Source organism: Nocardia sp. NPDC050697, assembly GCF_040654395.1.
Lineage (GTDB): Bacteria > Actinomycetota > Actinomycetes > Mycobacteriales > Mycobacteriaceae > Nocardia.
The window spans coordinates 1-56,245 of sequence record NZ_JBFAHY010000009.1 but is presented as its reverse complement, the minus strand read 5'-3'; the positions used below and the strand labels follow the sequence as shown (position 1 = coordinate 56,245).

Below are 56,245 nucleotides of genomic sequence, written 5' to 3'. Positions count from 1 at the left end.
CTCGGAGTCGGTGGGGACGGCGGCGGCGTCGGGGTGCGTCACCTCGGCGCCGAGCGCGTAGGAGTACGGCGCCAGCCGCTGCGGCGGGCGAATGGGCGCCAGTTCGATCCGAGGATGCACGGTTGCGGACCCCATCGCCTCGACCGCGGCGCGAAAGGAAGCGGGTTCGCCGTGTGGCTCGTCGGCCGGTGCGGCGCCCTCGCGGAAGTCGAGCGGTGTCACACCGACCGACGGTAGACGGTGACGTTTCACCGCGGGCGGAGGCGCGCCGCCTACGATGGCGGTGATGAGTACGCACACCCGCCGCCGGTTGTCCGATGCCCCCTTCCTGGCCGCCGCGACCGGCGCCGAGCCGAGCCGCAGACCCGTCTGGTTCATGCGCCAGGCCGGCCGCTCGCTGCCCGAGTACCGGGAGCTGCGCAAGGGCATCGGCATGCTCGAGTCCTGCTTCGACCCGGAACTGGTCTGCGAGATCACCATGCAGCCGGTGCGCAGGCACGGCGTCGACGCCGCGATCCTCTTCTCCGACATCGTGGTTCCGCTCAAGGCGGCCGGTATCGACCTGGATATCGTGCCCGGCGTCGGCCCGGTCGTCGCGCAGCCGGTGCGCACCGTCGCCGACGTGCGGGCGTTGCCGCGGCTGCGGCCGGAGGAGGTGGGCGCGGTGAGCGAGGGCGTCCGGCTGCTCACCGCCGCGCTCGGCGACACCCCGCTGATCGGCTTCGCCGGCGCGCCCTTCACGCTCGCCTCCTACCTGGTGGAGGGCGGGCCCTCCAAGCACCACGAGCGCACCAAGGCGATGATGTACGCCGACCCGGAGACCTGGCACGCGCTGCTCGGGCTGCTCACCGACGTCACCATCGCCTTCCTGCGCGCGCAGATCGAGGCCGGGGTGGACGCGCTGCAGCTCTTCGACTCCTGGGCGGGCGCGCTCTCCGCCGCCGACTACCGCCGCTACGTGCTGCCGCACTCCGAGCGGGTCTTCGCCGAGCTGGCCGAGAGCGGGCTGCCGCGCATCCACTTCGGCGTCGGCACCGGCGAGCTGCTCGGCGCCATGGGCGAGGCAGGCGCCGACGTGGTCGGGGTGGACTGGCGGGTGCCGCTGGACGAGGCGGCGCGCCGGGTCGGCCCCGGCAAGGGGCTGCAGGGCAATTTGGACCCGGCCGTGCTCTTCGCCGGGTACGACGCCGCCGCCGCGCAGACCAGGCGGATCCTGGACGAGGCCGACGCCGCCAGGGCGCTCGGCGCCACCGGGCACATCTTCAACCTCGGCCACGGCGTGCTGCCGGACACCGACCCGGGCGTGCTCACCGCGCTGGTACAGCTGGTGCACGAACTCTGAGTACCGTCGAGGCCATGAGGATCGCGGTGGCCGGTGGCGGCATCAGTGGGCTGGTGGCGGCCTACCGGCTGCGCGGGCTGCTCGGCCCGGAGGCGCGGATCACCGTGCTCGAGGCGAGCCCGCGCGCGGGCGGCGTGCTGCACACCGGTGAATTGGGCGGCGGGCCGGTCGATCTCGGGGCGGAGGCGTTCGTCGGGCGGCGGCCGGAGGTGCCCGCGCTGCTCGGCGAGCTCGGGCTGGCGGACCAGCTGGTGACGCCGTCCGGGCTGCGGCCGCTGGTGTGGGCCGGTGGGCGCGCGCACGCGCTGCCCGAGCGGACGCTGATGGGGATTCCGTCCGACGTGGAGACCCTGCACGGGCTCGTGGACGCGGCGGCGCTGGAGTGGGTCGCGTCCGAGCCGGAGCGGCCGCTGGAGTGGGCCGTCGGCGGCGATATCGACGTGTACTCGCTGGTGGCCGAGCGGTTCGGGGCGCAGGTGGCGGAGCGGTCGGTGGACCCGCTGCTCGGCGGGGTGTACGCGGGGAGTTCCCGGTCCATCGGGGTGCGCGCGGCGCTGCCCACCCTGGCGGCCGCGCTGGACAGGGGGGCCGCGAGCCTCACCGCGGCGGTGAAGTCCGTGCTGCCGCCGCCCTCCACCGCGCCGGTCTTCGGCGGCCTGCGGGACGGGTACCGGGTGCTGCTGGACGCCCTGGCCGCGCGGGCGGGGGCCGATATTCGCACCGGCGCCGCGGTGCGTTCGCTGGCCCGCACCGAGCACGGATGGGCGCTCGACCCCATCGGCGAGGTGGACGCCGTCGTCCTCGCGACCCCCGCGCCGGTCACCGCGCGGCTCCTCGCCGCCGTCGCCCCCGAGGCGAGCGCCGCCGCCGGGGCGATCGAGCTGTCCTCGTCCGTCGTGGTCGCTCTCGCACTGCCCGGTGACACCCCGCTGCCGGAGAACTCCGGCGTGCTGATCGCCACCGGCGAAGGGCTGCGCGCCAAGGCGTTCACCCTCTCCAGCCGGAAGTGGCCGCACCTCGCCGCGCGCGGCGGCGCGCTGGTCCGCGCCTCCTTCGGCCGATTCGGCGACCCCGGACCGCTCTCCTGGACCGACGGGGAGCTCGTCACCGCCGCCGTCGAGGACCTGCGGGTCGTCACCGGGGTGGCGGTCGAGGTGGAGCAGTTCGCCGTGCAGCGCTGGCCCGGCGGGCTCGCCCAGTACGCCCCCCGCCACACCGAGCGGATCGCCGTGCTGGAGTCCGGGATCGCCGGCCTTCCCGGCCTCGCGGTCGCGGGCGCCTACCTGCACGGCGTCGGCGTCCCGGCCTGCGTCGCCGCGGGTACCGCCGCCGCGCGGCGCGCGGCCGCCGTCCTGGTCTAGCCGGTCACTCGACACTCAGCCGCAGGTGGCGCAGGCGGCGGACCAGCAGGCTCGGCAGCCACGCGCCGGTGTCGGCGGCGCGGAACGAGGTGGTGCGCGCCAGCAGGGCGCCGAGCACGATCCGCGCCTCCAGCCGGGCCAGCGCCGCGCCGACGCAGAAGTGCGGCCCCCGGCCGAAGCTCAGGTGGTTCTTCGCCGCGGGCCGGTCGAGCCGGAATTCGCCCGGGTCGGCGAAGTGCGCGGGGTCCCGGTTGGCCGCGCCCCACAGCAGGAAGAGCCGCGACCCCGCCCGCAGCGGCACCCCGCTCAGCTCGGTGTCGGCGACCACGTGCCGGTAATGACCGCGGAACGGCGGTTCGTAGCGCAGCGTCTCCTCGATGAAGGCACCGAGCAGCTCCGGCCGCTCCCGGAGCTGCCGCTGCAGGTCCGGCCGGGTGGCCAGAATCCAGGCCGCGGTGCCGAGCAGCGAGGCGGTGGATTCGCCACCGGCGCTGAACAGCGTGATCATGATGGCCAGCGCCACCGGGTCGTCCAGTTCGCCCGCGGCGCAGGCCGTGGCGAGATCGCCGAGCAGGTCGGGCCGCGGCGCTGCGGCGGCCTCGCGGAACCGGTCGGTGACGTAGGCGGCGAGTTCCAGGACGGCGGCGACGGCCTCCCGCATCCGCTCCGCGTCCACCAGCCCCTCGACCACCTGGGTCGCGGCGTACCCCCAGCGGGTCAGGGCGGCGACGTCGTCGTCCGGCACGCCGATGATGCGGGCGACGACCATCATCGGCAGGGCGCCGGCCAGCGCGGACATCCACTCGATGCCGTCGCCGCGGGTGCCGCGGCGCCAGAGCCGCTCGGCGGTCTCGGTGATGAACGGTTCGCAGGCCGCCACCCGCGTGGCGGCCAGATGCGGAAGCAGCGTGCGGCGATGCACCGGGTGCGCCGGGGCGTCCGCGGTCGCCAGCGCCTGGGTGGGGCCGCCGAGTTCGCCGACCGGGAACGCGGTGACCGCCCCGTCCGGCCCGGACATCATCGTGGCGGTCAGGTTGGAGGAGAAGACGTCGCGGCGGGCGATCGCCTCGCCGACCGCGTCCCACCCGCTCACCGCGTAGAAACCGGAGTCCGCGATCCGGTGCACCGGGCCCGCCCGGTGCATGCGTGCGTAGAGCGGGTACGGGTCCTGGATATAGCGCTCCTCGAAGAGCGCGAGGCCGAGGCCATCGTCGGGCGGGGTCATCGCTCCACCGTGATCCGCGGCCGCCCGCCGCGTCAACGACCTGCGGAAAAGCTGAAATCGAGGCGCCACCGGCCGCTGCGGGCAGCGTCTCACGATGGCCGCCGCCGCCTGCGAGAATCGTGAGACGCGGAGCGGGTGACGTCTCGGATTCGAGAATTCTCGCGAGCGCGGTACCGAACGGAGGTGGGCGGTGGTCCGGGACGACTGGGTGGTCGGCGACAGCAGGCGGGCGGCGGCGGCCGAGCGCATCCACGCCGCGGCCGCGGAGCTGATCATCGCCCGCGGCATCGACGGCCTCGATATCGAAACCCTCGCCGCCCGGGTGCACTGCTCCCGCGCCACCATCTATCGGTACGCGGGCGGCAAGGCGCAGATCCGCGACGCCGTGCTGCTGCGGCTCGCCGCCGGCATCGTCGAGACCGTCCGCGCAGCCGTCGCGGGGCTGGGCGGCGCCGATCGGGTGGTCACCGCGATCAGCGTCGCGCTCGCGGAGATCCGGGCCAGTCCGCTGCGGCCGATGCTGCTCGACGCCAACGCGCTCGGCCTCGGCGACATGCACGCCTCGCCGCTGCTCGGCCGGCTGGCGGCGGAGCTCACCGGCATCACCGACGAGGAGCCGGGCGCCGCGCACTGGGTGGTGCGGGTGGTCATGTCCCTGGCGCACTGGCCGCTGCCGGACGAGGACGCCGAACGCGAGCTGATCCGCCGCTACGTCGCCCCCGGCCTCACCCCACCCGCCCGTACCGCCGGGCCCGGCCGGAGTGGCACCATGGACCCATGGCACGACTCGATTACCAGGCCCTCAACGCCACCGTCAGGTACCTGATGTTCTCCGTGTTCCAGGTGCGCCCCGGCGTCCTGGGAGACGACCGCGAGGCCGCCCTGAAGCAGGCCACCGCCTTCTTCGAGGGCCTGGACGACCGCGAGGTGGTGCTCCGCGGCATCTACGACGTCTCCGGCCTGCGCGCCGACGCCGATTTCATGCTCTGGACGCACGCCGAGCGGGTCGAGGACCTGCAGGCCGTCTACGCCGACTTCCGCCGCACCACCGAGCTGGGCAAGGCCAGCACCCCGGTGTGGAGCAATGTCGCGCTGCACCGCCCGGCCGAGTTCAACAAGAGCCACATCCCGGCCTTCCTGGCCGGGGAGGAGCCCGGCGCCTACATCTGCGTCTACCCGTTCGTGCGCTCCTACGAGTGGTACCTGCTCCCGGACGAGGAGCGCCGCAAGATGCTCGCCGACCACGGCAAGCAGGCCCGCGGCTACGCCGACGTGCGCGCCAACACCGTCAGCTCCTTCGCGCTCGGCGACTACGAGTGGATCCTCGCCTTCGAGGCCCCCGAGCTGCACCGCATCGTCGACCTCATGCGCGACCTGCGCGCCACCGAGGCCCGGCTGCACGTCCGCGAGGAGATCCCTTTCTACACCGGCCCCCGGGTCGAGCTGGACGCACTGGTCGCGTCGCTGCCCTGACCCCGCGTCCCAGTCCCGGTGCCCAGGGTTTCCGGGGCATGCGCGGCACGCGGACCGCTCGGTACCCTTCGGTCGGCGCCGCGTCGATTCAGCGTGCCGGGCCGCTGCTGTCCGAGGGGTGCAGCGTCAGGGCGATGGAGTTGATGCAGTAGCGCTTGTCGGTGGGCGTGTTGTATCCCTCGCCCTCGAACACGTGGCCGAGGTGGCTGTGGCAGGTCGCGCACAGCACTTCGACCCGGCGCATGCCGAGCGTGTCGTCGGCGCGCAGGATCACGGCGTCCGAATCGGCCGGGTCGAAGAACGAGGGCCAGCCGCAGTGCGAGTCGAACTTCTCGGTGCTGCGGAAGAGTTCGGTGCCGCAGGCGCGGCAGGAGTAGACGCCCTCGGTCTTGGTGTCGGTGTACTCGCCGACGAAGGGCCGCTCGGTGGCGGCCTCGCGGAGCACCGCGAATTCGGCGGGGTTCAGCTTGCTCCGCCACTCCTGCGGGGTGAGCTGGATACGCGGAGCAGGTAGCGACGTCTCGGCATCGGTCATGCTTCGAGGTTAATCGCGTGCCGCTCGGCGCGCCTCCGGCGGTCAGGGGCGATGGCCCGCGGGCACCTCGGCGGTGGGGGGAGTGGGCTCGGCCGTGGCGGCGGAGCCGTTCGCGGCGGGGATCCCGGCTGCCGGCTTCGGCGCGGCGCCGGCGGGCTCAGCATCCTCGACCGGCCCGCGCGGATCCGGCGCGGTGCGCATCCAGTCCTGGTCGAGCCCCTTGTCCAGCGTCCCGGCGGCGCGCGCCGCCAGGTACCGGTCGCCGAGCACGCAGAACACGACGAGCAGCAGCAGCCCCCAGCCGAAGGTGATGCGCAGGTACTCCAGGTTGCGCCCGACGTCCTGCCAGCGGTCCGAGAGCCACTTGTCGTAGCTCAGGAAGCCGAAGATGGCGAGCCAGGCCGGCCAGTTGCGCAGCACCGAGTTGCGCAGCACCACCGTCATGAGGAACGGGAAGAGCATCATCGAGTAGTACATCTGGCCCAGCGAGGTGAGCAGGAACTCCGCGGTGAGCAGCACGCCGGAGGCGGTGCAGACGAAGAACAGCTCGTCCTCGCGGTAGTACCGGTAGAGCAGCCAGAGCGAGCCGAGCACGATCAGCGCCATGACGATCCGGATACTCAGCGTGAGCCACGGCGGCAACCCGTAGTAGGCGGCATTGCCGGAGATCGCGCTGTTGAAGTAGTCGCGGGTCTCCATGAGGTACGGCGTGACCCGGGTGAAGAACCGCTCCGGGTCCACCATGAGCGGCCAGGCCGCGGCGGTCAGCGCCAGCGGGACGCCGCAGCCGGTGAGGAAGACCTTCCACTGCCCGCGCGCCGCGGCTATCAGCAGCAGCGGCGCGAGCGTCGGTTTCACCGCGATCGTCAAGCCGAGCACCGCGCCCGCCCAGAGGTCGCGGCGGGCGAGCAGCAGGTGCAGGAAGACCAGCTCGCCGAGGAGCAGGCAGCCGTTCACATTGGTGAAGACCAGCGTGTTGATCACGGTCTCGGAGGCGAACATGGCCAGCAGCAGCGCCGGCGCGGCCACCGAGTTCACGGTGTAGCGGAAGAGCTTGAGCAGCAGGTACCAGGCGATCAGGATCGCGACCGCGTTCAGCAGGATGAACAGCCAGCGCGACTTCTCGTAGTCGATGATGGCGATCGGGGCGATCAGCAGCGTGCCGCTCGGCGGGTACAGGTAGTGCGGATCGACGGAGTCGAAGTTGGCCGTGTAAACGGGGTTGCCGTTGAGAAACTGGAACGACGCGTTGTACACCGGCCGGTAGTCGTCGGTGACGAATCCGTTGACAGCCTTGATGAAGACCCGGTGCAGCACCGTCATGACCGCCAGCGGCCACAGGGCGAACCGGATCACCTCGGCGGTGGTGCGAGCCGTGCGTGGCTCGAGCTGTCGAAGGAGCACCCGGGCACGGTACACCGGAACCCGGCCGCGGTGGTTGCCGGGACCGGCCCGGCGGCGGCTTACGCCCGGGTCAGGCGGGGCAGGCCGAGCCGTCCTGCGGCAGCCGGGCCTCGTTCAGGTACTCCACCACCGCGCGCTGCCCGCAGCCGGAGTGCGCGGTCACCGGATGCCCCCAGCCCTGCCAGCGCAGCACCGCGGTGCGGGCGCCCGCACCGGCCAGCGCGCCGGTCACCGCGGCCTGCCCGACGCCGCCCGCCACCGGGTCGGCGGCACCGTCCAGCACCAGCACCGGGAGCGCGAAGTCGGCGATCGGCGGGGTGGGCGAGCCGACCGGCCAGGCGGAGCAGGTGAGCAGCCCCAGCGCGGCCGTCCGGCCGAACACCGGATATTTGCCGGCCCAGTCCCCGGCGAGCTCGGCGGCCCGGCTCTGCGACGGCGGCTGGTGGACGTCGGCGCAGCGGTTCACGAACTCGCCGTCGTTGGCGATGGCCGCCGACTGCCGCTGGACGAGCGCGAGCAGCGGGCCGCGGTTGCCGCGCCCGGCGGCGGCGAGCGCGTCGGCCAGCTCCGGCACCCGGTCGGGCTGGTCGGCGCGCGGGCTGCCGAGGAAGCCGGTGAGCGCGGTGGTGACGGCGTTCGCGGAGAGATCGCCGAGCTGGCCCGCCGCGGCCCGGTTCACCAGGTCGGTGATCGCGGCCCTCGGGTCGGGGCCGAGCGCGCAGCCGAGCGCGGCGCAGCGCTGCGCGAAGGCGGTGAGCGCGGCCTCCGCGCCCTGCGTGCGCTGCTCGGCCACGGTGGTGGCGTCGGCGCCGAGGCTGGTGGGGGAGTCGAGCACCAGCCGGGCGAGGTGGTCGCCGAACTTGCGGGCGTAGCCGATCGCGACCTCGGCGCCGTTGCCGGTGCCGAGCAGGTCGATGTGGTCGACCTGCCACTCCTTGCGCAGCTGCTCGATGTCGTCGGCGGCGTGGCCGGCGTCGAAGGTGTTCTCGTAGGGCTGCAGGAAGTCCCGGCAGGCGATGGTGCCGTCCTGGCTGAACTCGACCAGCGCCTCCGCCTGGGCGGCGGCGTCGCCGAGCGCGGCGAACTGGGCATTGTCGGCGAAGCCCTGGCGCACCTCGGGCGGCAGGCAGTCCACCGGCTGCGAGGTGCCGATGCCGCGCCGGTCCACCGCGACGATCGGGCGGGTGGCCAGGATGCCGTTCGGCGGCCCGGCCGCCATCCCGGCGAGCGTGGCCGAGGAGGCGCGGTCGGCGCCGGAGGTGAGGACCAGCGGCGCCGCGTCCGCCGGGGTCTGCGGCAGCCGGGCGCGCACCGCGCCGTTGCGGAAGTTGCCGATCACGGTGCCCGCGGTGTCGATCGGGGTGGAGTACTCGGCGCACTCCAGGATGACGCCGTTCGGCGGGGCGCCGAGGCCGAGCTGGTCGAAGGTGCCGCGGGTGCAGTCCGACCAGGCCAGATCGGTGACCGGCTTCCCGGCCCGCGGCGGGGCGGGCGGCGCGGCGGAGGTACCGGCCCCGCCGCCGGGCGCCACCGGGTGCTCGACGGCGACGCCCGGCCGATCCGACGGCCCCGCACCGCAACCGGCGAGCACGAACGTCAGGGAGGTGGCAAGCACGGCGGCCCGGGTCCAGCGCATGCGGTACAGCCTGCCGCATACCGGCGGTTCTTTCACGAACGGGGTTTCACCGGCGGGCCCGCAGGGGGCTCGCCCCCGGCGTGGCGTCGGCAGGGCCGGGGTGCGGGCGGCGGGCCGGGGTAGCGACGCCGCGTCCGCCGAACCGGCCGTGACCTCGGACGGGTCGGCGTGCGGCGCGATTCCGGCGCCCGGGGTCAGCGGCGGGCCCACCGGGTGAGCACGGTTCCGTCGTCGTCGAGCAGCACGTGTCTGCGCACCATGGGGTGCGCGGATTCGTGGGGGGACAGCGCGATTCGCCCGCCCGCTCCGCCGACCAGGACCGGCGCGGTCGTCAGGCACAGCTCGTCCAGCACGTCCGCGTCGATCAGCTCGCCGACCAGGTGCGGCCCGCCCTCGCAGAGCACCCGGTACAGCCCGAGCCCGGCCAGCGCGTCCAGCAGCCCGCGCGGGGTGATGGCGTTGGTCCCCACCTCGACCACCGTCGCCCCGGCCGCGATCAGCGCCGCCACCCGGTCCGGGGGCGCCGAGGCGGTGGTGAGCACGATCGGCGGCACATCGGTGTCGGTGAGCAGCCGCGACTCCGGATCCAGCGACGCGCTCGCCGTCACCACCGCGATCGGCGGTGGCGCGCCGTCGGCGGCGCCACCGTAGCCGAGCGCGGCCAGCGCCCGCCGCCGCTCCGGATCGGTGGCCGCGCCGCCGTAGTTCTCCGCCCGCACCGTGCCCGCGCCGACCAGCACCACATCGGCCAGCTCGCGCAGGGTCCCGAAGACCCGGCGATCGGCCGGGGTGCCGAGCCCGCCGGAGACTCCGCCGCTGGTCGCGGCGCCGTCGATACTGGAGACGAAGTTCGCCCGCACCCACGGCGCGTCCAGCTGGCGGGGGTAGGCGTAGAGCTGCGCCAGCTCGTCGTCGTCGAGCGCTGTGAGCTGGATCGCATTGTGCGTACGCTGCATAGGGACAGCTCACACCACATCTCTAGGCTTCGTCCATGCCAGCACGCCTCGTCGACCGCCACCCGGAGGTCCCGGCCGACCAGCTCGTCGCCCAGATGGTGCCGCCGCCCATGTTCGACGAGGTGAGTTTCTCCTCCTACATCCCGGACCCGAACGAGCCCAGCCAGGCCGCCGCGGTGCGCAAGGCGGAGGAGTTCGCGGGCGAGGTCGCGCGGATCACCAAGGCGGCGAGCAAGAAATCGCTCTTCGGCAAGAAGAAGCAGGTGAGCGGCGCCGGGCTGTATCTGGACGGCGGCTTCGGCGTCGGCAAGACGCACCTGCTCGCCTCGGTCTTCCACAGCGCGCCCGCGCCGAAATCCTTCGGCACCTTCGGCGAGGTGACCAACCTGGTCGGCGCGCTCGGCTTCGCCACCACCGTCGAGCGGCTCTCCGGCAACAGCGTGCTCTGCATCGACGAGTTCGAGCTCGACGACCCCGGCGACACCATGCTGGTCTCCCGGCTGCTCACCGAGCTCTCCGCGGCCGGCGTCTCGATCGCCGCCACCTCCAATACGCTGCCCGGCCAGCTCGGCGAGGGCCGCTTCGCCGCCCAGGACTTCCTGCGCGAGATCAAGAAGCTCGGCTCGATCTTCGAGGCGGTCCGGGTGGACGGCCCCGACTACCGGCACCGCGACCTGCCGCCCGCCCCCGAGCCGAGCACCCCCGAGGCACTGCGCGAGCGCGCCGCCGCCACCCCGGACGCCACCCTGGACGAGTTCGACGCGCTGCTCGCGCACCTCGCCACCCTGCACCCCTCCAAGTACGGCGCGCTGATCGCCGGGGTCTCCGCGGTCTTCCTGGAGAACGTCGCCCCGGTGACCGACCAGGCCGTCGCGCTGCGCGTGGTGGTGCTGGCCGACCGGCTCTACGACGCGGGCACCCCGGTCACCGTCTCCGGCGCCAAGCTGGACCAGATCTTCGCCGCCGACATGCTGGAGGGCGGCTACCGCAAGAAGTACCTGCGCGCCATTTCCCGCCTGCTCGCGCTCTCCCGCTTCGAGGTGCCGACCAGCTGACCCGGGTCCGCCTACCATCGCGGGCATGACCACCTTCAGCACCTGGGACGGCCTGGAACTCAGCTATCGCGTCTGGGAGGGCGACGGCATCCCGATCGTGCTGCAGCACGGCGTCGTCGCCGACACCAACGCCAACTGGATGGGCACCGGCGTGGTGAACGCGCTGCGCGCGACCGGCCGCCCCGTGGTCTCGCTGGACGCCCGCGGCCACGGCCGCTCGGCCAAGCCGCACGAGCCCGCCGCCTACTCCTGGCAGGCCATGGCCCGCGACGTCCGCGCGCTCTACGACGAGCTCGGCGGCGAGCAATTCGACCAGGTCGGCTACTCCATGGGCGCGGTGGTCTCGCTGCTGGTGGCCGGGGACGACCCGCGGGTGCGCCGGCTGGCCATCGGCGGCGTCGGCTCCGGCGTGGTCGACTGCGGCGGCGTCGACCGCCGGGTGGTCGCCGCCGACGACCTGCGCGCCGCCATGGACGGCGACGGCAGCGGTGCCACCCTCCGGGCCCGGCCCTTCCGGCTGCTCGCCGATGCCGTGCGCGCCGACCGGGCCGCCATGGCCGCGGTCATGACCGGGCTCGACGAGCGCCCCATCGGCGACCTCGCCGACCTCACGCTCCCCGTGCTCGTCCTCGCCGGTGACACCGACCCGCTCGCCGCGGAGCCCGAGCGGCTGGCCGCCGCGCTCCCGGACGCCCGCTTGATCACCGTCCCCGGTGACCACCTGATGGCCGTCACCGCGCCGGAGTTCCACCGGGCGCTGGTCGATTTCCTGGCCGCCGAACGGGTCGAGGCGGGGTGAGCGGATCGCGGCGGTGACCTCCCCGCGCGGCGCGTCCGTGTCCGAGCAGCCGGGCCGCTAGAAGCGCAGCCGCATGACGTAGTCGTCGTGCAGCTGCGCCCCCACCCGGAAGGTCTTGGTGCCGCAGCGCTCGAACCCGCTGCGGGCGTAGAAGCGCTGCGCGCGCTCGTTGTGCTGGTTCACGCCGAGCCAGATCCCGTCCGCGCCCGCCGCGGCGGCGTGCTCGAGCGCGGCCCGCATGAGCGCGTCGGCGACGCCGCTGCCGTGCCTGCCGGGCAGCACGTACATCTTGCTCAGCTCGGCCGGGGCGTCCAGCTCGACCGCGCGCGCGATGGCCGGATCCTCCGGCGTGCCGACGTGCAGCATGGCGTAGCCGACGATCTCGCCGTCCTCGGCGGCGCGCAGCACGATCCGGTCCGGGTCGCCGAGGTACTCGCCGAAACGCTCCGCGGAGAGCATCGCGGCGAGGAAGCCCTCGACGTCCTCCGGGGTGGTCCCCGGCGGGCAGGCCAGCGCAAACGTGGCCGCGGCGACGGCGCCGAGCGCCTCCGCGTCCCACAGCCCGGCGGGGCCGACGACGAGCGTCGTTTCACTCATCCGTCCAGTGAATCACGGGTGGCGGGATTGTCCGATCTCGCTTTCCTGGCCGCCGCGCCGTGCGGGTCCGGGCGAGCCGGTAGTCTCTGCCGCATGACCAGCAGGAGCCGTGTCGCGATCGTCGGCGCCGGAATAGCGGGTTTGGCCTGCGCGAAAGTGCTGAGACAGGAGGGTTTTCCGGTCGAGGTCTTCGATCGGGCGCCGGATGTCGGTGGCGTGTGGAGCGCTACTCGCCGTTACCCCGGGTTGCGTGCCCAGAGCAGCAGCCGTACGTACCGGTTCTCCGACCTTCCGATGCCCGACGACTTCCCGGACCGCCTCGACGGCGCACAGATGCAGTCCTACCTGGAGAGCTACGTGCGCCGCTTCGACCTGGGGCACGCGCTGCGGCTGAACACCGAGGTGGTCGCGGCCGACCCGGTGGACAGCGGCTGGCTGCTCGAGGTGCGCGACGGCACCGGCGTGCACCGCACCTCCTGTGACCACCTGATCATCGCCAACGGCGTGCACTCCGACCCCCGGGTGCCCGAGTTCACCGGCAGCGCCGACTTCGCCCGCGCGGGCGGCCAGATGGGGCACAGCTCGCTGCTCTCCGACCTGGCGGCGGCGCGCGGCCGGAACGTCGTCGTGGTCGGCTACGGCACCGCCGCCTGCGAGATCGCCGAGGCGGTCAGCCACGTCGCCGCCTCCACCACCGTCGTCGCCCGCAGGCTGCGCTGGAAGCTGGCGCGCCGGGCGGGCCGCTTCCTGGACGCCGAGCGGCTGCTGCAGAGCCGCTTCGGCGAAAGCCACTTCGGCTACCAGCGGCAGCGCCGCCCGGAGAAGTTCCTGAACGGCCCCGGCCGCTCGGTGCGCGACAGCAACCTGGACCTCATCCAGGAGCGCACCATTCGCAGCCTGCACCTGCGCGAGCTGGAGCTGGTGCCGGAGGAGCCCTTCGGCACCGTCGCGCACGGCACCGTCGACCTCGCCGTCGACGGCTTCACCGAGCAGGTCTGGGCCGGGCGGCTCACCGTGGTGCGGGATACCGTGATCGAGGCGCTCGGCGCCGAGAAGGTGCCGGTCGCGCACCTCTCGGACGGCCAGACCATCCCCGCCGACCTGGTCATCTGCGCCACCGGGTACCAGCAGCGGGTGCCATTCCTGACGCCGTTCGTGCAGCGCCAGCTCACCGACGACGCGGGCAACTTCCGGCTCTACCGGCAGATCCTGCCGCCCACCGTGCCGCGGCTGAGCTTCGCCGGGTACGGCGGCTCGGCGCTCAGCGCGCTCGCCGCCGAGGCCGGCGCGCACTGGACCGCCGCGCTGCTCACCCACCGCCTCGACCTGCCCGGCCCCACCGCCATGGGCGAGGCGCTGGACGAGCGGCTGAGCTGGCTCGCCGAGCGCACCGGCGGCGGCACGCACGGCACCGAGGCCGGGCCGTTCGGCGTGCACCACATCGACGAGCTCCTCGCCGACCTGCACGCGGAGTTCCCGGCGCGGCTGCGCTTCGCCCAGTGGTTCCGCCCGGTCACCCCGGACGACCTGAAGGTCATCGGCGCGCCCAAGCCGGAGCTGAACACCCAGCCGCGCCCGGTCGACCAGGTGGCCGCCGTTCAACACTGACGGGTAACGACCGGCGTGGCAACGCGCCGGTAGCGGCCGGGATACGGGGATAATTCGAGAGTGGACCGGCTGGACATGAACCTGCTGGTGGCCCTGGACGCGCTGCTGGAGACCAACAGCGTCACGCTGGCCGCCGAGCGGATGCAGACCTCGGTACCCGCCATGAGCCGCACCCTGGCGCGGCTGCGGCAGGTGCTCGGCGATCCGCTGCTCGTCCGCTCCGGCCGCGCCCTCGTCCCCACCCCGCGCGCGCTGGAGCTGCGGCACCAGGTGCACGGGCTGGTCGAGCAGGGGCGCGGGCTGCTGACGCCGCGCCCGGCCTTCGACGCGGGCACGCTGCGCCGCGGCTTCGCGGTGCGCGCGGGCGACGAGGTCCGGCCGGAGCTCACCGGCCCGCTGCTGGCCGCGGTCCGCCGCGAGGCGCCCGGCGTCACGCTGAACCTGGTGGCGAGCGCGGAGGACGATCCGCGCGCGCTCCGCGACGGCCGCACCGACCTGCAGGCCGGGGTGATCGAGCGCAGCGACCCGGAGACGGTGCTGCGGCGGCTCTACGGCGACCGGCTGATCGGGGTCGCGGCCGCCGACCACCCGCTGGTCACCGAGCCGGTGACGGTCGCCGCCTACGCCGCCGCCGCGCACCTGAGCGTGAGCAGGCAGGGCCGGGTGCGCGGCGCCATCGACGACCGGCTCGCGCTGCACGGCCGCACCCGCCGGGTGATCGGCACCGTCCCCGACCTCACCACCGCGCTGCTCGCGGTGCGCGGCGGCGACGCGGTCTGCCCGGCCCCCGCCGCCGCGGTGACCTCGCTGCTCGGCCCGCTCGGGCTGCGCGCCTTCGAGATCCCGCTGCCGCTGCCCGAGGTGCCGATCGGCCTGGCCTGGCATCCCAGGCACACCGCCGACGAGGGGCACCGCTGGCTGCGCGACCTGGTCGAGCGGCTGCTGCGGGCGCAGCAGGTGCCCGAGGCCAGGCCGCGGCGGCTGCGCGGGGCCGTCGCCAAGGCGATCACCGGCGCCGCGCACGACGCCGCCGAGCGCATCGCCTGACTACCGCGGGTCCGGCTCCCCGGTCGGCGGGCCGAACGGCATGGCGGCGGCGGTGCGCTTGAGCTCGTCCAGCATGGCCTGCACCTTGTCGGCGTGCGCGGTCTCCTCGGCGGTCGCGCCGGTGAAGCCGTTGCCGAAGTCGGCGTAGGCGGAGCGGTCGACGGCGGGCTCGGCGGAGCCGGGGCGCTCGGCCGCGCCCGAGGTGAGGCCGGGGCGGCCGACCTGCTCGGTGTGCGCGTCCGGGGTCTGCCGGTCCGCGAACGGGGCGAAGTCGTCGCCGGTCTCGTCCAGCGGGTAGCCGGCGGCCGGCGCCTGCCGGTAGCCGTCCTGCTGGCCCGTGAAGCCGTCGCGCAGGCCCTGGTCGTAGGCGGCGGCGACGGTCTCGCCGAGCCCGAGCGAGCTGCCGTTGCGGCGCGGGCCGCTCCACCGCTCCGGTTCGTCCGGGCGGGTGAGCTCGGTGCGCTCCGGGGAGGGCGTGGTTTGGTTCGGGGTGGCGCCCGGCGGGGTCGGGGAGGGGGCCGTTCCACGCTGCGGCAGGCGGCCGGAGGCGCGGCGGGCCTCGACCGCCGCGCGCAGGTTGGGGCCCGCGGGTTCGTCGTCGGTGGACGGCTCGGGCTCGTCCGGGGTGGCGAGCCGGGCGGGCAGGCTGTGCACGGCGGGGGTGCCGCCCGGGTCGCCGGAGAGCCGGGCCGAGACGGCCGTCTCGGCCGGGTTCTCCACCCGCCGCACCGGGGCGGGCCGTACCCCCTGGTCCGCCGGGGCCGGCCGAGCTTCCCGGTCCGCCGTGCCGGTCTCGCCCTGCTCCGCCGAGAGCCTGCTCGCGGACTCCGCGCGGGCCTCCGCGATGCGCTGCCGGGACGAGCCCGCCGCGTAGCGGGGGCGGGGGACCCGCGGGGCGGCGGTCTCCGCGGGTAGCTCGGGGGTCGCGCCGGGTTGCGGGCCCCGTGCGCTCGGGCCGTACGCGCTCGCGGGACGCTCGGTCGCGGAGTCCGCGGCGGTCCGGTGGCCCTCGGCAGTGTCCTCCGCCGCGCGGGCCGGTTCATCGTGCTCCGCCGCGCGGCGCCGCGGTGCCTCGGGCGCGGGCGCCGGGGCTGCCCCGTTCGACTCGGGCAGGTGGGCGCTCGCCGGATGGGGGCCCACCTCGGCGCTGCCGTTCCGGTCCGCGGAGCGCCGTCCGGTCGCGGGCGCCTGTCCGTTCATCGCGGGGCCCTCGTCGGCGAAGCGTCGCCCGAGCCCCTCGGTGTTGTCCGAGTCATCGCGGGCGCCGGAGCCGAGTTCGGCCCGGAGCGGATCGCGCTCGGCCGCGCGCCGTCGTGGGGGCACCGCGCTCCGGCCCTCCTCGACCGGCCGCTCGGCGCCCGGCCCCGACGTCTCGCCGGGAAGCGGGGTGCTGTCCTCCGCGGCGCGCCTGCCGAGGCGGGCGGGCGGGCCCGCCTGCTCGCCCGCCTCCGCATCGGCGGCCGCACGCCGCCCCCGCCTCGTCGGCTCTGTCGCCTGCTGCCCGACGGCGCCGGTGTCGAGGTCCTCCACGCGCCGCCGCCCGGTGGGTGCGGCACCGGGACGGGAGGCGGGGTCGTCCGCATCGGCCGCGCGATGCCCGGCGCTCTCGTCCGCGGCCCGGCGTCCCGGCCGCGCCGCTTCCGCTACCCGGAACCCGGCGCCGTCCTCGGCGGCCCGACGCCCGCCGGACGGCGCCTCCGCCGCCGCGCCCGGCCCCGGCTCGGCCGCGTGCCGCCGCCCGGTGCCGGGCGCGTCGGCGACGCTCTGCAGCGTGTCCAGCCGCCGCCCCAGATCGGCGACATCCCGATCGGTGCGGAAGGCCCACGCCTCGATCGTGGCGAGCCGCGTCGCGACATCACGGTCGTCGGCGGGAACCGGAACGGGCAGCGGCACATCGACGCGGGCGGCGACCAGGTCCAGCTTCCGGCTCACCTCCCGGAGGGACTCCGCGATATCGGACAGCATCGCGCCGATCGACTCGGCGCCGTCCTCGACGTGCTCCATCCACTACCTTCTTCCCCGATCGGTCCGGCTGAGCGCGCGGCCGGGGAGATTCTAACGGTGTGGTTACGATGCCGTTCGGCAGGCGAAGCAAACTCCGCCTCCGCGCTCCGGCGGAACGCCGAAACCCGCTGTAGCAGTGCGTTTCCCGAGTACCGTACCCAGAGCGGAATACCGTTCTCGCCCGGATCCCCCCGGCGTGCCGTACCGTGCCGGTTCGAATCCCTTGCGGTACAACATTGATCATCCCGCCGCGGCCGCGGCGCGCCCGGCCGCGGGTGCGGAGGGGAGTGGCGGGATGCACCCTCGAGGGAGCACCCTGGTAGTGAGCGCGGGTGGCCCTGCCCGCGTGGATCGCAGGCTTAGGGGTGTGGTCGAAGTGGTGCGCAGCGAGCAGCGGGTGGAAGCGCCGTCCTGTGGACGGCGCGCGCTGCTGGCCGAGCTCGGCATCTCCAACGGCCCGCGCCGCGCCGCCGGCGAGCGGCTCGGGTACGGCTGCCGCTGCCCGGACTGCACCCGCAACCAGTGGAATCTGGAGCGCTTCAAGTACTGGCTGCGCGGCAGGCTGCTCGCGCTCGGCGCGGACGAGGCCGAGGTCGGCCACCGCGTCGACGGCGTCCCGGTGGACGTGTACTGGCGGATCGGCGAGCGCCGCTTCGCGATCGAGGTGCGCAGCGGCCCGCTGGACTGCACGCTCGCGCTGCAGCACACCCAGCGGCTGCGCGATGCCGGGCTGGCCGGTGTGCTGTGGCTCTGCCCGCCCGGCTTCTGGGTGGCGCACCTGCCCGCGCTCGGCATCCGCGACTTCGCCCCGCCCGCCTGCGACTACGAGATCGAGAGCGGCATGTTCGACACCGCCTGCTCGGCCGTGGTCGCGGCCAGGCAGGAGCCGTACGAGCTGCGCGACTTCCTGGCGGGCTGGGTCGACGGCGACATCGTGTGGGGTTATCGGGACATCTCGACGGGAGGGTGGGCGACGGTGAGCGACTGGGAGCACCACACCAGGACGCAGGCGGCGATCATCGCCCGCCAGCGCCGGGAACTGGTCGATCAGCGCACCGCACTGGCGGTCTCCAGGCAGACGGTGCGGGACAAGCAGAAGCAGATCGTCAAGCTGCACACCCGGCTGGAGCGGGCCGAGGAGACGCAGGAGGAGCGCGCCGACGAGCTCGCGCGCGCCCAGCGCACCATCGCCGACCACATCCGGCGCACCGACAGCCTGCGCGCCCAGCTGAAGACGGTGAGCCAGACGGTGAACCACTGGCAGCTCATCACCTGCTGCGCCATGATGCTCATCGTCACCTTCATCGCCGCCGCCGTGGTGGTGCGCTGAGCGCTCGGCCTCGTCAGTCCGGGCCGGGGAGCTGGTCGGCCTGCGCGCTGAGCCGGAACGGCGCCCGCTCCCAGCGCCAGCCCTCGCGCACGACCAGCGCGGCCAGGTCGAGCAGCTCCAGCTCACCCGCGGTCTCCGCGAACCCGGCCCACCCCACCGGCCCCGCCCGCAACCGTTCGACCAGCGCCTCCGGCGCGCGCACCGCCCGCGCTGCCAGCTCACCCACCCCGATCTCGCTCCCGGTCCACACCAGCCACCCCCACCCGTTCCGGTGCGCCCACGCCCGCAGCACCCGCGCCCGCACCCGGTTGGGGTGCAGCGCCACCCGGCTCAGCGGCTGCACGTCGACGAGCGCGATCCGCCCGTCCACCCCGCGCACCGCCACCCCCGGATACAGCGCCACCCCCTCGAGCTCGACCGCGACCGGATCCTCCTGGAAGGTCCGCACCGCCGGATCGGCGTCGAGCAGCCGGAGCAGCCGGGCCCGCAGCCCGGAGTCGAAGGCGACCTCGCGCCCCACGCTGTCCAGGTAGAAGCGCCCGCGCCCGTCGTCGTCGGCGTCCGGGCGGGCGGAGCGGGCGGGCAGCGGCGCGGGTTTCCCGCCGTCCGCCCACTCGACCCCGCCGAGCACGCTCCCGCGCACCGGGTCCGGTTCGTGCAGCCCGGCCAGCAGCCGCCGGGTCTTCTTCCGCCAGCCGAGGATCCGCTGCATGACGAAGCCCGCGATCCGCCGCGCGTCCTCCGGCGGGTGCCCGGCGAGCCGCAGCCGCAGGTAGGCGAGTTCATTGGCGGCGAGGTCGGCGTCGGTGGCGTAGATCTCGGCCAGCAGCGTGCGGACCAGCCGCTGGTCCGGGGTGCCCGGCGGGTAGTTCCTGGCGAAGGCCGCGAAGGCCGCGCCGCCGGGCGGATGCGCGCGCAGCATGTGCCCGACCGCCCTGGTGTGCAGCTGCCTGGCCCGATCCCGGGAGATGTCCTGCCTGGCGGCGATCCGGCTGAGCGTGGCGGGCGGCGCCGCCCCGACGCCGAGCCGGAGCGCGACGATCTCCGCCTCGCGCGCGCTGCGCTCCGCGTGCGCGGCGACGAGCGCGGCGACGACCTCGGCCATCTCCTCGTGGTCGAGCCCGATGGCCCCGGCGATATCGGTCTCGCCCCACTCCTCCGCGTGCACCGCCACCCGCACCTCACCTCGCCTCGACCGGCCACAGCCTAGACGCAGCCACCGACAGCCCCCGCCGCCGCGCATGGCGGACGGCGCGTCGGGTAGCCGCCCGGCATGAGCACCGCGCTACTCGTGTACGGAATCGTGCCCGCCGAGCTGGAGCCGCGGCTGGACGGCATCGGCGATCCGCCCGCCCCCGTCCGCACCGTGCGCCACGGCGCGGTCGCCGCGCTGGTCAGTGAGGTCTCCGAGCGCCCGCTCGGCGACCCCGGCGACCTGCGCGCCTACGTCCGGGTGGTGGACGGCGCCGCCGCCGCGGGCCCGGTGATCCCGGTGCGCTTCGGCGCCGCGCTGCGCGACAGCGCGGAGGTCGAGCGCACCCTGCTCGCCCCGCACGAGGAGCAGCTGCGCGCCACCCTGGACGATCTCACCGGCTACGCCGAGTACCTGCTGCACGGCCGCTACCGCACCGACCGGGTGCGCGCCGAGATCGCCGCCGATGAACCCGTGGTCCGGGCGGCCGCGGAGGGCGCGCCGGGCACCACCCTGGCCGCGCTGGCCGCCATGCGCCGCGCCGACACCGACGCCGCGCTGGCCGTGCTGCACCCGCTGGCCGAGCAGCTCGCCGTGCGGCAGCTCACCGCGGAGAGCGACGCCGTCGATATCGCCGTGCTGCAGCGCCGAGACCGGCACGACGACCTGATCGAGGCCGCCCGCTGCCTCGCCGGGCAGTGGGACGACCGGGTCGAGCTCACCCTCGCCGGTCCGCTCGCGCCCTGGGATTTCGTCACCGTGGACGCGAGCGGCACCGGCTGATCGTCCCGCGCACCGTATTCGCCCGCCGCCCCCCTTGATTCGCCGCTGCACGCCGGGGCATGGTTGGCGGGTACCTTGTGGGCGGGGGAGGGCGCGATGACCGCGGGCGATGCCATTGCGATTTTCAAGGGCCGGTTGCATCGGCTGATCCGCGATGCCTTCGTCACCTGGGCCAGGTTGCAGGCCGTGGTGCCGGTCTCGGATGCCGAACTGCTGCTCGCCACCAGGGGCGCGAGCGTGCCGGACTGGGACGGCCTGGTCGAACCGGTGGTCGTCGCCTGCCTGCGGGAGCTGCAGCCGGACATGCCGGAGGCCGCGCTCCGGGCCGACCTCCGGCGCTGGCTCGGCTGGTGGGACGCGGCCAAGGCCGTCGAGAACAGCGGCGTGGTGATCGTGCCCGAGCCGGAGCCGCCCCGCTCGAACGGCGGGCGCCTGCTCGCGCTCGGAGCGGCGGTGCTGGTGCTGGTCACCGCAGCCGTCGTGGTCGCGGTGTGGCCGGACGAGAACAGCTGCGCCGCCGCCGGTCTGACCCTGGAGAGCGGCGAATGCGTCGGCGTCGCCGACGGCACCTTCCCCGGCCTCGACCCGTCGGTCGCCGAGATCGTCGACCGGATCGCCGAGCAGAACCGCGCGGTCGAGGGCGATGCCGTCGAGATCGCGCTGCTCGGCCCGCTCAGCCACCTCGCCGACGCCGGCAGCCCCGGCCAGCTCGACCCCGACCAGGTGCGCCGCATGCTGATCGGCGCCGCGGTGGCCCAGCAGCGGGTCAACACCTCCGCCCTGGTCCGCGATCCGCGCCCGCCGGTGCGGCTGGTGCTCGCCAATACCGGCAGCTACCAGGACCGCTGGCAGACGCCGGTGCGCGAGCTCGTCGCCAGGGCCGACCGCCCGGAGCCGCGGCTCGTCGCCACCGTCCTGCTCGGCACCAGCCTGGACCACACCCGCGCCGCCGCGGCCGAACTCGCGCGCGCCGAGATGCCGATGATCGGCGCCATCACCTCCGCCGAGGAGTTCAACAGCCGGGACCTGCCCGGCCTCATCCGCACCTCGCCCACCTCGGGCGATTACGTCTCCACGCTGGCCGGGTACCTGGCCGCGAACCGCCCGGCGAGCCGCGCGATCGTGGTCTGGGACCAGAACTCGGACCGCCGCGGCGATCTCTTCGCCGGTTCGCTGAAGGAGGCCTTCGCCGCCCAGCTCGGGCCGTGGATCGGCAACCGCCCCGAGCAGGGGTTCGTCGGCGCGGGCATTCCGACCGAGAAGGTGTGGCCGCAGATGTTCGCCACCCCCACGATCAATATCTGTCAATCCGGCGCTGACGTGGTGCTGTTCGCGGGCCGGGTCACCGATCTGCCCGCCTTCATCGAGGCGCTCTCGGCCCGGGCCTGCCGGGACCGCGCGCTGCTCGTCATGACCGGCGCCGCCGCGCTCACCGCCGTCGACCGCACCCAGCAGCAGCGGCTGCGCGACGGCGGCCTCACCCTCGTCTACGGCGGCGTCACCGACCCGCACACCTGGCCGCTCGGCGGCGACGACCGGCCACCCGGGTACGACCCGTTCCTGCACGCGCTCGCCGCCGAGGGCTTCCTCGCCGACGACGCCGACGCCTACACCTGCCTCGCGCACGACGCGGTGTTCACCGGCACGCTCGCGATCCGGATGGCCAGCGAGGGCCGGATCCCGCCGCGCGGGAACGTGGCGGTGGCGTTCGGCAATATCAACAGCGGCCACCGGGTGCCCGGGTGCAGCGGCGAGCTCACCTTCACCACGGCGGGCAACGGCTCCCCGATCGGCAGCGGGATCGAGGCCGTCACGATCCCCTATCCGTGACCCGCGCGCGCGTAGCATGGGCGGCTCGGGCGAGCCCGAAAGTCCGGAGGGGGCAGGATGATCGCGGTGGACAACCCCGCGTCCGCGCTGTACGAGATCTTGAATCGCGTGGTGCGCTCCAGGGAGAGCACGATCGCCAAGAGCTGGTCGGCGGCGCTGGCGGCGCCGATCGGCTCGCACGAGTTCATCCAGCGGCACTGCGAGGTGGTGCGGCTCTTCACCGCCGTGCACCAGCGGCTGCTCGGGCTGCCCGAGGGCGACCGCGCCCGCAACCGCAGCCTGCAGTACCTGCCCGCCTGGTACGACGTGGTGGTGCCGCGCGAGCACTGGCAGAACCCGGAGGTCCCGCCATCGGACCTGATCGAGACCCCGGTGCTCGGCCTGCTGGAGAGCGTCGGCGACATCTTCGACCTGCAGGACCGCGAGGTCGGCGCCGCCGTCGACCGGGCCGCGCTGGAGCGGCTCCGCGAATCCCTGCACGCGTGGCGCGACCTGCTGAACGAGACCACCCTGCCGGAGACCCTGGCCACCCAGATCCGGCACCAGGTCGCCCACATCGAATGGCTGCTCGACAATGTGGAGCTGTTCGGCGGCGAGCCGGTCGTCACCGCCGCCGGCCAGCTGCTCGGCACCGGCGTCAGCACCATGAGCCGCCGCCCCTCGCTGGCCAAGCGCGCGGCCGCCGCCATGGCCGGCATCATCCTGTTCCTCACCCAGGTGGAGGATGGGATCGACCTCGCCAACGGCGTCCTGGAGGGGCTGGTCGAGGTCCGCGAGAGCATCGTCGGGCTGCTCGACGGCACGCCCCAGCTCACCGCCCCCGCGGAGGAGTAACGCAGATCGGCCCCGGTCCGAGGACCGGGGCCGATCTGGTGGTGCGCGATACTGGGATTGAACCAGTGACCTCTTCCGTGTCAGGGAAGCGCTCTCCCGCTGAGCTAATCGCGCGAGGTGGAGACGGGAATCGAACCCGTGTGCACGGCTTTGCAGGCCGTTGCCTCACCACTCGGCCACTCCACCGCGCAAGGGGGACGGTAACTTTCGCTACCTGGCCCTACCTCTCGAGCGGATGACGGGATTCGAACCCGCGACCCTCACCTTGGCAAGGTGATGCGCTACCAGCTGCGCTACATCCGCATTTCGCCACCTCGGCGGCGTTTCGGCCCTCCGTGGTGCGAGACAGAACATTAGCCCACCCGCGCTACAAGGTACAAATCCGCTGGTAGACGGCTTGCCAGCGCTGCAATGGTGCGCACTCTGGACTGGGTGGCCGGATTTCCCCAGGTCGGGCCGCGATTTGGTGCCGCGCGGGGAGCCCGTGCTAATGTTCCAACTCGTTCCGCCGCTCGCGGTCGAACGAATCCCGGTCCCATAGCTCAGCGGGAGAGCGTCCGCCTCACACGCGGAAGGTCGCTGGTTCGAAACCAGCTGGGACCACTTTTTTTGCCCTGGTCGGGGAGTCGGCCGGATTGTCCGTCGAACAGGGGATATCTTCGCTTCCTTTCGTGCGTTCAGAATCGTGACTGAATCGCCGACAGTGAGGAGCGAGGTGGCCAGGTGCGTTCGTGTCCCTGACATGTTGGTGCGCAGGCTCGCGCTGGGACTCGCCGCAATCGGTGGCGGGGTGCTGGCAGTGCTCCTGGCTCTGGACCGGTTGACTCCGGTTCAAGCTGTTGCCGTCGCGGTGGCCGGTATCGTCGCCTTGTGCTCGGCGGTCGCCGCTATCGCGCCGAAGCAATTCCCGGCACATCTGCTTCGACGGGTGAAGTCCTTCGGATTCGGCGGAGCGTCGTTCGAATTATTCGAAGTCGCACGGGAATCCGTGGCGGAGGGCGATGATTCCGGAGAGCGCTCCAAGACCCTGCTGGCCCTGAAGATGCGGCTCGAGTCCAAGCTCACCTACGTCGCCAAGCACATGCTGGCGCTCGATCCGAGTGCGAAGCACAATATTCCCGCGTTCGTCACGATCGGGAGCCTCGCCTACGACAAGCTCTTGACCGAGGAGCAGGCTCACCTCGCGTACGCGATCATCGGATTGCAGGAACCGCAGTTCCGCGAGTTGTCGCCGGCCGAGCGCACGGTAATTCTGGAAGGTGCCGACGACTTCATCGGGAGTGTGCGCGCGTCGATCCTCGAGAAACTGTCGATCACGGTGCTCGAAGCGAAAGGCTGGCTCGTGAAACGCGTGTATTCGGAGTCGTCGAAATGGCGCGACTTGCGGGTGCGGAGTCGAAACCCCGACGTCGAGCACCGTGTCGTGCCGGTATTCACGCTGAAGCGAGAATCGAAATTCCTCGAACAGGCTGCCGCACGGTTGGTGAATGACCGGGCCGGTGACGGTGAGCGCCTGATCATTGTTCCCCCGCTGTCCAAGGCTGTCGGCACCGCGGTCACCGTCGGCGCGCGGCAGGTACCGGTGCTGTCACTGCCTGCCGCTGTGGAGCGTTTGAACAGCGCTCGCGGCGGCTGAGCACCGAGGCCCCGAGTTGCCGGGCCGGCCTGGCCGCTGAGCGTGCACGAGATGGAATCAGGCGAGCTCGGGCGGGGAGCTGTGGTGGGCGTCGGCATCGGTGGAACGGTCCCGGTTCGCGCGCCGGTAGGCGCCCGGCGCGAGCCCGTACTGCCGTTTGAACGCCTTGGCGAAGGCGAATTCGGAGGTGTACCCCACCTGCCTGGCGATGGTCGCGAGCGGAGCCCGGCCCCGGCGCAGCAGCCGCGCCGCGGTGATCATTCGCCACCGGGTGAGGTAGGTCAGCGGCGGCTCGCCGACCAATCGGGTGAAGCGGCGCGTGAAGGTGGCTCGTGCGAGACCGAGCTCGCCCGCCAGACGGTCGACGGTCCACGCTTCGCCCGGCTGGGAGTGCATCCGGTGCAGGCTCTGCCCGATCGCCTCATCGCCGATCGCCACGGCCCATCCCGTGGGCTTCCCCTCGTACCAGGACCGCAGCACGTAGATCAGCAGTGCGTCCACCAGGGCGGACACGATGGCCTCGGCTCCGGGGGCGCGGGTCTGGATCTCCGCACCGAGCAGGTCGACCGCGGCATGCAGCCGGTCGTGGTGCGAACGGCCCGAGAGGTGGACCACCGCGGGAAGCTCGGCGAGCAGTGGGTGCCGCGAAACCTGCTCCAGCCGATACGCCCCCGAGACGACGACGGCGGGTGCTCCCGCACCGCCGATCGTGATCGAGCCGATCCGGCCGTCCACGACCAGATCGCGCGGTTCGGTGTCGCGGGCGTCCGCGAGGATGTGCGGCACCCCGCTCGGCATCAGCAGGACATCGCCCGCTCGCAGCGTGCGCGGATCGCCCCCGCTGGGCAGCAGCAGGCACTCACCGGCCACGACCACATGGAGACCGAAGCCCTGCCTGCCGCCGAACCGCAGCCCCCACGGCGCGCGGGCGCGGGTCAGCACGGAGAGGGCCGGGGCGGTTGTCAGGCCCGCCACCGCGTCGCTCAGGATATCCATCACCCTCCCCGGGTGATCCGATCGGACATGTTTCGGGCATATTCCACCATGGTTCGGGCCACGGCCGGGTCCTAGCGTCGACGTGGTAGCAGCTTTCCCGGACAGCCACGAGGAGACCACCGTGTCGCACACCCCGATCGTCATCGTCACCGGCGCCGCCCGCGGCATCGGCCGCGCCGTCGCCGAGCGCCTCGGCACCGGCGGCGCCGCCGTCGTCGTCAACTACCGCTCCGGAGTCGAGGCGGCCGAGGCGGTCGTCGACCGTATCCGCGCGGCGGGCGGCCGCGCGAGCGCCGTCCGGGCCGATGTCGCTGTGCCCGAGCAGGTGCAGCGGCTCTTCGACCACGCGCGGCAGCGGTACGGCGACCCGGATGTCGTGGTGCACAGCGCGGCCATCACCGGCTTCACGGTGCTGGCCGATGCCACCGACGCCGACTACGACCGGGTGCTCGACACCAACGTCCGAGCCACCTTCGCGACGCTGCGCGCCGCCGCGGGGGCCGTGGTCGACGGCGGCCGGATCATCGTCATCTCCAGCGGGGCGGCGGTGGTGCCGCGGGCGGCTTCGGGGCTGTACGCCGCGAGCAAGGCGGCGGGCGACCAGCTCGTCCGGGTCCTGGCGGCCGAATTGGCGGAGCGCCGGATCACCGTGAACAGCGTCCGCCCCGGGCCGACGCGAACCGAGAAGGTCGAGGCCACGGTGCCGCCCGACCGGCTCGCCGCGATCGCCGCCGAGATCCCGCTCGGCAGGCTCGCCGAACCCGCTGACATCGCCGACATCGTCGCGTTCCTCGCCTCCGACGCGGGCCGCTGGGTCACCGGGCAGGCGGTGCACGCCGGGGGCGGAACGTTCTGAGACGAGCGATTCAGCCGAGTTCCGGCAGGGAGCTGTGATGGGCGTCGATCAACCAGCGCCCCTCGCGCAGGGTGAGCGTCCACGTGTCCTGAGCCCAGGCATCCGGATGCGGCAGCGTGCTCGCGAAAACCAGATTGCTTCGACCGGTCACCAGTGCGACATCGCAGTGCGCCCCCAGATACCGGACGTTCTCCGAATCGACCACCGACCGGCTCCCCCGCAACCCCCGCGCGAAAACGATCGACATCTCCGCACGAATAGCCGCACGCCCGGCGAGAACGATGCCGGGCAGCGTGGCGACCGCCCCCTCGGTGTAGCAGCGCGCGAGCGCGTCGGCGTCGTTGGCCGCCCAGGCATCGAGGTACGGCGTCAGGAGGCCGGAACGAGCGGGACAGTCGAGCGGGTGCGGCGCCGCCTCGGTGCTCGGGTGGACGTCGTGAACCATGATCGGGTTGCCTTTCGGACCGGTATCCACTGATCGACCGACACCGGGAAACCAGTCAACAGGTGTACAACGGACACTAGTGCGCGACGGTGCGCGACGTCCCGAATTCGCGCAGCACGCAGGCGATTCGGGGGATTCGCCCGGTTCGGGCAGCCCGGCTCCCTCGTGCCGGAGACGGGGGGCTGGGCGGGGGCGCATCCGGGTAGTTTCTCAGTGCTCGTTGGTGCTGGGTTGGCGCCGGGTAAGGGTGCCGGAGAAGTCGGTGCCGGGGGGCATGCCGAACTCGGTGAGCAGGAGCTCGCGGAGCTGATTCACGGTGTCCGGTCTGCGGATTCGGGTGTAGAAGCGGCAGGCGCGGAGGAAGACGGCGGCCGCTTCGTCGGTGCGGTGCAGGGCGGCGAGGGCGCGGCCGTGGACGACGAGGGCGCGGCCGCGGTTGAACATGTCGGCGCAGCCGGTGAGGATGCGGACCGCCTCGGCGGCCTGGGCCTCGGCTGCCTCCAGGTTCCCGGCGTTGAGGTTCGCGCGGGCGAGGGGGGTGAGGGCCCAGCCCTGCTGGAGGCGGGGGCCGTGCCGCCGGGCCTGGCGCAGGGCGGCGGTGCAGTATTCGAGGGCGCGGGCGTGGTCGCCCGCCTCGGAGAGCGCGGCGCCGACCTCCTGCATGGCGAAGGCCTCTATCTCGCGGAAACCGGCATCGGCCGCCAGCAGCAGGGCGGCCTCGGCCTGCTGCCGCGCCGGTTCGTGGGCGCCGGTGGCGAGGTACGCCTGCGCGGCGGCTACCCGCAGGATGCCATCGGCCCAGGGGGCACCGGTGCCGTCGAAGGAGGCGACGGCGGCGGACACCCGGTCCGGCAGTTCGGCGGCGGGGGCGAGGTGCCAGTCGACGAGGGTGAGGTACACCTCAGCCCAGGCGCGGAGCCTGCCGTTGCCCTCCGCCTCGGCGAGGGTGCGGGCGCGGCGCAGCCGCGGGACGGCCGCGAGGAACTGGCCGAGGCCGACGGTCTGCAACCCGCCCGCGGCGGCGAGCAGCCTGGCCTGCGCGGGGCGGTCGCCGTGCGACTCCGCCACGCGGAGTACGGCTTCCAGGGCGCGCAGCGTCTCACCGGGGTTGGTGCCGAGGTCGGAGAGGCTGACCAGGGCCCAGGCGATATCGGCGGCCACCCGGACCACGCCCGCGTCGGCCGCGGCGCGCAGCAGCGCGATCAGGTTGGCCCGCTCGAGGTCGAGCCAGGCCTGGCCGGCCTCGTTGTCGGCGATCGGGCTGCCGGTCGCCGTGGCGGGCAGCAGGCAGTCGCGGACGGCGCTGCTCTGGAAGACACCGTGCAGGCGGTTCAGCGTCGCCACGTAGTGGTCGAGCGCGCGCGGCACGGCGGCGGCGCCCTCCGGCTCCGGCTGCTCCAGGGCGAAGAGCCGGATGAGGTCGTGGAAGCGGTAGCGGTCGGGCTGCGGGGTGTCGAGCAGGCTCAGGTCGACCAGCGCCTCGCAGATCTCCTCGGCCCGCTCCGGGGTGCAGTCCAGCACGGCGGCGCAGACCGGGAGCGGGATCTCCGGGATGCCGATCCGCGCGAGCAGCCGGAAAGCCCTGGCCTGCGCGGAATTCAGCTGGTCGTAGCCGAGCTGGAAGGCGCGCGCCACGGTCAGCTCGCCGACGTGCAGCAGCGCGAGGCGGGAGCGCTGGTCGGCGAGGCGATCACTGATCCTGGCCACGCTCCAGCCGGGGCGGGCGGCCAGCCTGGCGCCGACGATCCGCACCGCGAGCGGCAGGAAACCGCAGCCCTCCACCGCGCGGTGCGCCGCGGCGAGCTGGGTCTCCACCCGCTCCGGGCCGACGATCTTCGCGAGCAGCCGCAGCGCGTCCTCGCGCGGCAGCACCGGCAGCCGGAGCGGGTGCGCGCCGGAGAGCTCGCTCAGCGCGGTCCGGCTGGTGATCAGCACGGCGGTGCCGGTGCTGCCGGGGAGCAGCGGGCGCACCTGGTCGACGTCGCGGGCATCGTCGAGCACGACCAGCACCCGGCGGGTGGCGAGCAGGCTGCGCAGCAGCGCCGCCCGATCCTGCACCGCGGCGGGCAGCTCGCCCTCGGGGACGCCGAGGCCGCGCAGGAAGCCGCCGAGCACCACGTCGGCCGGGGCGGGGGCGGCGCTCGCGCCGCGCAGGTCGGCGTAGAGCTGGCCGTCCGGAAAGTGGCCGCGGACGCGGTGCGCGACGTGGATGGCGAGGCTGCTCTTGCCGACCCCGCCCATGCCGCTGACCACCACGGTGGGCACGCCGTGCGGGTCGGGGCGGCGGAGCCGGGCGGCGAGCTGGGTCACCACCTCACCGTGGCCGGTGAAATCGACCAGGTCGGCGGGGAGCTGGGCGGGGACGACCGGGGCCGCGGTCTCGGCGGGGGGCGGCTCGTCGCGCAGCAGCTCGCGGTGCAGCCGGGTCAGGTCGGCGCCGGGCTCGACGCCGAGCTCGGCGACCAGCTCGCTGCGGGTGCGGGCGTACACGGCGAGCGCCTCGGCGCGCCTGCCGGCCCGGTGCAGCGCGGTCAGGTGCAGGCCGCGCAGCCCCTCGCGGAGCGGGTGCTCGGCGCTGAGCGCGGCGATCTCGGGGAGCAGCGGCTCGGCGGGGCCGATGGCGAGCTCGAGCGCGAGCCGCCGCTCCTGCGCGGCCAGCCGGAGCTCGGCCAGCCGCTCGCGGTGCCGCTCGGCGAAGGGTCCGGGCAGCCCGGCCAGCGGCGAGCCGCGCCAGAGCGCGAGCGCGGCGGCGAGCTGTTCGCGGGCGGCGGCCGGGTCGCCGGCGTGCTCGCTGCGGCGCGCCCGCTCCACCAGGGTGCGGGCCAGGGTGGCGTCCACGCTGCCAGGCGGCAGCCGCAGCGCGTAGGCCCGGCCGACCGAGATCAGCAGCCCCGCGGGCTGTCTCGCGGCGCGCTCGGGCTCGAGCGCCCGCCGGAGATTGGCGATGTGGCTGCGGATGCCCTGGATCGCATGGCCGGGCGGGTGCTCGCCCCAGACCGCGTCGACCAGGTCGTCGAGCTCCACCGGGCCGCCCTCGTGCAGCAGCAGCACGGCGAGCACCAGCCGCCGCTGCGGGCTGCCGAGCTCGAGTTCCCGCCCGCCGAGCCGGCCCCGGACCTCGCCGAGCAGCGTGAAGCTCGGCGCGGCGGCGCGCCCGGCCGCTCGCTCGCGGATGACGCTGCCCGCGGGGCCGACCTGGCGCAACGACTCGACCTCCCGCGAACCCGAACTGACTTCGTACATCTAAGCTTCCGGCGGAATTTCCCGCACCGGAAGCCCGGGTACTTTTCGTTCTGTTCGCGAAGTGGCTCAGGTGGCCTGCGGCGCGGGATCGGTGAAGGCGTGCTCCAGCATCTCGGCGGCGGCGCGGCCGACGGCGCGCCTGGCGGCGTCGACATCGGCCGGATCCCGGCCCGCCATCCGTTCGCGCAGCTCGGCGGCGCAGCGCTCGGCGAGCTGCGCGCAGTCGGTGCGGAGCTGCTCCACCAGCTCCAGGGTGTCCTGGGTGAGCAGCCCGGAGCCGGTCAGCCGGGTGGCCAGCTCCAGGCTCTGCGGATCGGTCACCACCGGCTCCTCGGGGCCGACGCCGAGCACGTCGGCGAGGCCGTCGCCGCGATCCCAGGCGTCGAGCAGCTCCCTGATCCCGGCGAGCTTCATGCCGCGGCCGAGCAGCCTGCTGATGGTCTGCAAGCGGTCCAGGTGGTCCGGGCGGTAGTAGCCGACCCGGCCGCGCACGTCGGGGGAGGGGAGCAGCCCGCGCTCGTGGTACACGCGCACGCTGCGCACGGTGATATCGGCCGCCCTGGCGAGCTCGTCGATGGTGAATTCGGTTTCTGCGGCCATGTTCACAACGAAACCTCACGGGGCAACCGGTCTGATGGACCGTTCGATAGCGTATCGCTGGACACCGTAGCGCTCGATACTCCCTTCAGTCAACGTGCCGTTATTCAGGGGTATGAAGTCTTGCCGCCGGGCCAACGGTGGGTTACCGTTCGGGGTGTCGGCTTCTCGCGGCCGGCCTTCCGGGGACTGTCGTCAGCCCCGATGATCGTCCGATCCCATGGGGCACGCACCGGTGTGTCGTGCGCCCTCGGTACTTCCGGAGATGACCATGAGCATTACGCGAATTCGTCCGTCCGGCGCGAATCATCCCGCGCCGGTTGATATTTCGACCGCAGCCCCGAAGAACGCCGTGCGTCCGCCGTGCGCGGGGAGCCCCGCCGACTGGGATCTGGACGCCGGCGGCCCCGAGGGCTGGCGCGCCGCCGTCCGGGTCTGCGCGAGCTGCCCGCTCGCGGAGCGCTGCGCGCAACTGGCCCAGACCTTCATCGACCGCGGTGACACGCCCCGCGCCATGATCTGGGCCGGGGTGGCCTACGACAACTCCGGGCGGGTGATCGAGAACCTGGACGCGCACCGCCCCGCGCTCATCGACCACAAGCGCCCGGTCCGGATCATCCGCACCGGACGGCGGCCGCGCGACACCGCGCCCGCGCTCCCCGCCCCGCGCAGGCACTTCGTGCTCGGCCGCCCGCTCGCGCCCACCGGGACGGACGGGCTGTGACGACGCTGGCGCTGGAGATCGGCTCCACCGAGCTCGCGGCGGTCCGGATCGCCGAGGACGTGAACGCCGACGCGGTGCGCCGGATCCCCATGCCGGCCAGGAACGTCTGGGAGAACTGCCGCTCCCTGCTCTTCGAGGCATCGGAGGGGCTGGAGGTGACCGCGCTCGGCATCGCCTCGCCCGGGCCCATCGACATGAAGGCGGGCGTGGTCGCCCCCGGCGGGGTGCCGGAGTGGCGGGCCGGCTTCGGCATCGTCGAGGCGGCGAAGGCCATGTTCCCCGCGGCCGCGGTGCGGCTGGGGCTGGACGGCGTGTGTCTCGCCATGGCGGAGCGCAACTTCGGCGCCGCCAGGGAGACGCTGGACGTGCTCACGGTCGCGCTCTCCGGGCACGTCGCGGCCGGCGTGGTGGTCGGCGGGTACACCGTCGTCGGCCGCACCGGCAATGCCGGGCACCTCGCGCACGCGCTGGTTCCCGGCTTCGACGACCGCTGCGGCTGCGGCGGCCGCGGCTGCCTGGAGGCGGTCGCGGGCGGGGCGTCGATGCTGCGCTGGGCGCGCGCCCAGGGCTGGACCGGCGGCTCGCTCACCGAGCTGCTCGACGCGGCGCGGGTCGGCGCCGAGGTGCCGGCGGCGGCGGCCGGGCGCGCGGGCACCGCGACCGGGCGCGCGCTGGTCTCGGCGGCGGCGCTGCTCGACTTCGACCTGGTGGTGCTGGGCGGCCGGGTCGCCGAGGTCGGCCCCGCGCTCTGGAAGCCGCTCGGCGAGGCGATCGCGACGCACGCCAGGTTCAGCGCGGTCTCCGGGCTGCGGGTGGTGCCGTCGCCGCTCGCGGGGCTCGGGCTGCTGGCGGGCGCCGGGGTGCTCGCCCTGGCCATGCCCGAGTAGCCGCCGCCCCCGGCGGCCATCTCGCGGTCGCCTCGACGTCGGACGGGGTTCACGCACCGGTTGATCACGCCGCTAAGTAACGGTACATTGAATGGGTGCGATGTGGACTGGCCCCGTGATTCCGTGGGTGACGATCGAGACGTTGACGCCGGAGACCATGTCGGTGGCGTCGGTCGGGGAGTCGCCCCGCGATTTCGCGAGCTGGCAGCGGGTGCTGCAGCGGCTGCTGTCGAAGACGCCCGCCGTGTACGACGGGCTGACCACGCTCGAGGTCGCCGAGGCCATTCGGGCCGCGCGGGCCGGGGCGCAGGAGCTGGCCAGGACGGTGCGGACCGGGGCGGGGCGGTTCCGGCTGCTGCTGCGGCCGGTCTTCGGCCCGGCCGGTGACGTGCACGCGGTCCGGCTCTGGCTGGGCCCCGACGACGCGCCCGCGCCGGAGCCGCCCGCGGCGGTCGGCGCGGTCTGGGACCTGGACAGCCAGACCATCGAGCAGCCGGTCGGCATCACGAGGTTGACCGGCGGCTCGCCGGAACAGTACGTGCCCCGGCTCTCGCTGGCCGAGCTCTTCCACCGGGCGGCCGCCTTCGACCGGCACGCCGAGGTGCTCGACCTGCTCTACGACCCCGGCGCGGGCGGGCGGCTCCAGTTCGACGCCGCCATCACGCACGGCGCCATGCGACCCGGCCGCTGGCGCTTCACGATTCGCTCCCGCGACGACGAGCGGACCCGCGGCGCCTGGCTGCTGGTCGAGGACGTCACCGTGCCGGACGCGCCATCGGCGCCGCCGACGCTGGAGCGCATCGGGCTGCGCGAGGCGCACCGCAGGGCGGGCACCCACCTGGCGGTGCTGCACCTGGACTTCCCGAGCATCTCGCACTGGCTCACCGACCCGGCGCCGTGGATCCGGTGGGACTACCTCTTCCGCCCGGTGGACGTGTTCCACCCGGCCGACCGGGCCCGGCTCGCCGAGGTCGGCGCGCGGCTCGGCACCGGGGAGAGCGCGGGCGTCACCGTCGGCACGCTGAACTACGCGGGCGGCTACACCCCGACCTCGCTGCTGCTCTACCCGTACCCGGGCTGCTCCAGCACCCGGCTGGCGATCGCCCAGCTGGTCCGGATGGCGGGCGATCCGGCGGTCCGCACCCGGCCGGATTTCGACCACCCCATCGGGTACGACGAGCAATTGCACCACTGGCTCGCCGCCGGGGGCGACCGGAGTTCCGCCTGCTGAGCGATTCCCATTCCTGGGAACGGCACGGACGAGTGTGCCGAGCCGCTCGCTCTACCATTTCTTCCCATGAGGAACACGGTCCGCGAACGGGGCGATTCGGAGGCTCTGCTCCGCCGGATGGCCGCCCGCCGCCGCCGTGACAATGCGATAGTAGCGATTCTCGCGGTGCTGGCCGTGCTCGGCGGCGGGCACGCGCTGCACGATTTCTTCACCCCGGCCCCGCCGGGGCCCTCCGACGATTCCACGGCGGCGCTGATCGGGCGCGCGCAATTGGCCGGTTCGTTCGCCGGGCAATTCGTGGTGAGTTATCTCTCCGCGAATACCGCGCAGCGGGAGAAGCTGAGCGAGTACGCCGCCGTCGGGAATGTCGCGCTGCCGTCGAGCGGCAGGCCGGTCACCGACCCCGCGGTGGTGTACGTGGCGCGCACGGTCTCCGGCGGCGGGCTCGACGTGTGGAGCGTGACGGTCTCGGTGCGGCACGGCGCGAAGACCGGCGCGGCGGAGGGCGAGCCGAGGCAGTTCTACCGGGTCGCGGTCTCGACCGCGGCGGGCAGGCTGCGCGCGCTGGCGCCGCCCGCGCTGGTGCAGCCGCCCGCGCGCGGCGCCGACCTGAGCCTGGCGTACGGCGCGCCGTGCGGCCAGGAGACCCCGCTGCACCAGGTGGCGACTGGTTTCCTCGCCGCCATGCTGGCCGGGAGCGGCGATATCGCGCGCTACACCGTGCCGGGCTCGGCGATCGCCGCGGTGCAGCCGGCGCCGTTCAGCGCGGCCGAGGTGACGGCGGTGGACTCCGACGACCGCAGCTGCGGCGCGGAGAGCGCGCGGGCCCGGCTCTCGGTGCAGGTGAACCCGAAGGTCGACGGCGCGGCGGCGGCGACCCTGGTCTACCCGCTCACCCTGGTGCGCACCGGCGGGCAGTGGCAGGTGGCCTCGATCGACCCGATCCCCGCGCTGACCGAGCCGCTCACCGTCGTCACCGGCGGCGAACCCGGCGCCGCGAACCCGGTGCCCGGGTCGGCGGCAGCGGCGACGACGACCGCGCAGATTCCGCCGCCGACCCAGAACTGAGCAGAGAAGAGATATTCCCATGAGCAGCTTGACCAGCATTCTGGTGATCGTCCTGAATTTCGTTCGATGGGCCGGGCTCATCGTCATCGCGATCGTCGCGATCGGAATTCTGATCGCGGAGAGCGCGCGGACCAAACTGGCCGCGACCCGCGTTATCGGCGTCGGCGCCTCCGCGGTGCTGGCCGGTGTCGTGCTCTGGGTGCTGCCCGCGCTCATCAATTACGCCCGCATCGATTCCAACAGCATCGTGCCGAATTTCCCCGTCGGTTACGGTTCATGAGTGACGTCGTCAAGGTCTTCACCCCGATAAAGCGGGTGCCGACGGTCATCGGGAAATCGCAGAACGGGCAGAAGCTGCCCTTCGGGCCCTACACGCTGCCGCAGGTCGGCGGCGGCATGGCCGGGCTGCTGCTCACCGGCATCGGCACCATGACGCTGCCGGCGAACCCGGCGGTCACCTTCCTGATCGGCACCGCGGTGACGGTGCTCGTCGTCTTCGCGAGCGGGCTGGTGCCCTACACCGGGGTGCGGCTCTCCTCACGGATCTGGTGGATCGGCAGGCTGCTGGTGGTGCGCAGGCCGGTCTCGGCCTCCGGCATGCCGATCGGGACGGACTCGGCGGAGCAGACCACGTTCATCGAGGAGTCGATCGTGCTGCTGCTCCCGGACGCGCGGGGGGCCTAGGCGATGGCATTCGACCGGGATCTGCAACCGACCGCGGCGGTCAGGGGCAATCTCCAGTTCACCCACTCCGGGCTGGTGACCGCGACGTACTTCGTGCAGCCGCTCGGCTACGGGCTGCGCAGGGCCGGCGACAAGGCCGAGGTGAAGCTGGCACACCACGCGCTGGTCAGCAGCCTGCCGGACGGCTCGCTGCTGCTCGGCATCCAGGCCAGGCTGAATACCCTCGACGTGCTGACCAAGATGGTGGAGGGCGTCGACCTGGACGCCTGCGAGGACTACGCCGACGAGGTGGTGGCCTCCTTCGAGCGGATGCGGGCGATCGGGCCGCGCACCCGGATCCACCTGCTCTCCATCCCGGTCGGGGCGGGCAATACCGGCATCTCCGGGCTGGCCCGGGTCTGGCGCGGCAGCACCACGACCATCGACGCCACCGCGATCTCCCGGGCCGAGCTGGACGGCTACGCGGAGAAGGCGAGCGAGATCCTCTCCCGGATCGGCGGCGAGTTCGACCCGGTGCCGGTGCCCGCCTCGCTCTTCCAGTGGCTGTGGGAGCACTACCTCTCGCGCGGCGCGGTGGGCGATCCGGTGGCGCCGGCCAGGGCGGGGCTGCTGGACGACGCCACCGCCGCGGTCTTCCGCTCGGCGGCGCTGGACGAGGGCGCGCGGACCGACGGCAACCGGCGGCTGCGCCCCTCCTTCGTCCCGGTGATCAAGGTGGTGCAGCCGGAGTTCGAGTACCGCCCCTCCTACCAGGCCATGCTCACCCCGCACTCGTTTCCGTACGCGGGCATGGTCTTTCCGGGCGGCAGCGAGTTCCTGACCGTGCTGGAGGCGATGGAGAACGTCACCGTGGACTGGGCGATGCGGATCGCCACCCGCCCCGCCGACCAGGTGCTCAAGAACAACGAGCTGAACCTGCGGCGGCTCGGCGACCAGATGGACCAGCGCGACCAGGAGGTCTCGTTCGCGCAGAACACGCTGGCCGCCAAGGCGCAGATGCTGGGCGAGTACAACACCCACTTCGAGGTGAACAGCGGCGAGTCGGAGATCTCCTTCACCACCGTGATCGCGGTGGGCGGGCCGTCGCGCGAGGTCACCATGGACGCGGTGAACGCGCTGAAGCGGCGGTACAAGCGGTTCCAGGTGGAGCTGACGGCGCCGGTCGGCGCCCAGGTCGACCTGTGGTCGATGTTCGTGCCCGGCAGCCCGCCGCGCCGCGCCTTCGACGATTTCGCGCACATCGTGCCCTCCGACATGTGGGCGGGGTTCGTGCCCTTCACCACCAGCCAGGTCGGCGACGACACCGGGCCGGTGATCGGGGTGAACCTGCTCTCCGGCAATTTCGAGCCGATCCACTTCGGCATCATGGAGGCGGCGCTGCACGATCTCTCCGCCTCCTTCGCGGTGACCGGCGAGCTCGGCTCCGGCAAGTCGTACTTCCTGAAGCTGATGGCGGTGCTGGTGCACGACATGGGCGGGCAGTTCCTCGCGCTCGATCGCAGCCAGGTGGGGGAGTGGGAGCACTTCGCGGGCACCATCGACGACGCGGTGGTGATCGACCTCGCCGACCCGGCCGTCTCGCTGGATCCGCTGCGGCTCTTCGACCCGCGGGTCGCGGGCGAGCGCGCGCTCGACTCCATCCTGCCGCTGCTGGACCTCTCGCCCACCTCGGGCCCCGGCGCCGCCGCCAGCGCGCTGCTCTCGGTGAAGGGCATGGCCGAGCACGGCATCCGGAGCATGCTCGACCTCTACCGCACGGTCCGGCGGCTGCGCGGCGAGGGCGAACTCGGCGAGGAGTACGCGGACCTGGCGGCCCGGCTCGGCACCATCGTGGAGCGGGTGCCGGTGCTCTTCGACCCGGAGCTGCCGCCGCTGCGGCTGGACGCCGCCGCCACCGTGGTGCGCAGCCACAAGCTGGCGCTGCCCAGCGCGGAGGAGCTCACCACCCCGCACCTGTACCAGCGGCTGCCGCTGACCAAGCGGCTCGGCACCGCGCTCTACGAGCTGGTCGGGGTGGCGGCGCGGGAGGCGTTCCTCAGCGACAACGGGCGGTTCGGGCTGCTGGTCGGGGACGAGGCGCACCACTTCACGCAGACCCAGGTGGGGGCCGCCGTCACCTCCGACTTCAGCAGGGACGGCCGCAAGCACCTGGCCGCGATCGGGCTCGCCTCGCACGACCCGGCCACCGACTTCCGCGGCGCGGCGCACAATCTGGTGCCGAACCGCTTCGTCTTCCGGCAGCGCGACGAGGTGCTGGCGCGCAACAGCCTGGACTGGCTCGGCGTCGATCTGGAGGAGGCGCCGTTCCTGCTGCAGGTGCTGCGCGAGGAGACGTCGCCGCCGGTCGGGGCCGGGCGCAAGGTGCCGGAGGAGCGCCGCGGCGAGATGTTCATGCGGGACGCGCTGAACCGGATCGGCCGCGGCAAGGTGCTCGGCCCGGCCCGCCCGGACCGGGCGGCCGCGATCACCAGCACCCCGACCGCCGCGCGACAGACCGTGCCGTGACGCCGGAGCGCGGGGCCGCCGGGCGGACGGTGGCGCGGTGGCGGCGCGGGCGGGCCTGGGTCGGCGCCACCCGGCGCAGGCGCTGGAGCGCCCGGCTGCTCGCCGTGCTCGCGCTCGCGGTGGTGCTGCCCGCCGCGCTCGGCGGCGTGGCGCTGGCGGGCAGCGGCTCGCCGGGCACCCCCGGCTCGGTCAACAGCGCGCTGAGCTGGATGGCGATCCGGGACTCCGCCGGGGTCCCGCTCGCCCAGTACCTCTTCGTCACCGACCGCGGCGGCGTGCTGAACCCGGGCAACACCGTGCTCTCGACCATCATCAGCCTGGAGTTCGCGGGCTGGCTGGTGATCGTGACGACCGCGATCTGGATCATCGGCTACGCCCTCAGCTTCCAGTGGCTCGCCTCGATCGGCTCCGCCCTGGAGGGAGTGGCGACCAACCTGAGCGGGCAGCTCGCCACCCCGATCATGCTGGTCACCGCGGCGGCGATCGGGGCGTTCTTCGTGGCGTACTTCATCGTGCGCGGGCAATCGGCGAAGGCGGTGGCGCAGGTCTGCACCATGGTGCTGGTCGCCATCGCCGGGCCGTTCTTCCTGGCGCACCCGCTGGAGGACGCGCTCGCCGCGGACGGGGTGCTCGCCAAGGGCAGGGACGTGGGGATCACCGTGGCCGCCGGGCTGAACGGCAGCACCGAGGTGAACCCGATGCGGCTGGTGGCGACCATCCAGGCCACGCTCGCCGACAACCTGGCGCGGCGCCCGCTGCAGGTGTGGAATTTCGGGCACGTGGTCGACGACCGGCCCGCCTGCGGCGCGGTCTGGACCGCCGGGATGCTCGCCGGAGACGAGGACCGGGTCAAGGACGGGCTGCGGAGCTGCGGCGACACCACCGCCGCCGGGTCCGCCTCGAACCCGGGGGCGGGGCAGATCGGCGCCGGGCTGCTCATGCTGGTCACCTCGCTGATCATCTGCGGGCTCGGGGTGATGCTGGCCTGGCGGATTCTGCGCGCCGGGATGCGCACGCTCAAGCACGGCATCTACTCGATCTTCGGCTTCGCGGCGGGCGGCTTCGTGTACGGGCCGACGCAATCGTTCCTGGTGTACAACATCGTGGACGGGCTGATCGCCGCCGCGGCCATGGTCGTCAACACCATCGCGCTCGGCGCGGCCTGCCTCTTCTACGGGAATCTGTTCCAGCAGGCCGGCGGGCAGGTGATGGCGGTGCTGGTGATCAGCGCCGGCGCCGGGCTGGTGCTGATCGTGGAGCTGAACGCGCTGAACAAGCGGCTCGCCGGCGGCACCGAGTGGATCGTGGACCGGATCGGCAACGCCATGCGCGGGGAGAACGGCCGCGCCGGGAGCGGCGGTGGTGCCATGGGGACCGGCGGCCACGCGGCCGGCTCGATCGGCGGGCTCGGGCTGCTCAACACACTGGCCGCGGTGAGCACCATCAACAGCTCCCCGGTGACGGAATGGCTGTGGGCCGGGACCAGGAACCCGCTGCGGCCGCGGGCGCGCGCGGAGCGCGGGATGCAGCAGGCGCTGTGGGGGATGTACAACGCGCCCGGCCTCGGCGGCCCCACCGGCTGGATGGTGCAGGCCCAGCTCGGCCGCGAGCAGCTGGCCGTCGCCGCGCGCGCCGGCGCGGTGCACGGCGGCGGCATCGACACCCCGCGCGGCGCCGCGGCGGCGATCCGCAGGCTGCGGAACTCCGGCGGCCTGCTGGACAGCGCCTACGGCGCGCTCACCGGCGCGGGCTTCGCCGACCGCGAGATCATGGCGCGGGCGGTCCGCTCCTGGGGAATGATGGAGGACAACGCCGAGGACGAGACGCTGGCCAACAAGCACCTCGGCCACGTCGTCGCCGCCATGCAGAACGTGGGGCACTCGGCCGACCGGCTGCTCGCGGGCCATGGCGACCCGGACGAGATGGTGTCGCACCTGGCCACCCTGGAGGCGGTCGCCACCCGCTGGCGCAACGCGCACGCGGGCGGGGTCACCCTCGACGGCGGCGCCGCCACCGGCGCGCAGCGCCGCTACGTCCTCGACTACATGCGCAACCCGACCGCGAAGAAGCTGGACGAGCTGAAGAAGGTGGCCGACGGCGACCGCACCAGCGTGCCCGCCGCGCTGCGCAGCATCGACCGGAACGCCGCGGGCCGCATGATGAAGTGGATCGGCAACGAGCACGCGCGGCTGACCACCGAGGCCGTCGACGCCATGATGGCGAACATCTCCGACCCGCAGCGCATGCGCGAGGCCAGGCGCGTGATCACCGCCGCGACCGACACCGACATGTGGAGCTCGGGGGTGGAGCGCGGAACCTGGCACACGGTCACGCCGCCGGGAACCCACCGGCCGGATATGGCCGCGTGGCGCGCCGCGCTCACGCCGGTCGCCGAACGGCTGCGGTGAGCCGCGATGTTCGGTCGATTGCTGATGCTCGCGTGGCTGGTGCCGCGGCCGCGGCGGCGGGACCGCCCGAAAAGGAAGGCGTGGTGGGGTGGCGGGGCTGTGGTCGCGGTGCTGCTCGCGCTACCCGCGGTGGCGCTCGTCGTCGCGGTGGGGCCGGTCGCGACCTCCGCGGCCGACCTGCGCTACCAGTGCGACAGCGCGGTGGGGCCGGATCCGTCCGGTGGCGCCGCCGAGCCGCCGCCGCTGACGGCGGTCACCTCGCCCGGCCGTGCCGCGGTGCCGAGTACCAATCCCTATGCCGAGCTGACGATTCCGCCGGAGCCGGGCTCGATGTCGGCCTGGGAGCGGAGCTGCGTCGCGGCCCTGCGGACCGCCCCCTATCAGGAGCAGCCGTGGGGGTACGGCAACAGCGGGCGCGCGGCCGGATGCGCGCGGGAGCTGGCGCTCGCCCGGGTGGACGGGGCCGGGGACGCGGGCGGGCTGGTCCGGTCGGTGATCTACGGCGCCTCGCTCGCGGCGGCCGCCGGACGCTGCGCGGAGGTGGCGGCCGAGGCCGGTGCGGGCAGCGCGGTGTGCGGGCGGCCGGAGTCCGGCGGTGCGGTGCTGCTGCCGGAATCGATCGCCGCGCAGAGCGGGTGCGGGCAGCGGGTGCACCGCTCCGCGGTCTCCCCCGGTGACCTGGTGTTCTGGGATTTCCAGGGGAATGCCCCGGCCAGGGCGGGGGTCGCGGTGGGGCCCGGGCAGCTGGTGACGGTCGAGCCGGAGAGCGGGCGGGCGGTGTGGCGGGAGCTGCCGTCCGGCGCCGATGTCCGGGTGAAGCGCGTGCTGAGCGGGGCGGGATGACGAGCGCGGAGGTGTGGCCGATCGCGGAGGCGGTCGGCGCGGAGCCGGTGCAGGGGCCCGCGGAAGGGCCGGGGGAGAGCGGCGCGGTGGCGACGCCGTGGTCCGGGCGCGGGCGCCGGGGGCTGCCCGCGCTGCCCGCCGTGCCCGCGATGGGCGCGCCGGGCGCGGCGGCGCCGGTGGCGCCGGTGGTGCCGGTGGCGAGTTCGCCGGGCAGCACCGCGATTCCGGGGCTGCCGGGGATCACGGTGCCCTCGGCGCTGCTGCCGCCGGCGCTGCGCCCGCTCGCGCCGGGTGGCGGGGCGCTGCCCGCGGCGGCCGCTCCGGCTCCGGCGGCGCCCGTTCCGGCACCGCCGCGGGCCGCGCCGGCGCCGGCGGCGGAGCCGCCACCCGCGCTGGACGCCGACACCGTCGCCGCCGTGCTGCCCGCCGCGACCATGGCGGGGACCATGGCGCTCGGCATGCTCCCGACCCTGGCCCAGGCCCTGCTCGGCGGCGGTGGGGGCGCGTCGGGGACGAGCGGCAGCGCGCCGGCGAGCGGAAGTACGGCCGCGCCGGGTGGCGGCAGCACCGCGGCGGGGTTGAGCCCGCAGGACCAGCGGGTGCTCGACGTCCTGAAATCACTGGTGGCCGCCTACGGCGACGGCGACACCAAGGACCCCGAGACGCTCGCCCTGCGGAAGGAACTCGGGCTCATCGGCGGCTCCGGCTCCGGCGCCGAGTCTGTCCGGGCCCGGCAGCTCTACCAGGCCAATTTCGCCCATGCCTACAACGCCCTGGACAACCAGCTCGCCAACTACATCACCCGTACCGCGGGCAGCGGCAAGGTCGACCGCGCCGCCATCCACAACCTGCTCCGCGAGGTCAATGTCGCCATCAACGAGCTCGGCCCGCAGGCCTACACCCGCCAGGGCCAGCAACAGGTCCACAAGATCCTGACCGCGGCCCTGGTCAAGGCCAATGCCATCGCCGGGAACACGCACGCGGGCAATACCGACACCGCCGCCTTCATCAACCAGCTCACCGGCCAGTACCTGAACAACATCGCGGGCAAGAAGACCCCGGCGTCGAGCACGGGCGCCGGTGCACCCGCGGGCGGCAAGGTGAAGATCGCGCTGGACACGGCGCGCGCGCAGTTCGGCAAGCCCTACGTCTTCGGCAACGAGGGGCCGAACTCCTTCGACTGCTCGGGGCTCATGCAGTACGCGGCGAAGGCGGCCGGGGTGAACATCCCCCGGGTGGCGGCGGACCAGTACCGGCTGCTGCCCCGAGTGACCGGGCCGCTGCAACCCGGCGACCTCGTCTTCCCGGCGGATTCCTTCGAGAACGGCAAACCGGGGCACGTCATCATGTACGCGGGCAACGGCGTCTGTTACGCGGCCTCCCGGTCGGGCGTCCCGATCGGCGAGGTGCCGCTGCCGAAGAACTACCGCGCCGCGCGCTGGGCCTGAGGCTCAGTACCCGACGTACCCGCTGCCGTCGCGCAGCCCGACGATCCCGGGCACATTGCTCACCGAGCCGTAGCGCTCGATCGCGTACCGCGTCCCGGCGATGATGTTGTCCACCGGATTCCAGATATCGCCGTGGCCGGGCAGCGCGTAGGCGGCGAAGGTGGGGTCGATGGTCTGCATGAGCCCCTTGGACGGAATGCCGGCGGCGGCATTGCTGTCCCACAGGTTGATGGCGTGCGGATTGCCGCCGGACTCGTGCTGGATGATCGCCGCGATGGCGGCCGGGTCGATCCGGCTGGTGTCGTAGCCGTGCTGCCGCAGCACCCGCATGGCCTCGTCGATCCACTGCCCCTGCTGCCCGCTCGGCCTGCCGCGCGGCGGCGCGCCGCTGCCGCCCGCGGTGACCGGGCGCTGGGTGGCGCGCTTGCGCGGCGCGGATTGCTGCAGATACCGGTCCGCCAGCCCGGCCATCCGGTCGGCGGTGAGCGCCGCCGCGGCCTGCCCCTGGCCGAGCACCGACCCGGCGCGCTGCAGGGCGTTGCCGAGCGTGCCGATCACCAATTGCCTGCCGACCGCGGTGTTCTCCACGCTGCCGAGCGCGGTGAGCGCGGTGTTGACCTCGGCGATGATCGCGCCGATGGCGGCTCTGCCCCGCACGGAGTTGTCGACGGCGCCGTCCAGGATGCGGTTCAGCTCGGCGTTCATGGACTGTGCGGCGGCGCCCCGGTCCGCGGTGCCCCGGCTGTCGGCGGCGTAGCGGGAGCCGAGCGCGCCGTCGACGGCGAGCGGGCCGGTCGGGCGGCCGTCGGCGAGCCGGGGCGGGGCGTACGGCTGGCCGGTGCTCGCGACCGGGGTGCCCTGGCCGTACTGGGCGGCGATCATGGCCAGCGTGCCGAGCGCGGCGGCCGCCATCGGCATGCTCGCGCCGGACTGTGCGGCTATGGCGTCGGTGCGGATCGGGGCCGGGGTGCCGGTGCTCGCGGGGGTACTCGCGGCGGGGGCGGTGGCGGCGGTCTGCGCCGTACCGGCCTGGGCGCCGGGACGCGGTGCGGGCGGGGTGCGGCCGGGGTTGCGGGCGGTGGCCGCGCGGCGCGGCCGCTCCGGGGCGGCGGTCGTGGCCCGGGGAACGGCCGGATCGTCCGGGCCGGGTGGCCGGTGGCCGGATCGGGGGGTGGCCGGATCGTCGGGGCCGGCCGTGGGATCGGGCGGGCGGCCGGGAAACCTTGGCGGGCGGGTCGCGGGCATCAGTACCCCACGTACTTGCGGCCCGCCCGCACCGCCACCACGCCGGGCACATTGCTCACCGAGCCGTAACGGTTGATGGCGTACCTGGCGGCGGCGACGATATTGTCCACCGGGTTCAAGATATTGCGGTGGCCGTCGACGGCCCAGCGGTCGAAGGTCGGGCCGATGGTCTGCATGAGCCCCTTGGACGGGATGCCCTTGGCGGCATTGCTGTCCCAGTTGTTCACCGCGCCCGGGTTGTTTCCCGATTCGTGCTTCGCGATGATCGCCAGCGCGGCCGGGTCGATCTTGCCGACGTCGTAGCCCATGCCCCGCAGGATCTGCACCGCCTGCGCGATCCAGTCGCCGACCTTGCCGCCGGGGAGCCCGCTCAGCGCGGCCGCGGCCGGGGTGGTGTCCGGGGTTCGCCTGCCCGCGATGTTGTTCAGGTACTGGCCGGTGAGCTGGTTGATGAAGACGGCGGTGTCGGTATTGCCCGCGCTCGTAGTGCCCGCGATGGCATTGGCTTTGACCAGGGCTGCGGTCAGGATCTTGTGGACCTGCTGCTGGCCCTGGCGGGTGTAGGCCTGCGGGCCGAGCTCGTTGATGGCGACATTGACCTCGCGGAGCAGGTTGTGGATGGCGGCGCGGTCGACCTTGGTGGTGCCCCCGGTGCGGGTGATGTAGCCGGCGAGCTGGTTGTCCAGGGTGTTGTAGGCATTGGCGAAGTTGGCCTGGTAGAGGCGGCGGGCCGCGACGGTGGTGGCGGCGCCGCCGGTGCCGGGGGCGCGGCCGATCTCCCTGCGCAGGGCGAGGACCTCGGGGTTACTGGTCTCGCCGTCGCCGTATGCCGCGGCGAGCGTCTTCAGCAGTTGCAGCGCGCGCTCGGCCTGCGGGCTCAAGCCCGCCGCGTTGCTGGGTGTTTCGACGGTGGCCGGGCTCGCGGCCGGTGCGGCGCCGCCGGAGCCGAGCTTGGCGAGCGCGTCGGTGAGGGTAGGGAGCAGGTTGAACACCGGGTTCGCGGCCGCGGAATCGTCCGGGGCCTCGGTGTCTTCGTCCGCGCGTCGACGGTCCGGTGCCACCGCTATGCCGGAGGGGGTGGCGGTGAGGGGGGGCGCGACGGTGGTGAGCGGCGGGGGGAGCGCGGTGCCGGTCGGCGCCGCCTGCCGCAGCAGCGTCGAGGGGGCGGTGATCCCGGCCAGCGCCGGGAACTGGTTCGCGGGCGGCGGATTCGCCGCGGCCACCGGGGTGACCTGGGGCTCGGCCGGAGCGAGCGGCCGCACCGGCACCGCGGCCCGGCGCTCACCCCGCGGCGACCACGGCGTCACCGTGACGGCCGCGGCCTCGTCCGCCACCGCCACCTCGGCGTCGGCGCCCTCGCCGGGAGGCCGGAGCCCGGCGCTGGTCACCGGCGCCCGCGCCGGAACGAGACGGGGTTCATCCGGCGCTCCCTCCTCGTTCGCCGCCCGGCCGGTGGGCTCGGCGGCACGGTTCCTCAATCTTGGCCGCTGCCGGTGCCGATCGCGTTCCCACCGGTGGGAATCTCGGACAATGGTGCTCGAGTCGAAAGGGCGAACGCCGTGTCACTGTGGGGCGACATTGCCACCGGGCTGGCATCGACCGCCGGTTTCGCGCTGGGCGGCCCGGTCGGGGCCGCGCTGGCCGGCGCGGTGGTCGGCGGGCTGATAGCCGGGGCGGAGAACGGCTGGGACATGGACGCCGTCCTGAAGGGGGCGACCACCGGCGCGATCGGCGGCGCGCTCACCATGATCGGCGGCGGCGTCGGCGTCGCGGCGGCGCGGGGCGCCATCGGCGCCAAGGCGTCGCTCGCGCTGGCCTCGCCCGCGCAGCTGATGGAGCAGGGGCTCTTCAAGGGGTTCATCCCGCGCGCGATCGGCGGTGCCCACGTCGCCCCGGGAAAGCTCTACGCCACGATGGCGACGCCGCTGGTCACGCCGCTGATGAATGCCGGGATGTCGCTCCTGGTCCCGCCCGGGCAGGGCGCGATCCCGCTGATCGACATCAGCCTCCCGACCTTCCCGCAGGCGATGCCGCGGGTCATGATGCCGGATCCGGCGAAGCTGCCCGACGGGCTCTCGCTCTCCGGCACGGTCGCCGATCACTACCGCAATCTCCCGCACCTCTACCTCGCGAACTGGGAGAGCTTCGGCACCGAGCCGAAGGAACCGCCGCCGAAGACCTGGGCCGTGCCCCCGATCACCGCCGAGGCCGAGGCGAACATGCCGCGCTACGCGCAGCGCGTCGAGCAGCTGGCGGCCACCTACGAGCGCATGCGGGCCTTCGACAACGAGGTCGCCGCCGCCGTCGGCCGGGTGGGGGAGCAGGCCGCCGCCGGGCAGCAGATGGTCGGATCCCAGGTCGAGGTGCTCACCGCCATGGCGCAGGTGCATCCGGCCGATACCGCCACCATCGACTCGCTGGTGCAGGAGAAGGTGCTGCGGCCGGTCCCGCCGCCGCCCGGCGGCCCGGTGATCTCCGAGGACAACTACGTCATGACGGTCATCGAGTCGGTCACCCACCGGGCCGAGACCGACATGCGCGAGATGACGGAGGCGTTCCGCAAGCTGGCCGGTGAGGTCGAGCCACCCGCCACGCCGGCCGATACCGGCGCCGACCCCAAGACCGACACCGAAAACCGTTCGACGACGGACGATTCCACCGCACCCACCGGCCGGACGGACGAGACCGGCGGCCCCACAACGACGAACACCGGAACCACCACCGGCGCGCCGCCCGTCACCACGGTGCCGCCCCTCGACCTGCAGACATCCCCGCCCCTGCTGCAGGACACCGCGGACCCCCGGAGTCCCGGCGCCGTCGCGGCACCTCAGGGCACCACCGCCCCGGCCGCCACCGCGGGGACGAAGGCCGCCGCCGCCGCGCCGGGCTCGGCGAGCGCGCCGGCCGCCACCGTCCCGGTCGCGCAGCAGCAGCCCGCCGCGACGTCGACCATGGGCTCCGGCGGCCTCGACCCGATGCTGCAGCAGGCCATGCTGCAGCGCGCCGCGGCCGAGCAGGGACGGGGATCGAACCGCGGCGACCGGGAGCGGGAACGGCGCGGCTCCGGTCCGGCACCGGCCAAGGCCACCGCCGCCGGGCCCGCCACCCAGACGGCCGCCGCGCCGCGGCCGGGCACCGTGCAGCCCGCGTCGACCGGCACGACGGCGCAGCCGGCCAATGCCGCGCGTACGGTCTCGGCGCCCGCTTCGACGGCGCCCCCCGCCGCCGGCCCGCCGGCCGGCAGCAACGGGTTGCAGGAGTTCGTCTTCCGGGACGGCCGCACGGTCATGGTGCCGGAGGTGGTCGCGCACGCGCTGTCCGCCGCGGTGAGCGACCACGTCGGCACCGACGCGCGGGCGGCGTACCAGCGCACCGCGCTCCCGCTGCCCCCGCCGGGACAGCCCGCCGGGCTCCCCGTCGACCCCTCCGACCTGCGCACCGGCGATATCGCGCAGTGGCTGCCGCCCGACGACGGCGCGGCGACGGCGGTGGCATCGGCGGCGGCGTCGACCGCCATCGTGGTCATGTTCGACAACGCGCCGCCCGAGGTGATCGTGGCGGGCGAGCCGCGGCCGCTCACCGAGGTGCTGGAGCGCGACGGCGGCGCGTTCGGGGTGTTCGGCGGGTTCCGCCGCCCGCCCGGCGCCGACGCGGGCGCCACCGCCGCACCCGTCGATCCGCAGGCCGCCGTGCCGGTCACGATTTCGGGATAGGAGCGCGCGATGCCGGACTGGGGTGAGGAGTGGGGCTTCGTCGTCGACGTCGGGGTGACCGCTGTCGCCAACCGGTTCCTGCCAGGGAGCGGCGGCGTCGTCAAGATGCTCGGCGCGGCCGCGCTCGCGGGCGGCGCGGGCGGTGCGGCCGGGCAGCTCGTCAGCGGCGACGGGGACCACCTGGTGTCGGGGTTCCTGATCGGTGCGGCGGGCGGCGCGGCCGGCTACGGCGCCGGAAAGCTGCTCCAGGCGGGGGTGGGGCGGGTCGCGAGCGGCCCGAAGACGGCGCTCGACAAGGTCGGCGCCGCCGAGCGCAAGGTGAAGGACGCCACGGAGAAGCTCGCGGACGCGCGCACCGCCGCGACGCAGGCGAAGGCCGACCTCGACGCGGCGAAGGCCGCCGCCGCGGGACGGCCGGGCAGCAAGAAGCTGCAGAAAGCGGAGCAGCAGGCGGAGGCCGCGCACAAGGCGGCGGTGACCGCGCGGCAGGACGCGAAGAAGGCACTCGGCACGGCCCGCGCGGACCGGGCCGCGGTGCCGGAGCCGACGGGGGCCAGACGGCTCCTCGGCCAGCACGGGGACCGGCTCGCGCAGTCCCTCGGCTCGGGGTGGCTCAAGGCGCTCGGGGTCGGGCTCGGCTCCGGCACCTTCGTGGCGCTGTGGGATATCCGCCGGGAGGCGGCGGCGCAACCGGGGCAGGACCCCGCCATCGAGTTCGTCTGGGTGGGCCACCACGTTCCGCAGTACCCGACGCCGCCCTTCGACCCCGACCCGATGTACACGGCGACCGGGGACGGCTTCCTGCTGCAGCCCGCCGGGCTGCCCACCGAGGTGGCGCAGTGGCACGGCGGCAGCGGGGACTCGGTCGCCACCGCGCTCTCCGAGAACTACGAGCTCTTCGGCGATCCCAGCAAGAAGACGGCACTGGACGAGAAGGTGATCCCGCGCTTCGCGCCGCTGGAGACGACGACCGGCTCCGGCGCCATCCCGGCGAACTACCCGCAGGTGGTCGACCGGCTGAACGCGGCCGCCGGGCGCTTCGACACCATGCAGAACACCATCCTGAACACGGTGCTCCCCACCCAGGACGAGATCACCAAGCTCGGCCGGGCCAATATCGCGGGGCTCATCGACGGCATGAACCGGCTGGTCGCGGTGAATCCGGGCGGGAACTTCTCCGAACTCGTCGCCAAGGCGCTGACCGACGTCAGCGACAACACCGCGGGGCGGCAGCGGGACTCCGGCACCAACGCCGACGGCGTGCCCGATCCGGAGAAGGTCACCGACAGCGAGGCCGTCCGGAAACTGGCGGAGGAGCTGGCGCGCTCGCGCGAGCAGGGCGGGACGTCGACCGTCGCGCCCGGCACCTCGCCCACCGACTACGGCCTGCCCGGCATCGACGGCTCCACCCTGCCCGGCTCCACCCTGCCCGGCATCGACGGCACCGGCACCGGCACCGGCAGCGGCACCGATTCCGGCCGCACCGCCGATGCGCTCGACCGCGCGGTGCAGGCCGCGCAGTCGGCGAACCAGCCCGCCCCCGCCACGCCCGTCACCCCCGGCACGGTGCCGGGGGTGAACCCGGGCGGCTCGATCGGCTCCGGCCTCGGGATGGGGTCGGGCCTGGAGATGCTGCTCCCGATGCTCGCCCAGCAGGCCATGGCCAGGAACTTCGCCGACCAGGACCGCGATCTCGGCCGCGACCTCCGCGACCCGGACCGCGGGAACCGGCCGCCCGCCGTGCAGACCCCGCCGATCACCGCGCCCACCACCCCGGCGCCCGCACCGCAGGCCGCCGCGCCGGGCGCGACCCCGGCGCCGCAGGCCAACCCGGCCGTGCACGCGCCGAACACCGCGCCGGGACAGCCGGGAGTGGTGGCGCCGGCCCGGGTCGCGGGCGAGGACGGCAAGGTGCCCTACGACTTCCCGGACGGCAGGCACCAGCGGGTCTGGCCCGCTGTCGCGGAGGCGCTGGACGCGGCGTTCGCGGACAGGGAGCACACCGATGCGCACGCGGCCTACGCGAATACCACGGCGAAGTGGAGCGAGGTGAAGGCGCTGGAGCGGGTCGACCCGTACGCCATGCAGACCGGCGATATCGCCACCTGGGTCTCGACCGCGAGCCCGGCCGGCACCGCGCCGATGGAGCCGCCGAAGGCCGAGATGTCGACCGGCGCACCGCCGCTCGGCGCGAGCGTCAGCGGCCCGGGGAGCGGCGATGTGCCACCGCCGCAGGATGGCGCGCGCGCCACCGCGCCCGGTGCCGACCGCACCGCGATCGCCGTGGTCTTCCCGGCCGAGGAGGGCGGCACGCTCGAGGTGGTCGTGCAGGGTGAGCTGCGGCCCTTCCAGGCCGAGCTGGCCGATGCCACCGGGCCGCTCGGCGATTTCGGCGGCTTCGCCCATCCGCCCGGGGTCGGGGCCGCCGCGCCGCGCGGCGGCGAGCAGGTGCCGGTCGGTGCGGGCGACCCGGTCGCGGTGCCGGTGGTCTGAGGGAGGGAGCCATGGTCCTGCATGTCGATGTCGACGAGCTCGTCCGCACCGCGGCGGCGCTCGCCGCGCTGGCGCGCGCCGCGGGCGGGAACGTGCCGGGCGGCTGGGTGGTGCCCGCGGGCGCGGACCCCATCTCGGCGACGGCGGTGCCGCGGCTGAACGGCCAGGCCGCGGCGCTCTTCAACGAACTCGGCGGGGTACTCGGCGAGATCCAGCGCACCGCGAGCCAGGTCGGGGCCGCGGCGGTGGATTACACCGCCACCGACGCCGCGGGCAGCCGGGCACTCGGCGGCAGCGGCGGCGAGCGGGCCGTCAACCCGGTGCCGGAGATCGTGCCGCTGCCGCCGCGGCTGCCGCCCCCGGCCGGCGGCGTGCCGGAGGCCACCGTCGACCCGCTGACCTTCGCCCGCGCCCTGCACACCGGCCCCGGCCCCGGCCGCGCGACCGAATTCGCGGGCACCGTGCGCAATTTCGCCACCACCCTGCTGGCGGGCACGGCCCCGGAGCTGACGGCGGCCGCGGGCACGCTGCAGGGCTGGACCCCGGTCGGCGCCGCGGCGAGCACCGAGCTGCTCGCCCAGCACGGCAGGCTCACCGGGCTCGGCGCCCGGCTCGGCACGCTCGCCGACGGCATCGACAGCTACGGCACCGCGTTCCGGCTGGCCAAGGCGAAACACCCGACGCCGCAGGAGATCCTGGCCGCGCGGCGCAAGCTGCTCACCGCGCTGCGCTCGAAGGACGCCGTCGGGACCGAGCTGGCGCTGGCCGAGTTCCAAGAGCAGAACGCGCGCTCGGCGGAGACCATCACCGGCTACACCGGCGCCGTCGAGTCCACCGTCGCCGCGGGTGCGGCCGCGGCCGGCGCCGGAGCGGACGAGGCGTCGGGACAGGGCGATTCGAGCATGATGAGCGCCATGCTGCCCGCGCTCATGAGCGCCATGAGCGGAATGGACGGGCTCCAGGGCGCCGACGACTACGACGACATCGGCTACGACGACTACGGCTCCGACGACGGCTACTACTCCGACGACTACGGCATCCCGAGCTTCACCGGCGCGGGCCCCGGTGCGCCGGGCGGACCCGGCGGCATCCCGGGCGTCGACGCCGGAATCCCGGCCGACACGGCGTTCGCGGTCGGCGCCATGCCCATGGTGAGCGGCACCGGAACCGCGCCGAGCACCGCCGGGCTCCCGCGCGCCTCGGTGATCGAGCCGCTCGGCGGCGGCTCCCAGGCCGGGGCCAACGGGTCGCGCGCGGGCAGCCCCTACATGCCCTACATGCCGATGGTGCCCGGGATGGGCGGCGGCCAGGGCGGTGGGGGCGGCGACCGCAACCGGGTGGTGGCCTGGCACCCGGACCGGCTCATGTACGTCGACGACACCCCGCACACCGACCCGGTGATCGGCGAACGGCCGAGCATCGCCCCGACGGTGACGCCGCCGACCCCGGCGCCGCCCACCCAGCAACCGCCCCCCGGAGGTACCGCATGAGCAGCATCCACCCCGACGTCCAGGCGGCCCTGGACGCCGCGCGCGACCTGCGCCACCGGATCGCCGACATGCGGGAGCGGATCGACGCCATCCGGGCGCGCAGGCCGTCGCCGAGCGGTGCGGTGATCCCCGAGGTCGACGCCATGGGCCACCTCACCGACCTGTACCTGGCGCCGGGCACCACCGCCCGGTTCACCGGCGCCGAGCTGGCCGCCGAGATCATGGCCGCGATCCGGGAGAGCTCCGCGGACGCGGCGCGTCAGTACCGCGCCATCATGGACGACACCGCCGAGCCCGCCGCGCCGGTGCCGTCGTGACCGTCGGCTCCGAGCTCGGCGAGGTCACCGTCGCCGACACCGTGCGCTGGCTGCACGAGGAGGGGCTGGTGCGGCTGGCGGCCGTGGCCGACCAGGCGCTGCGCAATTTCTGCGCCTTCACCGTCGACGTGCGCACCGGCCGGGTCGCCGCGCACCCGGAGACCAGCGGTGAGGAGGGCGCCGAGGTGACCACGCTGGCCGCCGACGACCTGCCGCACCCGGTCGGCTCGGCGCAGCGGCTGGTGATCGTCGGGGTCACCGTCGCCGAGGAGGTGCTGGTGGTGGATCTGGCCGCCACCCTGGCGCTCGCCATCAACGCCGACCGGCCCGCCCTCGCCGCCCGCTCCTGGGTGCTGCAGCTCATGCTGAACCCGGAGGTCACGGTCACCACCAACAGCGCCGAGGTGGCGACGGCGGACAGCCCGCGGCTGCGGCAGAGCTTCATCCCCGGCAGCGGCGCGACCGTGGTGAACATCGACGACGACCGCCCGCCGCTCACCGCCATCACCTTCAACCCCGCCGACGACGGCCCCGACCACCTCGACCTGGAGCCCGACGGCACCGGCGAGATGTACCTGGGCAGCCGGTTCTGGCGGCTACGGCACGTGCTGTGCGTCGCGGACGAGCCGTGGGCCGAGCTCGCGCGGCAGCTGGACGAATCACCCGAGGAGGACGCATGACCGACGAACCGGTGTTCCGGGACGACGAGGAGGCACCGGAGGCCGCCGAACCCGACTGGGAGCACGCCGTCTACGAGGTGTTCAACCCCGAGCACACCGTCGGCGTCGCCTGCGACCGGGACGGCGAGGTGGTCGGCATGCACCTCGCCGACGACGCCGGGGAGAACGGCGAGCCCTGGCTGGCCGCGGAGATCCTGCGGGTGGCCCGGCTGGCGCACGAGAAATCGCGGGTCGGGCTGCGCGCCGAGATGGAGTACAAGGGCACCCGGCCCTACACCGTCGACTCCTTCGACCTGCCCACCGAGGAGTCGTACCGCGCACTCGAGGCGGCCGAGTTCGGCAGGGCGCGTTCGTGAACCTCGATATCGACGACCCGGACGAGGTGATCGCGGCGGCCACCGGATTCACCGCCGCCATCGACACCGTCGGCGAGCTGGTCACCCTGGTCACCGGGGAGCTGGAGCCGCCGCGGCGCCCCGGCTCGGCGCTCGACCGGGTGCTCACCGACCGGCTCGGCTGGATCGTCGAGACCTTCGACGGCGCGCTGCGCAACGACGCCGGCCGCACCGCGCTGACGCTGCGGCAGATCACCGAGACCGCGCGGGCGCTCGGCGCCGTCGATATCGCGGGCGGGGAGTCGGTGCGCGGGACCGGAGCCGGCTGACCCCTCGATGGAACCGGAGCTCGGCAACCCGCACTGGACCGCGATCGTCGGCGGCGACTGGCCCGCCGTCGCGCCCGCGGAGTGGAACGCGCTGGCCCGCATCGCCGAGGCGGGCGCCGCCGGGCTCGACCCCGGCGCGGCCGAGCAGCACCGCCGCGCCTTCGAGGAGCGGGTGCGCTCCAGCGCCGGGCTGCTGCGCGCCAAGGACGAGCTGCTGCGCCAGCGCGGCACGCCGCAGGCCTTCGCGGACGCGCTGCTCGCCACCGCCGCCGTGCTGCGCGACTTCGCCGACCTGGTGTACCGCACGCAGAACCGGATCCTGGACATCGTCGACCGCGCCACCGCGCGGATCGCCGCCGCGAACCGCGGTGCCGCCGCCGCCGAGGACGAGGCGGCGGCGGACGAGCTGCGGGCGCGCATTCCCGGGCTGATCGCCGAGGCGCGGGACGAGGTGGAGGAGGTGGCGCGGGCCGCGCTGCGGGAGACCGGGCCGTCCGGGTTCCCCGGGTTGCAGGTCATCGCGGAGCTGCTCGGCATGCCGGGGCCGTGGGTGCCGGGGAGTCCGGGGGCGGTGCCGCGGCGGGGCCGGCCGCGGGGGCCGTGGCAGCGCGGGCCCCGGCGTCGCCGGGACGGTGGGCCGCCTGCGCCGGGGGCCGACCCGGTGGTGCCGGTGGCGTTTCCGCTGCCCGAGCCCGGTGCGGAGGTGCCGGAGGTGCCGGTCGCGGTGGTGACCGGGGATCCGGTTCCGGTGATGCCGAACGGGTTCGAGCCGACCGGGGGCGCGCCGGACGTGGCCGCGCCGGGCCCGCCGGCACCTGGCGCGCCGGTGCCGGGCGGAGCGGGGTACGCGCCGGTGGTGACCGGTCCCTCCGATCGGCCGGGTGGCGAAGGCCATCCCGGTCCCGTCGGGGGAGCGGAACCGGATCGGAGCGGGCCCGCCGTGGCCGCCGCCCGGTCCGGGCCGGGGGAGCGCGCGGTGGGGTTCGATCCCGCGACCCTCGCGGGCGGTCCCGGTGCCGAGGCCACCGAGCTCACCCGGTCCGGTATCGAATCCGGTTCCGGCGCGGTGCCTTTCGCGGCGCTTCCTGCGGTGCTCGGGCAGTCCGGCGCGGCGGGTGCCGGGCCCGCGGTGGCCGGACCGGGCCGCGCCGGCGCGCTCGGTTCCGGCTCGGCGGCCGGCGCATTCGGCCCCGGCGCATTCGGGTCCGGAGCAGCCGGTTCCGGCGCGGCCGGTCTAGGAGCGGCTGGTTCCGGCGCGGCCGGTAGCGGTGCAGCCGGTTCCGCGGCCGGTACCGCCGCGCAGGGGTCCGGTCAAGCGGGCCGGTCCGCGGGCGCGGCTCCGGCGGACAGCCGCGGCCTCGGGCCGCCCCGCGTCTCGGCGGCCGGCCATCCCCCGAACGCCCCCGGACCACTCCCGCCCGTCCCGCGCACCCGCTCCACCCGCGACTCCACCGGCAGCGACGACCTCATCCGGGAAACGGTCGGCGCCGCCATGCTCTTCGCCGCCGAGCCCTCGTTCGTGCTCGGCGAGCGCGTCGACGGCGACCTGGTGCTGGCCCGCACCCTGCTCGCCGGCATCCTCGCCGCCACCCCGGAGCTGCTCGGCGTCTCCTGGGCGGTCGCGGTGCTGCGCAGGCCGTCGGGGGTGAGCGCCTTCGTCACCTCGAACGAGGGGCGCGGCTGGCTGCCCGCCGGGCTGTACCTGCCGCGCGAGGTCTCTACGCCGTGGGTGTGGGAGATCGCGGAGGGGTTCGCCTGGGAGGGTATCGCCGACCCGGCGCGGGTGCTCGCCGAGTTCGGGCTCGCGCTCGGCCGCCGCTCCGGGGCCCGGCTCTCGGCGCTCGCCTCGTCGGTGCGGATCGCGCCCGTGCTGCGCGGTCAGCTCGGTGAGGTGGCGCTGGCCGGCGAGGTACCCGCCGCGGCCGCGCTCGACCTCGGCACCGAGCGGCCCGGGCTCACCGACCGGCTCGGCCTGACCGGCGCCCCCGCGCTGCTCGACCGCGCCGCCGCGGTCCCGGAGCCGGAGCTCGGGGCGCGCTGCCTGAGCGCGGCGCTGGACGCGCACACCGGCGTCGCCCGCAGGCGATGGCACACGCCGGAGGCGCTGGACGCCCCCGCGCTGCGCGCGCGGATCCTGACCGCGCTGCGGCAGCGGCGGCCGGTGCCCGAGCCCTGGTGGGCCGAGCTGCGCGACGCCGACGACCTGATCGCCGCCGCCGTCCCCGCCCGCCGCGCCGACGTCGCGCGGATTCCGCTCGGCGAGCTGCGCGCCGAGGCCGCGGACGGGCGGTCCGGGCCGGAGCGGGCGGCGCTGCGCGCCCTCGCCTTCCAGCGCCGCTGCGACGAGCTGGTGCTGCTCCTGGACGGCCCGCCGGACCGGCAGCGGCTGCGCGACGCGATCTATACCCACGCCCAGGTCACCGGGCATCCGGCCTACACCGCCGGGGCCGGAATCCCCACTGGTGGGAATCGCTGAAAATGAGTTGATCGGTACGGGAAAGGATCTGAGCAGGCATGCCGGAAAGCATGAACATCGACCCTGCGGTGTTGCGCCAGCTTGCCGCGCAGCACGATCGGATCGCCCAGGACACCAGGGAGTGGGGGAAGCCGCCCGCCGAATGGCTGGCGAACTTCCTGCCCACCTACGGCAAGATCGCGCAACCGGTCTACGAGGCGCTCGGCCGCTACTACGACGCCAGGCAGCGGGCGGCGGAGAACCTGGCCAGGGAGCACGACGACACCGCGGCCGCGCTGCGCGCCTCGGCCGACACCTACGAGCAGACCGACGCGGACCTGGCCGCGCGCACCCGCGCCGCCGGCGACGAGGTCGGCGAGCGGACCGGAACGCCCTCCGCCTCCGCCCCCGCCCCGGTCACCGCCGACACCGGTCCGGCGCCGGTCTCCGCCGCACCCACCGCGCAGCCGATCGGTGACCCCGCGCAGGCCGCGCCGGCGGCGACCGACGGCAGCGCCCCGGCGGCGCCGGGCACGACGGCCCCGGCGGCCGCGCACGGGTTCCTGGCGATCACCGCGCTGCACTGGCTCGGGCCGGAGCCGGAGC

The 56,245-nt window shown here is 74.3% G+C and carries 48 protein-coding genes and 4 tRNA genes (1 of these 52 cut by a window edge); 34 read left to right on the top strand and 18 right to left on the bottom strand.

Annotation, left to right across the window (positions count from 1 at the left end; translation table 11 throughout):
- Positions 1 to 222 carry the beginning of a DUF3000 domain-containing protein gene (locus AB0H71_RS27305; protein ID WP_357026472.1) on the bottom strand. It extends 417 nt beyond the left edge of the window, so the window shows 222 of its 639 coding nt (coding positions 1-222); it begins with the start codon at positions 220 to 222; its stop codon lies off the left edge, out of view.
- A 55-nt stretch (positions 223 to 277) separates the two neighbouring features.
- On the opposite strand from AB0H71_RS27305, the gene hemE reads away from it, so the two are divergent.
- Positions 278 to 1,342, top strand: a complete 1,065-nt coding sequence (hemE, locus tag AB0H71_RS27300) for a uroporphyrinogen decarboxylase (RefSeq protein WP_357026470.1) — start codon at positions 278 to 280, stop codon at positions 1,340 to 1,342.
- Between the two features lie 14 nt (positions 1,343 to 1,356).
- A complete protein-coding gene (locus tag AB0H71_RS27295) occupies positions 1,357 to 2,703 on the top strand; it encodes a protoporphyrinogen oxidase (RefSeq protein ID WP_357026468.1) in 1,347 nt (448 codons plus the stop codon).
- A 4-nt stretch (positions 2,704 to 2,707) separates the two neighbouring features.
- Here AB0H71_RS27295 and AB0H71_RS27290 read toward each other — a convergent pair whose 3' ends face one another.
- The gene (locus AB0H71_RS27290) at positions 2,708 to 3,928 is read right to left on the bottom strand and encodes a cytochrome P450 (protein WP_357026466.1); all 1,221 of its coding nucleotides are present in this window, start codon (positions 3,926 to 3,928) and stop codon (positions 2,708 to 2,710) included.
- A 190-nt stretch (positions 3,929 to 4,118) separates the two neighbouring features.
- Here AB0H71_RS27290 and AB0H71_RS27285 point away from each other — a divergent pair, with 190 nt between their 5' ends.
- Together AB0H71_RS27285 and hemQ are read left to right on the top strand one after the other, a co-directional pair.
- Entirely contained in the window at positions 4,119 to 4,754 is a 636-nt protein-coding gene (locus tag AB0H71_RS27285; RefSeq protein WP_357026464.1) for a TetR/AcrR family transcriptional regulator, read from the top strand.
- Positions 4,706 to 5,401, top strand: a complete 696-nt coding sequence (gene hemQ, locus AB0H71_RS27280) for a hydrogen peroxide-dependent heme synthase (RefSeq protein ID WP_357026462.1) — start codon at positions 4,706 to 4,708, stop codon at positions 5,399 to 5,401. Before AB0H71_RS27285 ends, hemQ begins: the two co-directional genes overlap by 49 nt.
- A gap of 88 nt (positions 5,402 to 5,489) precedes the next feature.
- On the opposite strand, the gene msrB is transcribed toward hemQ, so the two are convergent.
- The 4 genes from msrB to AB0H71_RS27260 all read right to left on the bottom strand — a co-directional run bounded on the left by msrB (position 5,490) and on the right by AB0H71_RS27260 (position 9,932).
- A complete protein-coding gene (msrB, locus tag AB0H71_RS27275; RefSeq protein ID WP_357026460.1) occupies positions 5,490 to 5,936 on the bottom strand; it encodes a peptide-methionine (R)-S-oxide reductase MsrB in 447 nt (148 codons plus the stop codon).
- A 42-nt stretch (positions 5,937 to 5,978) separates the two neighbouring features.
- Positions 5,979 to 7,340, bottom strand: coding sequence for a glycosyltransferase family 87 protein (locus AB0H71_RS27270; RefSeq protein WP_357026458.1), 1,362 nt, complete (start codon positions 7,338 to 7,340; stop codon positions 5,979 to 5,981).
- 70 nt (positions 7,341 to 7,410) lie between these two features.
- The gene (locus AB0H71_RS27265; protein WP_357026456.1) at positions 7,411 to 8,976 is read right to left on the bottom strand and encodes an alpha/beta hydrolase; all 1,566 of its coding nucleotides are present in this window, start codon (positions 8,974 to 8,976) and stop codon (positions 7,411 to 7,413) included.
- 194 nt (positions 8,977 to 9,170) lie between these two features.
- Positions 9,171 to 9,932 (bottom strand): pyrimidine reductase family protein, encoded by a 762-nt coding sequence (locus AB0H71_RS27260; RefSeq protein WP_357026454.1) that lies wholly within the window; start codon positions 9,930 to 9,932, stop codon positions 9,171 to 9,173.
- A 35-nt stretch (positions 9,933 to 9,967) separates the two neighbouring features.
- Here AB0H71_RS27260 and zapE point away from each other — a divergent pair, with 35 nt between their 5' ends.
- The gene (gene zapE / locus AB0H71_RS27255) at positions 9,968 to 10,987 is read left to right on the top strand and encodes a cell division protein ZapE (protein WP_357026452.1); all 1,020 of its coding nucleotides are present in this window, start codon (positions 9,968 to 9,970) and stop codon (positions 10,985 to 10,987) included.
- A gap of 25 nt (positions 10,988 to 11,012) precedes the next feature.
- Complete coding sequence (locus tag AB0H71_RS27250) at positions 11,013 to 11,786, top strand: alpha/beta hydrolase (RefSeq protein ID WP_357026450.1); 774 nt, start codon at positions 11,013 to 11,015, stop codon at positions 11,784 to 11,786.
- 57 nt (positions 11,787 to 11,843) lie between these two features.
- On the opposite strand, the gene AB0H71_RS27245 is transcribed toward AB0H71_RS27250, so the two are convergent.
- Positions 11,844 to 12,383, bottom strand: a complete 540-nt coding sequence (locus tag AB0H71_RS27245; protein WP_357026448.1) for a GNAT family N-acetyltransferase — start codon at positions 12,381 to 12,383, stop codon at positions 11,844 to 11,846.
- Positions 12,384 to 12,401: 18 nt separating this feature from the next.
- Between AB0H71_RS27245 and AB0H71_RS27240 the strand changes: the two genes are divergently transcribed.
- On the top strand, positions 12,402 to 13,991 hold the full coding sequence (locus AB0H71_RS27240; RefSeq protein ID WP_357026446.1) for an NAD(P)/FAD-dependent oxidoreductase: 1,590 nt from the start codon (positions 12,402 to 12,404) through the stop codon (positions 13,989 to 13,991).
- A 60-nt stretch (positions 13,992 to 14,051) separates the two neighbouring features.
- A complete protein-coding gene (locus tag AB0H71_RS27235) occupies positions 14,052 to 15,038 on the top strand; it encodes a LysR family transcriptional regulator (RefSeq protein WP_357026444.1) in 987 nt (328 codons plus the stop codon).
- Here the strand turns inward: AB0H71_RS27235 and AB0H71_RS27230 are convergent, their stop codons facing one another.
- Positions 15,039 to 17,042 carry a hypothetical protein gene (locus AB0H71_RS27230; RefSeq protein WP_357026442.1) on the bottom strand — a complete coding sequence of 668 codons (2,004 nt, stop codon included), beginning with the start codon at positions 17,040 to 17,042 and terminating at the stop codon, positions 15,039 to 15,041.
- 367 nt (positions 17,043 to 17,409) lie between these two features.
- Here AB0H71_RS27230 and AB0H71_RS27225 point away from each other — a divergent pair, with 367 nt between their 5' ends.
- The gene (locus AB0H71_RS27225) at positions 17,410 to 18,372 is read left to right on the top strand and encodes a hypothetical protein (protein WP_357026440.1); all 963 of its coding nucleotides are present in this window, start codon (positions 17,410 to 17,412) and stop codon (positions 18,370 to 18,372) included.
- 13 nt (positions 18,373 to 18,385) lie between these two features.
- Here AB0H71_RS27225 and AB0H71_RS27220 read toward each other — a convergent pair whose 3' ends face one another.
- Complete coding sequence (locus AB0H71_RS27220) at positions 18,386 to 19,546, bottom strand: sigma factor-like helix-turn-helix DNA-binding protein (protein WP_357026438.1); 1,161 nt, start codon at positions 19,544 to 19,546, stop codon at positions 18,386 to 18,388.
- Between the two features lie 99 nt (positions 19,547 to 19,645).
- On the opposite strand from AB0H71_RS27220, the gene AB0H71_RS27215 reads away from it, so the two are divergent.
- From AB0H71_RS27215 to AB0H71_RS27205, 3 genes are all read left to right on the top strand, one after another.
- On the top strand, positions 19,646 to 20,347 hold the full coding sequence (locus tag AB0H71_RS27215) for a GvpL/GvpF family gas vesicle protein (RefSeq protein WP_357026436.1): 702 nt from the start codon (positions 19,646 to 19,648) through the stop codon (positions 20,345 to 20,347).
- Positions 20,348 to 20,443: 96 nt separating this feature from the next.
- Positions 20,444 to 22,177 carry a hypothetical protein gene (locus AB0H71_RS27210; protein ID WP_357026434.1) on the top strand — a complete coding sequence of 578 codons (1,734 nt, stop codon included), beginning with the start codon at positions 20,444 to 20,446 and terminating at the stop codon, positions 22,175 to 22,177.
- Positions 22,178 to 22,243: 66 nt separating this feature from the next.
- Positions 22,244 to 23,011 (top strand): hypothetical protein, encoded by a 768-nt coding sequence (locus AB0H71_RS27205; protein WP_357026432.1) that lies wholly within the window; start codon positions 22,244 to 22,246, stop codon positions 23,009 to 23,011.
- Between the two features lie 39 nt (positions 23,012 to 23,050).
- On the opposite strand, the gene AB0H71_RS27200 is transcribed toward AB0H71_RS27205, so the two are convergent.
- From AB0H71_RS27200 to AB0H71_RS27190, 3 genes are all read right to left on the bottom strand, one after another.
- Positions 23,051 to 23,125: transfer RNA gene (locus AB0H71_RS27200), tRNA-Val, on the bottom strand.
- Between the two features lies 1 nt (position 23,126).
- Positions 23,127 to 23,197 (bottom strand) — tRNA-Cys (locus AB0H71_RS27195).
- A 44-nt stretch (positions 23,198 to 23,241) separates the two neighbouring features.
- A tRNA-Gly gene (locus AB0H71_RS27190) sits at positions 23,242 to 23,314 on the bottom strand.
- Positions 23,315 to 23,542: 228 nt separating this feature from the next.
- Here AB0H71_RS27190 and AB0H71_RS27185 point away from each other — a divergent pair.
- Positions 23,543 to 23,614 (top strand) — tRNA-Val (locus AB0H71_RS27185).
- Positions 23,615 to 23,753: 139 nt separating this feature from the next.
- Positions 23,754 to 24,647 (top strand): hypothetical protein, encoded by an 894-nt coding sequence (locus tag AB0H71_RS27180; protein WP_357026430.1) that lies wholly within the window; start codon positions 23,754 to 23,756, stop codon positions 24,645 to 24,647.
- Positions 24,648 to 24,704: 57 nt separating this feature from the next.
- Here the strand turns inward: AB0H71_RS27180 and AB0H71_RS27175 are convergent, their stop codons facing one another.
- Positions 24,705 to 25,643: an AraC family transcriptional regulator gene (locus AB0H71_RS27175; RefSeq protein ID WP_357026428.1), complete on the bottom strand. Its 939-nt coding sequence runs from the start codon at positions 25,641 to 25,643 to the stop codon at positions 24,705 to 24,707.
- A 121-nt stretch (positions 25,644 to 25,764) separates the two neighbouring features.
- Between AB0H71_RS27175 and AB0H71_RS27170 the strand changes: the two genes are divergently transcribed.
- Positions 25,765 to 26,499 carry an SDR family oxidoreductase gene (locus AB0H71_RS27170; RefSeq protein ID WP_357026426.1) on the top strand — a complete coding sequence of 245 codons (735 nt, stop codon included), beginning with the start codon at positions 25,765 to 25,767 and terminating at the stop codon, positions 26,497 to 26,499.
- A gap of 10 nt (positions 26,500 to 26,509) precedes the next feature.
- Here AB0H71_RS27170 and AB0H71_RS27165 read toward each other — a convergent pair whose 3' ends face one another.
- The 3 genes from AB0H71_RS27165 to AB0H71_RS27155 form a co-directional block, all read right to left on the bottom strand.
- The gene (locus AB0H71_RS27165) at positions 26,510 to 26,944 is read right to left on the bottom strand and encodes an SgcJ/EcaC family oxidoreductase (protein ID WP_357026424.1); all 435 of its coding nucleotides are present in this window, start codon (positions 26,942 to 26,944) and stop codon (positions 26,510 to 26,512) included.
- A 210-nt stretch (positions 26,945 to 27,154) separates the two neighbouring features.
- On the bottom strand, positions 27,155 to 30,187 hold the full coding sequence (locus AB0H71_RS27160) for a BTAD domain-containing putative transcriptional regulator (protein WP_357026423.1): 3,033 nt from the start codon (positions 30,185 to 30,187) through the stop codon (positions 27,155 to 27,157).
- Between the two features lie 66 nt (positions 30,188 to 30,253).
- Positions 30,254 to 30,787 carry a MerR family transcriptional regulator gene (locus tag AB0H71_RS27155; RefSeq protein WP_357026421.1) on the bottom strand — a complete coding sequence of 178 codons (534 nt, stop codon included), beginning with the start codon at positions 30,785 to 30,787 and terminating at the stop codon, positions 30,254 to 30,256.
- 349 nt (positions 30,788 to 31,136) lie between these two features.
- On the opposite strand from AB0H71_RS27155, the gene AB0H71_RS27150 reads away from it, so the two are divergent.
- The 10 genes from AB0H71_RS27150 (at position 31,137) to AB0H71_RS27105 (ending at position 42,582) form a co-directional block, all read left to right on the top strand.
- Positions 31,137 to 31,508, top strand: coding sequence for a hypothetical protein (locus tag AB0H71_RS27150; protein WP_357026419.1), 372 nt, complete (start codon positions 31,137 to 31,139; stop codon positions 31,506 to 31,508).
- Positions 31,505 to 32,395 (top strand): ROK family protein, encoded by an 891-nt coding sequence (locus AB0H71_RS27145; RefSeq protein WP_357026417.1) that lies wholly within the window; start codon positions 31,505 to 31,507, stop codon positions 32,393 to 32,395. The genes AB0H71_RS27150 and AB0H71_RS27145 overlap by 4 nt, the downstream gene beginning before the upstream one ends.
- Positions 32,396 to 32,495: 100 nt before the next feature.
- Positions 32,496 to 33,626 carry a GAF domain-containing protein gene (locus tag AB0H71_RS27140; RefSeq protein ID WP_357026415.1) on the top strand — a complete coding sequence of 377 codons (1,131 nt, stop codon included), beginning with the start codon at positions 32,496 to 32,498 and terminating at the stop codon, positions 33,624 to 33,626.
- A gap of 66 nt (positions 33,627 to 33,692) precedes the next feature.
- Positions 33,693 to 34,694 (top strand): conjugal transfer protein, encoded by a 1,002-nt coding sequence (locus tag AB0H71_RS27135; protein ID WP_357026414.1) that lies wholly within the window; start codon positions 33,693 to 33,695, stop codon positions 34,692 to 34,694.
- A 19-nt stretch (positions 34,695 to 34,713) separates the two neighbouring features.
- Entirely contained in the window at positions 34,714 to 34,974 is a 261-nt protein-coding gene (locus tag AB0H71_RS27130) for a hypothetical protein (RefSeq protein ID WP_357026412.1), read from the top strand.
- The gene (locus AB0H71_RS27125) at positions 34,971 to 35,378 is read left to right on the top strand and encodes a hypothetical protein (protein ID WP_357026410.1); all 408 of its coding nucleotides are present in this window, start codon (positions 34,971 to 34,973) and stop codon (positions 35,376 to 35,378) included. The genes AB0H71_RS27130 and AB0H71_RS27125 overlap by 4 nt, the downstream gene beginning before the upstream one ends.
- 3 nt (positions 35,379 to 35,381) lie before the next feature.
- On the top strand, positions 35,382 to 37,883 hold the full coding sequence (locus tag AB0H71_RS27120; RefSeq protein WP_357026408.1) for an ATP-binding protein: 2,502 nt from the start codon (positions 35,382 to 35,384) through the stop codon (positions 37,881 to 37,883).
- Positions 37,880 to 40,291: a hypothetical protein gene (locus AB0H71_RS27115; RefSeq protein ID WP_357026406.1), complete on the top strand. Its 2,412-nt coding sequence runs from the start codon at positions 37,880 to 37,882 to the stop codon at positions 40,289 to 40,291. The genes AB0H71_RS27120 and AB0H71_RS27115 overlap by 4 nt, the downstream gene beginning before the upstream one ends.
- A gap of 6 nt (positions 40,292 to 40,297) precedes the next feature.
- Positions 40,298 to 41,134 (top strand): hypothetical protein, encoded by an 837-nt coding sequence (locus AB0H71_RS27110; protein WP_357026404.1) that lies wholly within the window; start codon positions 40,298 to 40,300, stop codon positions 41,132 to 41,134.
- Positions 41,131 to 42,582, top strand: coding sequence for a DUF4226 domain-containing protein (locus AB0H71_RS27105; protein ID WP_357026402.1), 1,452 nt, complete (start codon positions 41,131 to 41,133; stop codon positions 42,580 to 42,582). The genes AB0H71_RS27110 and AB0H71_RS27105 overlap by 4 nt, the downstream gene beginning before the upstream one ends.
- A gap of 3 nt (positions 42,583 to 42,585) precedes the next feature.
- On the opposite strand, the gene AB0H71_RS27100 is transcribed toward AB0H71_RS27105, so the two are convergent.
- Positions 42,586 to 43,827 (bottom strand): transglycosylase SLT domain-containing protein, encoded by a 1,242-nt coding sequence (locus AB0H71_RS27100; RefSeq protein ID WP_357026400.1) that lies wholly within the window; start codon positions 43,825 to 43,827, stop codon positions 42,586 to 42,588.
- A complete protein-coding gene (locus AB0H71_RS27095; RefSeq protein WP_357026398.1) occupies positions 43,827 to 45,305 on the bottom strand; it encodes a DUF4226 domain-containing protein in 1,479 nt (492 codons plus the stop codon). The genes AB0H71_RS27100 and AB0H71_RS27095 overlap by 1 nt, the downstream gene beginning before the upstream one ends.
- An 81-nt stretch (positions 45,306 to 45,386) precedes the next feature.
- On the opposite strand from AB0H71_RS27095, the gene AB0H71_RS27090 reads away from it, so the two are divergent.
- The 9 genes from AB0H71_RS27090 to AB0H71_RS27050 form a co-directional block, all read left to right on the top strand.
- Positions 45,387 to 47,540 (top strand): hypothetical protein, encoded by a 2,154-nt coding sequence (locus AB0H71_RS27090; RefSeq protein ID WP_357026396.1) that lies wholly within the window; start codon positions 45,387 to 45,389, stop codon positions 47,538 to 47,540.
- Between the two features lie 9 nt (positions 47,541 to 47,549).
- Positions 47,550 to 50,033 carry a hypothetical protein gene (locus AB0H71_RS27085; RefSeq protein ID WP_357026394.1) on the top strand — a complete coding sequence of 828 codons (2,484 nt, stop codon included), beginning with the start codon at positions 47,550 to 47,552 and terminating at the stop codon, positions 50,031 to 50,033.
- Between the two features lie 11 nt (positions 50,034 to 50,044).
- Entirely contained in the window at positions 50,045 to 51,523 is a 1,479-nt protein-coding gene (locus AB0H71_RS27080) for a hypothetical protein (RefSeq protein ID WP_357026392.1), read from the top strand.
- Positions 51,520 to 51,840: a hypothetical protein gene (locus AB0H71_RS27075; protein ID WP_357026391.1), complete on the top strand. Its 321-nt coding sequence runs from the start codon at positions 51,520 to 51,522 to the stop codon at positions 51,838 to 51,840. The genes AB0H71_RS27080 and AB0H71_RS27075 overlap by 4 nt, the downstream gene beginning before the upstream one ends.
- Positions 51,837 to 52,520, top strand: a complete 684-nt coding sequence (locus AB0H71_RS27070; protein WP_357026389.1) for a hypothetical protein — start codon at positions 51,837 to 51,839, stop codon at positions 52,518 to 52,520. The genes AB0H71_RS27075 and AB0H71_RS27070 overlap by 4 nt, the downstream gene beginning before the upstream one ends.
- Entirely contained in the window at positions 52,517 to 52,876 is a 360-nt protein-coding gene (locus AB0H71_RS27065) for a hypothetical protein (RefSeq protein ID WP_357026387.1), read from the top strand. The genes AB0H71_RS27070 and AB0H71_RS27065 overlap by 4 nt, the downstream gene beginning before the upstream one ends.
- Positions 52,873 to 53,184 carry a hypothetical protein gene (locus AB0H71_RS27060; RefSeq protein WP_357026386.1) on the top strand — a complete coding sequence of 104 codons (312 nt, stop codon included), beginning with the start codon at positions 52,873 to 52,875 and terminating at the stop codon, positions 53,182 to 53,184. The genes AB0H71_RS27065 and AB0H71_RS27060 overlap by 4 nt, the downstream gene beginning before the upstream one ends.
- Before the next feature lie 7 nt (positions 53,185 to 53,191).
- Complete coding sequence (locus AB0H71_RS27055; protein ID WP_357026384.1) at positions 53,192 to 55,660, top strand: hypothetical protein; 2,469 nt, start codon at positions 53,192 to 53,194, stop codon at positions 55,658 to 55,660.
- Between the two features lie 38 nt (positions 55,661 to 55,698).
- A partial coding sequence (locus AB0H71_RS27050; RefSeq protein ID WP_357026382.1) for a type VII secretion target occupies positions 55,699 to 56,245 on the top strand: 547 nt, incomplete at its 3' end.

What these genes read in the sequence shown, in the direction of transcription:
- AB0H71_RS27100 (WP_357026400.1), bottom strand. Translation starts at nt 43,827, where the DNA reads ATGCCCGCGACCCGCCCGCCAAGGTTTCCCGGCCGCCCGCCCGATCCC.
- AB0H71_RS27125 (WP_357026410.1), top strand. Translation starts at nt 34,971, where the DNA reads ATGAGTGACGTCGTCAAGGTCTTCACCCCGATAAAGCGGGTGCCGACG.
- AB0H71_RS27175 (WP_357026428.1), bottom strand. Translation starts at nt 25,643, where the DNA reads ATGGATATCCTGAGCGACGCGGTGGCGGGCCTGACAACCGCCCCGGCC.
- AB0H71_RS27135 (WP_357026414.1), top strand. Translation starts at nt 33,693, where the DNA reads ATGAGGAACACGGTCCGCGAACGGGGCGATTCGGAGGCTCTGCTCCGC.
- AB0H71_RS27230 (WP_357026442.1), bottom strand. Translation starts at nt 17,042, where the DNA reads ATGGAGCACGTCGAGGACGGCGCCGAGTCGATCGGCGCGATGCTGTCC.
- zapE (WP_357026452.1), top strand. Translation starts at nt 9,968, where the DNA reads ATGCCAGCACGCCTCGTCGACCGCCACCCGGAGGTCCCGGCCGACCAG.
- AB0H71_RS27055 (WP_357026384.1), top strand. Translation starts at nt 53,192, where the DNA reads ATGGAACCGGAGCTCGGCAACCCGCACTGGACCGCGATCGTCGGCGGC.
- AB0H71_RS27140 (WP_357026415.1), top strand. Translation starts at nt 32,496, where the DNA reads ATGTGGACTGGCCCCGTGATTCCGTGGGTGACGATCGAGACGTTGACG.
- AB0H71_RS27245 (WP_357026448.1), bottom strand. Translation starts at nt 12,383, where the DNA reads ATGAGTGAAACGACGCTCGTCGTCGGCCCCGCCGGGCTGTGGGACGCG.
- AB0H71_RS27110 (WP_357026404.1), top strand. Translation starts at nt 40,298, where the DNA reads ATGTTCGGTCGATTGCTGATGCTCGCGTGGCTGGTGCCGCGGCCGCGG.
- hemE (WP_357026470.1), top strand. Translation starts at nt 278, where the DNA reads ATGGCGGTGATGAGTACGCACACCCGCCGCCGGTTGTCCGATGCCCCC.
- AB0H71_RS27085 (WP_357026394.1), top strand. Translation starts at nt 47,550, where the DNA reads ATGCCGGACTGGGGTGAGGAGTGGGGCTTCGTCGTCGACGTCGGGGTG.
- hemQ (WP_357026462.1), top strand. Translation starts at nt 4,706, where the DNA reads ATGGCACGACTCGATTACCAGGCCCTCAACGCCACCGTCAGGTACCTG.
- AB0H71_RS27155 (WP_357026421.1), bottom strand. Translation starts at nt 30,787, where the DNA reads ATGGCCGCAGAAACCGAATTCACCATCGACGAGCTCGCCAGGGCGGCC.
- AB0H71_RS27295 (WP_357026468.1), top strand. Translation starts at nt 1,357, where the DNA reads ATGAGGATCGCGGTGGCCGGTGGCGGCATCAGTGGGCTGGTGGCGGCC.
- AB0H71_RS27215 (WP_357026436.1), top strand. Translation starts at nt 19,646, where the DNA reads ATGAGCACCGCGCTACTCGTGTACGGAATCGTGCCCGCCGAGCTGGAG.
- AB0H71_RS27160 (WP_357026423.1), bottom strand. Translation starts at nt 30,187, where the DNA reads ATGTACGAAGTCAGTTCGGGTTCGCGGGAGGTCGAGTCGTTGCGCCAG.
- AB0H71_RS27210 (WP_357026434.1), top strand. Translation starts at nt 20,444, where the DNA reads ATGACCGCGGGCGATGCCATTGCGATTTTCAAGGGCCGGTTGCATCGG.
- AB0H71_RS27075 (WP_357026391.1), top strand. Translation starts at nt 51,520, where the DNA reads ATGAGCAGCATCCACCCCGACGTCCAGGCGGCCCTGGACGCCGCGCGC.
- AB0H71_RS27260 (WP_357026454.1), bottom strand. Translation starts at nt 9,932, where the DNA reads ATGCAGCGTACGCACAATGCGATCCAGCTCACAGCGCTCGACGACGAC.
- AB0H71_RS27250 (WP_357026450.1), top strand. Translation starts at nt 11,013, where the DNA reads ATGACCACCTTCAGCACCTGGGACGGCCTGGAACTCAGCTATCGCGTC.
- AB0H71_RS27265 (WP_357026456.1), bottom strand. Translation starts at nt 8,976, where the DNA reads ATGCGCTGGACCCGGGCCGCCGTGCTTGCCACCTCCCTGACGTTCGTG.
- AB0H71_RS27180 (WP_357026430.1), top strand. Translation starts at nt 23,754, where the DNA reads ATGTTGGTGCGCAGGCTCGCGCTGGGACTCGCCGCAATCGGTGGCGGG.
- AB0H71_RS27080 (WP_357026392.1), top strand. Translation starts at nt 50,045, where the DNA reads ATGGTCCTGCATGTCGATGTCGACGAGCTCGTCCGCACCGCGGCGGCG.
- AB0H71_RS27165 (WP_357026424.1), bottom strand. Translation starts at nt 26,944, where the DNA reads ATGGTTCACGACGTCCACCCGAGCACCGAGGCGGCGCCGCACCCGCTC.
- AB0H71_RS27290 (WP_357026466.1), bottom strand. Translation starts at nt 3,928, where the DNA reads ATGACCCCGCCCGACGATGGCCTCGGCCTCGCGCTCTTCGAGGAGCGC.
- AB0H71_RS27130 (WP_357026412.1), top strand. Translation starts at nt 34,714, where the DNA reads ATGAGCAGCTTGACCAGCATTCTGGTGATCGTCCTGAATTTCGTTCGA.
- AB0H71_RS27105 (WP_357026402.1), top strand. Translation starts at nt 41,131, where the DNA reads ATGACGAGCGCGGAGGTGTGGCCGATCGCGGAGGCGGTCGGCGCGGAG.
- AB0H71_RS27120 (WP_357026408.1), top strand. Translation starts at nt 35,382, where the DNA reads ATGGCATTCGACCGGGATCTGCAACCGACCGCGGCGGTCAGGGGCAAT.
- AB0H71_RS27065 (WP_357026387.1), top strand. Translation starts at nt 52,517, where the DNA reads ATGACCGACGAACCGGTGTTCCGGGACGACGAGGAGGCACCGGAGGCC.
- msrB (WP_357026460.1), bottom strand. Translation starts at nt 5,936, where the DNA reads ATGACCGATGCCGAGACGTCGCTACCTGCTCCGCGTATCCAGCTCACC.